Source organism: Pseudomonas sp. IT-P4 (assembly GCF_949767755.1).
Taxonomy (GTDB): Bacteria; Pseudomonadota; Gammaproteobacteria; order Pseudomonadales; family Pseudomonadaceae; genus Aquipseudomonas; species Aquipseudomonas monachiensis.
This window is the reverse complement of the sequence record NZ_CATKPX010000015.1, coordinates 115,343-170,788: the sequence shown is the minus strand read 5'-3', so window position 1 is coordinate 170,788 and position 55,446 is coordinate 115,343. Positions and strand designations below refer to the sequence as shown.

General features: G+C 59.0%; 52 protein-coding genes and 1 pseudogene. 34 read left to right on the top strand and 19 right to left on the bottom strand.

From position 1 onward, the window contains the following. Positions 1-97 precede the first annotated feature (97 nt). The 6 genes from ACM6IT_RS02385 (at position 98) to ACM6IT_RS02360 (ending at position 9,415) form a co-directional block, all read left to right on the top strand. Complete coding sequence (locus ACM6IT_RS02385) at positions 98-4,009, top strand: RHS repeat-associated core domain-containing protein (RefSeq protein WP_414917410.1); 3,912 nt, start codon at positions 98-100, stop codon at positions 4,007-4,009. 299 nt (positions 4,010-4,308) lie between these two features. Next, positions 4,309-4,857, top strand: a complete 549-nt coding sequence (locus tag ACM6IT_RS02380) for a fimbrial protein (protein ID WP_414917409.1) — start codon at positions 4,309-4,311, stop codon at positions 4,855-4,857. Between the two features lie 95 nt (positions 4,858-4,952). Beyond that, on the top strand, positions 4,953-5,708 hold the full coding sequence (locus tag ACM6IT_RS02375) for a molecular chaperone (RefSeq protein WP_414917408.1): 756 nt from the start codon (positions 4,953-4,955) through the stop codon (positions 5,706-5,708). 37 nt (positions 5,709-5,745) lie between these two features. After that, on the top strand, positions 5,746-8,259 hold the full coding sequence (locus ACM6IT_RS02370) for a fimbria/pilus outer membrane usher protein (protein WP_414917407.1): 2,514 nt from the start codon (positions 5,746-5,748) through the stop codon (positions 8,257-8,259). Between the two features lie 71 nt (positions 8,260-8,330). Further along, positions 8,331-8,813 (top strand): hypothetical protein, encoded by a 483-nt coding sequence (locus tag ACM6IT_RS02365; protein ID WP_414917406.1) that lies wholly within the window; start codon positions 8,331-8,333, stop codon positions 8,811-8,813. Next, complete coding sequence (locus ACM6IT_RS02360) at positions 8,795-9,415, top strand: fimbrial protein (RefSeq protein ID WP_414917405.1); 621 nt, start codon at positions 8,795-8,797, stop codon at positions 9,413-9,415. Before ACM6IT_RS02365 ends, ACM6IT_RS02360 begins: the two co-directional genes overlap by 19 nt. A gap of 44 nt (positions 9,416-9,459) precedes the next feature. Here ACM6IT_RS02360 and ACM6IT_RS02355 read toward each other — a convergent pair whose 3' ends face one another. From ACM6IT_RS02355 to ACM6IT_RS02340, 4 genes are all read right to left on the bottom strand, one after another. Next, the gene (locus ACM6IT_RS02355) at positions 9,460-10,947 is read right to left on the bottom strand and encodes a hypothetical protein (RefSeq protein ID WP_414917404.1); all 1,488 of its coding nucleotides are present in this window, start codon (positions 10,945-10,947) and stop codon (positions 9,460-9,462) included. Between the two features lie 125 nt (positions 10,948-11,072). Continuing rightward, the gene (locus tag ACM6IT_RS02350) at positions 11,073-13,280 is read right to left on the bottom strand and encodes an autotransporter outer membrane beta-barrel domain-containing protein (protein ID WP_414917403.1); all 2,208 of its coding nucleotides are present in this window, start codon (positions 13,278-13,280) and stop codon (positions 11,073-11,075) included. Between the two features lie 231 nt (positions 13,281-13,511). After that, entirely contained in the window at positions 13,512-15,542 is a 2,031-nt protein-coding gene (locus ACM6IT_RS02345) for a hypothetical protein (protein WP_414917402.1), read from the bottom strand. A gap of 258 nt (positions 15,543-15,800) precedes the next feature. Continuing rightward, positions 15,801-16,988: a pyridoxal phosphate-dependent aminotransferase gene (locus ACM6IT_RS02340; RefSeq protein ID WP_414917401.1), complete on the bottom strand. Its 1,188-nt coding sequence runs from the start codon at positions 16,986-16,988 to the stop codon at positions 15,801-15,803. 412 nt (positions 16,989-17,400) lie between these two features. Here ACM6IT_RS02340 and ACM6IT_RS02335 point away from each other — a divergent pair. Then, a pseudogene (locus tag ACM6IT_RS02335) lies at positions 17,401-17,767 on the top strand (DUF6124 family protein). A gap of 92 nt (positions 17,768-17,859) precedes the next feature. Here ACM6IT_RS02335 and ACM6IT_RS02330 read toward each other — a convergent pair. Both ACM6IT_RS02330 and ACM6IT_RS02325 read right to left on the bottom strand, forming a co-directional pair. Continuing rightward, positions 17,860-18,999, bottom strand: coding sequence for a glycerate kinase (locus tag ACM6IT_RS02330; protein ID WP_414917400.1), 1,140 nt, complete (start codon positions 18,997-18,999; stop codon positions 17,860-17,862). A 228-nt stretch (positions 19,000-19,227) separates the two neighbouring features. Continuing rightward, positions 19,228-20,349, bottom strand: coding sequence for a sugar diacid recognition domain-containing protein (locus ACM6IT_RS02325; RefSeq protein ID WP_414917399.1), 1,122 nt, complete (start codon positions 20,347-20,349; stop codon positions 19,228-19,230). A 170-nt stretch (positions 20,350-20,519) separates the two neighbouring features. On the opposite strand from ACM6IT_RS02325, the gene ACM6IT_RS02320 reads away from it, so the two are divergent. From ACM6IT_RS02320 to rarD, 3 genes are all read left to right on the top strand, one after another. After that, positions 20,520-21,830: an MFS transporter gene (locus ACM6IT_RS02320; protein ID WP_414917398.1), complete on the top strand. Its 1,311-nt coding sequence runs from the start codon at positions 20,520-20,522 to the stop codon at positions 21,828-21,830. 156 nt (positions 21,831-21,986) lie between these two features. Beyond that, a complete protein-coding gene (locus tag ACM6IT_RS02315; protein WP_414917397.1) occupies positions 21,987-23,000 on the top strand; it encodes an aldo/keto reductase in 1,014 nt (337 codons plus the stop codon). Positions 23,001-23,215: 215 nt separating this feature from the next. Further along, the gene (gene rarD / locus ACM6IT_RS02310; RefSeq protein ID WP_056724522.1) at positions 23,216-24,097 is read left to right on the top strand and encodes an EamA family transporter RarD; all 882 of its coding nucleotides are present in this window, start codon (positions 23,216-23,218) and stop codon (positions 24,095-24,097) included. 119 nt (positions 24,098-24,216) lie between these two features. Here the strand turns inward: rarD and hppD are convergent, their stop codons facing one another. Beyond that, positions 24,217-25,293: a 4-hydroxyphenylpyruvate dioxygenase gene (gene hppD / locus ACM6IT_RS02305; RefSeq protein WP_056724520.1), complete on the bottom strand. Its 1,077-nt coding sequence runs from the start codon at positions 25,291-25,293 to the stop codon at positions 24,217-24,219. Between the two features lie 251 nt (positions 25,294-25,544). Continuing rightward, positions 25,545-26,489: a DMT family transporter gene (locus tag ACM6IT_RS02300; protein WP_414917396.1), complete on the bottom strand. Its 945-nt coding sequence runs from the start codon at positions 26,487-26,489 to the stop codon at positions 25,545-25,547. Positions 26,490-26,566: 77 nt separating this feature from the next. Between ACM6IT_RS02300 and ACM6IT_RS02295 the strand changes: the two genes are divergently transcribed. The 3 genes from ACM6IT_RS02295 to ACM6IT_RS02285 all read left to right on the top strand — a co-directional run bounded on the left by ACM6IT_RS02295 (position 26,567) and on the right by ACM6IT_RS02285 (position 29,680). Further along, the gene (locus ACM6IT_RS02295) at positions 26,567-27,439 is read left to right on the top strand and encodes a LysR family transcriptional regulator (RefSeq protein WP_056724516.1); all 873 of its coding nucleotides are present in this window, start codon (positions 26,567-26,569) and stop codon (positions 27,437-27,439) included. Between the two features lie 111 nt (positions 27,440-27,550). Next, entirely contained in the window at positions 27,551-29,083 is a 1,533-nt protein-coding gene (locus tag ACM6IT_RS02290; RefSeq protein WP_056724514.1) for an EAL domain-containing protein, read from the top strand. 234 nt (positions 29,084-29,317) lie between these two features. After that, positions 29,318-29,680 (top strand): histone-like nucleoid-structuring protein, MvaT/MvaU family, encoded by a 363-nt coding sequence (locus tag ACM6IT_RS02285; protein WP_008065377.1) that lies wholly within the window; start codon positions 29,318-29,320, stop codon positions 29,678-29,680. Positions 29,681-29,843: 163 nt separating this feature from the next. Here the strand turns inward: ACM6IT_RS02285 and ACM6IT_RS02280 are convergent, their stop codons facing one another. Next, positions 29,844-30,362, bottom strand: a complete 519-nt coding sequence (locus ACM6IT_RS02280) for a DUF4946 domain-containing protein (RefSeq protein WP_056724513.1) — start codon at positions 30,360-30,362, stop codon at positions 29,844-29,846. A 144-nt stretch (positions 30,363-30,506) separates the two neighbouring features. Here ACM6IT_RS02280 and gloA point away from each other — a divergent pair, with 144 nt between their 5' ends. After that, on the top strand, positions 30,507-31,028 hold the full coding sequence (gloA, locus tag ACM6IT_RS02275) for a lactoylglutathione lyase (RefSeq protein ID WP_056724511.1): 522 nt from the start codon (positions 30,507-30,509) through the stop codon (positions 31,026-31,028). 132 nt (positions 31,029-31,160) lie between these two features. Here the strand turns inward: gloA and ahpF are convergent, their stop codons facing one another. The 3 genes from ahpF to ACM6IT_RS02260 form a co-directional block, all read right to left on the bottom strand. Next, complete coding sequence (gene ahpF, locus ACM6IT_RS02270) at positions 31,161-32,723, bottom strand: alkyl hydroperoxide reductase subunit F (protein WP_414917395.1); 1,563 nt, start codon at positions 32,721-32,723, stop codon at positions 31,161-31,163. 127 nt (positions 32,724-32,850) lie between these two features. Further along, on the bottom strand, positions 32,851-33,414 hold the full coding sequence (gene ahpC / locus ACM6IT_RS02265) for an alkyl hydroperoxide reductase subunit C (RefSeq protein ID WP_010460707.1): 564 nt from the start codon (positions 33,412-33,414) through the stop codon (positions 32,851-32,853). A gap of 405 nt (positions 33,415-33,819) precedes the next feature. Beyond that, a complete protein-coding gene (locus ACM6IT_RS02260; RefSeq protein ID WP_414917394.1) occupies positions 33,820-34,758 on the bottom strand; it encodes a site-specific integrase in 939 nt (312 codons plus the stop codon). 178 nt (positions 34,759-34,936) lie between these two features. On the opposite strand from ACM6IT_RS02260, the gene ACM6IT_RS02255 reads away from it, so the two are divergent. Beyond that, the gene (locus ACM6IT_RS02255) at positions 34,937-35,947 is read left to right on the top strand and encodes a DNA-binding protein (protein ID WP_414917393.1); all 1,011 of its coding nucleotides are present in this window, start codon (positions 34,937-34,939) and stop codon (positions 35,945-35,947) included. Here the strand turns inward: ACM6IT_RS02255 and gorA are convergent. Further along, positions 35,944-37,302, bottom strand: a complete 1,359-nt coding sequence (gorA, locus tag ACM6IT_RS02250) for a glutathione-disulfide reductase (RefSeq protein WP_414917392.1) — start codon at positions 37,300-37,302, stop codon at positions 35,944-35,946. The two genes, ACM6IT_RS02255 and gorA, sit on opposite strands and share 4 nt — an antisense overlap. A 130-nt stretch (positions 37,303-37,432) precedes the next feature. Continuing rightward, positions 37,433-38,272 carry a UTP--glucose-1-phosphate uridylyltransferase GalU gene (gene galU / locus ACM6IT_RS02245; protein ID WP_056724500.1) on the bottom strand — a complete coding sequence of 280 codons (840 nt, stop codon included), beginning with the start codon at positions 38,270-38,272 and terminating at the stop codon, positions 37,433-37,435. Positions 38,273-38,561: 289 nt separating this feature from the next. Here galU and ACM6IT_RS02240 point away from each other — a divergent pair, with 289 nt between their 5' ends. Then, entirely contained in the window at positions 38,562-38,750 is a 189-nt protein-coding gene (locus tag ACM6IT_RS02240) for a hypothetical protein (protein WP_056724498.1), read from the top strand. 135 nt (positions 38,751-38,885) lie between these two features. After that, a complete protein-coding gene (locus ACM6IT_RS02235) occupies positions 38,886-39,167 on the top strand; it encodes a hypothetical protein (protein WP_046038393.1) in 282 nt (93 codons plus the stop codon). Between the two features lie 11 nt (positions 39,168-39,178). Here ACM6IT_RS02235 and ACM6IT_RS02230 read toward each other — a convergent pair whose 3' ends face one another. The 3 genes from ACM6IT_RS02230 to ACM6IT_RS02220 form a co-directional block, all read right to left on the bottom strand. Further along, entirely contained in the window at positions 39,179-39,409 is a 231-nt protein-coding gene (locus ACM6IT_RS02230) for a hypothetical protein (protein WP_056724496.1), read from the bottom strand. A 72-nt stretch (positions 39,410-39,481) separates the two neighbouring features. Next, positions 39,482-39,838 (bottom strand): hypothetical protein, encoded by a 357-nt coding sequence (locus ACM6IT_RS02225; RefSeq protein ID WP_056724495.1) that lies wholly within the window; start codon positions 39,836-39,838, stop codon positions 39,482-39,484. Then, entirely contained in the window at positions 39,835-40,041 is a 207-nt protein-coding gene (locus ACM6IT_RS02220; protein ID WP_414914360.1) for a hypothetical protein, read from the bottom strand. The genes ACM6IT_RS02225 and ACM6IT_RS02220 overlap by 4 nt, the downstream gene beginning before the upstream one ends. Here ACM6IT_RS02220 and ACM6IT_RS02215 point away from each other — a divergent pair. The 5 genes from ACM6IT_RS02215 to ada all read left to right on the top strand — a co-directional run bounded on the left by ACM6IT_RS02215 (position 40,040) and on the right by ada (position 43,191). Next, positions 40,040-40,342, top strand: a complete 303-nt coding sequence (locus tag ACM6IT_RS02215; protein ID WP_007912251.1) for a DUF1883 domain-containing protein — start codon at positions 40,040-40,042, stop codon at positions 40,340-40,342. The genes ACM6IT_RS02220 and ACM6IT_RS02215 overlap by 2 nt on opposite strands. Positions 40,343-40,379: 37 nt before the next feature. Then, complete coding sequence (locus ACM6IT_RS02210) at positions 40,380-40,547, top strand: hypothetical protein (RefSeq protein ID WP_177336470.1); 168 nt, start codon at positions 40,380-40,382, stop codon at positions 40,545-40,547. A 117-nt stretch (positions 40,548-40,664) separates the two neighbouring features. Next, the gene (locus ACM6IT_RS02205) at positions 40,665-41,369 is read left to right on the top strand and encodes a 2OG-Fe(II) oxygenase (protein WP_414914359.1); all 705 of its coding nucleotides are present in this window, start codon (positions 40,665-40,667) and stop codon (positions 41,367-41,369) included. After that, positions 41,359-42,039: a DNA oxidative demethylase AlkB gene (gene alkB / locus ACM6IT_RS02200; RefSeq protein ID WP_414917391.1), complete on the top strand. Its 681-nt coding sequence runs from the start codon at positions 41,359-41,361 to the stop codon at positions 42,037-42,039. The genes ACM6IT_RS02205 and alkB overlap by 11 nt, the downstream gene beginning before the upstream one ends. 87 nt (positions 42,040-42,126) lie before the next feature. Beyond that, positions 42,127-43,191: a bifunctional DNA-binding transcriptional regulator/O6-methylguanine-DNA methyltransferase Ada gene (gene ada / locus ACM6IT_RS02195; protein WP_056724490.1), complete on the top strand. Its 1,065-nt coding sequence runs from the start codon at positions 42,127-42,129 to the stop codon at positions 43,189-43,191. Here the strand turns inward: ada and ACM6IT_RS02190 are convergent, their stop codons facing one another. Further along, positions 43,192-44,175: an MDR family oxidoreductase gene (locus ACM6IT_RS02190; RefSeq protein ID WP_414917390.1), complete on the bottom strand. Its 984-nt coding sequence runs from the start codon at positions 44,173-44,175 to the stop codon at positions 43,192-43,194. A 178-nt stretch (positions 44,176-44,353) separates the two neighbouring features. On the opposite strand from ACM6IT_RS02190, the gene ACM6IT_RS02185 reads away from it, so the two are divergent. The 9 genes from ACM6IT_RS02185 (at position 44,354) to ACM6IT_RS02145 (ending at position 52,869) form a co-directional block, all read left to right on the top strand. Next, positions 44,354-46,801, top strand: coding sequence for an autotransporter (locus ACM6IT_RS02185; protein WP_414914355.1), 2,448 nt, complete (start codon positions 44,354-44,356; stop codon positions 46,799-46,801). 101 nt (positions 46,802-46,902) lie between these two features. Next, positions 46,903-47,970, top strand: coding sequence for an NAD(P)H-dependent flavin oxidoreductase (locus tag ACM6IT_RS02180; RefSeq protein ID WP_414917389.1), 1,068 nt, complete (start codon positions 46,903-46,905; stop codon positions 47,968-47,970). Positions 47,971-48,092: 122 nt separating this feature from the next. Beyond that, on the top strand, positions 48,093-48,860 hold the full coding sequence (modA, locus tag ACM6IT_RS02175; protein ID WP_414917388.1) for a molybdate ABC transporter substrate-binding protein: 768 nt from the start codon (positions 48,093-48,095) through the stop codon (positions 48,858-48,860). Next, entirely contained in the window at positions 48,861-49,541 is a 681-nt protein-coding gene (modB, locus tag ACM6IT_RS02170) for a molybdate ABC transporter permease subunit (RefSeq protein WP_414917387.1), read from the top strand. It begins immediately after the preceding gene. Between the two features lie 3 nt (positions 49,542-49,544). Next, a complete protein-coding gene (modC, locus tag ACM6IT_RS02165) occupies positions 49,545-50,624 on the top strand; it encodes a molybdenum ABC transporter ATP-binding protein (protein WP_414917386.1) in 1,080 nt (359 codons plus the stop codon). A 75-nt stretch (positions 50,625-50,699) separates the two neighbouring features. Continuing rightward, entirely contained in the window at positions 50,700-51,725 is a 1,026-nt protein-coding gene (locus tag ACM6IT_RS02160) for a DNA topoisomerase IB (RefSeq protein WP_414917385.1), read from the top strand. A 72-nt stretch (positions 51,726-51,797) separates the two neighbouring features. Beyond that, the gene (locus tag ACM6IT_RS02155; protein ID WP_056724478.1) at positions 51,798-52,019 is read left to right on the top strand and encodes a hypothetical protein; all 222 of its coding nucleotides are present in this window, start codon (positions 51,798-51,800) and stop codon (positions 52,017-52,019) included. A 129-nt stretch (positions 52,020-52,148) separates the two neighbouring features. Then, on the top strand, positions 52,149-52,379 hold the full coding sequence (locus ACM6IT_RS02150) for a hypothetical protein (protein WP_056724476.1): 231 nt from the start codon (positions 52,149-52,151) through the stop codon (positions 52,377-52,379). Positions 52,380-52,584: 205 nt separating this feature from the next. Continuing rightward, positions 52,585-52,869: a hypothetical protein gene (locus ACM6IT_RS02145; protein ID WP_056724474.1), complete on the top strand. Its 285-nt coding sequence runs from the start codon at positions 52,585-52,587 to the stop codon at positions 52,867-52,869. Positions 52,870-52,894: 25 nt separating this feature from the next. On the opposite strand, the gene ACM6IT_RS02140 is transcribed toward ACM6IT_RS02145, so the two are convergent. After that, a complete protein-coding gene (locus tag ACM6IT_RS02140) occupies positions 52,895-53,560 on the bottom strand; it encodes a TetR/AcrR family transcriptional regulator (protein ID WP_056724473.1) in 666 nt (221 codons plus the stop codon). Positions 53,561-53,738: 178 nt separating this feature from the next. Between ACM6IT_RS02140 and ACM6IT_RS02135 the strand changes: the two genes are divergently transcribed. From ACM6IT_RS02135 to ACM6IT_RS02125, 3 genes are all read left to right on the top strand, one after another. Continuing rightward, positions 53,739-54,581 carry an NAD(P)H-binding protein gene (locus ACM6IT_RS02135; protein WP_414914350.1) on the top strand — a complete coding sequence of 281 codons (843 nt, stop codon included), beginning with the start codon at positions 53,739-53,741 and terminating at the stop codon, positions 54,579-54,581. A 92-nt stretch (positions 54,582-54,673) separates the two neighbouring features. Then, on the top strand, positions 54,674-54,868 hold the full coding sequence (locus ACM6IT_RS02130) for a hypothetical protein (protein WP_056724469.1): 195 nt from the start codon (positions 54,674-54,676) through the stop codon (positions 54,866-54,868). A gap of 233 nt (positions 54,869-55,101) precedes the next feature. After that, positions 55,102-55,284, top strand: coding sequence for a hypothetical protein (locus ACM6IT_RS02125; protein WP_056724468.1), 183 nt, complete (start codon positions 55,102-55,104; stop codon positions 55,282-55,284). Positions 55,285-55,446 lie beyond the last annotated feature (162 nt).

Genomic DNA, 55,446 nt, shown 5'->3' with positions numbered 1-55,446 from the left:
CAAACGGGTCGTGACGGACTTTTACGCCGACAACCGCCCGTTCGAACAGCAAGTCCCACAGTTTCAGATGCCCCGTAAGTCCACCACCAGTTGGGAAATGGACAACGACGCTACAAAGTACCGGGCCGAATCGGAACAAACCGGTTTCGATACCGACGGCAATCCAACCGAAAAAATTGAATCCAGCGGCATCAGGACCGTCTACGCGTTTTATCCCAAAGAAGCATCAGACGGATGCCCTGCCGACCCCCACGGATTTGTCCGCAATCTGAAGGAAATCACGGTATACCCTTCACCAGAGGGCCAGAGCGATACCCCCCCTCCCATCTTGCGCACCCGATTGCGTTACGAAGCCCTCAAGCCGTTGACCGATAGCGGCCTTGCAGAGTGGCTGGTCAATACCAGTGAAACCTTGCTGCAAGTTGAAGGCACGAACGAAATCGAACTGCAGCAAGCACTGCGCAGCTACTACCAAGTGCCTGACGATGTGTTTATACATGGTCGCCTGCTGAGCTACAGTGACACCATAAATGGCAAGTCGACCGTCTCTAACTATCAGTACAGCCGCCCCGTCAGCGCGCTGGCAGGTGAAACGGTGCTGCAAACGGACGAGCAAGTCACTGGGTTCGACCACCAGCCAGGCACCCGTCACGTGCAAAAAAACCTGAAGCAACAACACTCACTGGTCACCGGTCAACTGGTGCTCAAGGAGGATCTGAACAACGTACAAACACTGCTTCGCTATGACGCACTGGGCAGGGTAATCAGCGAAACAATAGCCCCCGGCGACCCGGAGGCCGAAGCCACACGCACTTATGAATACACATTGGCCTCCGCTGACGGACAGCAAGCCAGCCTCATCGTTACCGATGTCAAAAATGTCAAGACTTATACCTTCTTCGATGGCCTGAACCGGTCAGTGTATGAGGGCCGACTTGAGCCAGGCACCAATTCGAACGTGGAACCTCGTCAGACCTCTGCCGCTGTTTACAACGAACTTGGGGAGTTGGTTGAAGAAACTCACTTTGACTGGCTCGGAGAACAGTGCCTTCCCCTCATTCATGCGTTCAAGTACGACAACTGGGGAATGCAGTGCAGCGTTAGAAGCCTCGACGGCGTTGCGAGCATTACCGACCTGTCGCCCTTTGGTGAGGACGGGCGGATTGAACGCAGTTGGCAGGAAAGCGCCGAGCAACCAGTCCAGGTCAGCGGCCTGAGCGTCAGCCACTACAATCGATTCGGTAAAGTGGTTTCGGTGGAACGCCTGGACGCCCAGCGCTTGAACGCAATATTGCGCACTCAGGGCCCAGAAGCCGACCGCTCGGTGAGCCAATGTCTGGATGCCCTGCTCCTTGACAAGCAACTGGGCACTGTCGGATCCAGCCATTTCGTCTACGACGGGTCAGGCAACTGCGTACAACTCAGGGAGTTGATTGACGATCTGGAACGCACAACCCATTACGAGTACGACGCCTGGAAGCGCGTACTGAGTACCACCCTCCCGGATAAAACCGTCGTCAGCCGCCGGTTTGCCGAACACAGCCCCAGTGAACTCGCCATTGAACTGCAAGTCACTCCCGGCAATGTCGCTCAGCCTAAAGTGACGGTAGGCCAGCAAACGTTTGACGGGCTCGAGCGTTTGACTGAACTGCGGGTGGGTTCAATGGACAATCCCCGGGTTGAACAATACCTCTACAAAGAGGGAGAAATGCAGGTTTGGCGCAGAGTCACCCCGGCCAAAAAACATATTGATCATCAATACTACCTGAATCTGACCGCGCAGCCGGTCGGCATCACAGCACCAGAGAACGAAGAGACGTACGTCTATGATCCCCTGAATACGGCGCTCAGTCGGGTGGGAACCGACGATAACGGCATCCGCTACGAATACAACATCGACAGTCATCTGCTAAGCGAAAAACAGTACGACAATGGCAAACTGGTCCAGGACTGTCACTACACCTACTCCATGCTTGGCCGACAGATGACCAAGAGCATTACCGACGGGCTGGAACAACACACTGAATACGACGCTTTCGGGCGCCCTGAAAGGTTGACACAAGGCGAACTGCAAGCCGAATTCACCTACAACGGCTTGAACCAGCTCAGTTGCACGACCACCCGCAACCTGCGAACCCAGGTCACACTGCAAACCGAACTGGAATATGACACGCAAGATCGGGAAATCAGCCGCACGCTGCGCCTGACGGGTCAACCAACCCGGACCATCACTCAGACCTGGTCAGCCGACGACCAGTTACAAACCCGCCACCTGCAGGTTGGCGACCGTAGCCTGCTTAACGAGGAGTTTGCGTACGACCTGCGTAATCGACTCATCAAGCACACCTGCACCGGCGAAAACCCGCCAACCGATGTCTACGGCAATGCCATTGGCGAACAAGTATTCACCTTTGACGCGCTGGACAATATTCAACGCTGCATCACCACGTTCAAGGATGGAGCACTGGACGTCGCACGCTTTACCTACTCGGCAGACGATGCTTGCCAACTATCGTCGGTCACTCACACCTATACCGCCGGTGGTTACCCTGCGAGCCAGTCATTCGAATACGATGCCGATGGCAACATGCTCAATGATCAACACGGCAAGCAATTGGCCTACGACAGCAGAGGGCGGCTGCTCACCGTTAAAGACCCTACGGGGCAATACACTCAGAGCAGCTATCGTTACGACGGACACAGCAGTCTGCTCGGCGTACGTGAAGATCAGCAGGAAGAAATTCTGCGGTTTTATAGTGGGTATCGCCTGAATCATACGTTGCAGAATGATCAGCGCACGCATTATCTGCATCACGGCGATACGCCGCTGGGCGAGCAACGCCTCAATGACCACGACCGCACGGTGCTGCTGCTGACCGACGCCAGCCCGAGCGTCATCGGTGAAAGCCTGAACGGCACGTTGCACACGGTAGCCTACAGCGCCTATGGCGAACGCAAACTCTTCAAGGAAGATGAATTGCTCAGTCTGTTGGCCTTCAACGGCGAGGTGTGTGAAAGGTCCCACGGCTGGTATCTGTTGGGCCGTGGCTATAGAGCCTACAACCCAAGCCTGATGCGTTTTCACAGCCCCGATTCGCTCAGCCCCTTCGCTGAAGGCGGTGTCAATCCGTATGTATACTGCCTGGGTAACCCCATTAACCTGCGTGACCCAAGTGGCCATTTCGGCGTAAGTGGGCCTCCAGGCGATTTGCCGGTGTACCGCGGAGGGTCAGGCATGGACATCGGACTTTGGATTGGTGTGGCTATCTCGGGCGTAATTTTGGCTGTGACGGCCGTTGCAATGCCTTGGTCCGCGCCCCTTTCAACCATGTACGTTATTTCAGTTGTTGGGGTGCTCATGCAGGGCGGAGGTCTTGGAGTGCAAGTGGTAGGGGCCTTGACGAATGACTACACTCTGAGTGCCATCGGTGGTGGTATAAGCGGTTTGGGTATGGCAGTCGGCGGGGGGGCGATTCACTCTGTGAGATCTGGTGTGGGGGCCGCCAAATCAGCAGCGAAAGCGGCGGCGACGGTGGCATCCGAAGCAGGTGGTGCTGGTGCTGGTGCTGGTGCTGGTGCCGGTGCCGGTGCCGGTGCCGGTGCCGGTGCTGTTCCCTTAGGCAGATCAGTTTTAAACAGATTTCGTATACCGGGACGTCCCGGCCGCCAGGGACTACGGGGATTACGTGGCCGGCCTGGCGCCAAAGGAGAGCCTGGAGAGCGCGGCCTGACTGGCCTGACTGGCCCGGCTGGCCCGGCTGGCCCGGCTGGCCCGGCTGGCCCTCGGGGTCGAGATGGTGCAACAGGGAACACGGCACCGTACGATCCCAGTGATGTAAGAACTCCCCCAGGGCAATCAACCAGAGATCGTATTTCCGATGGACAACACATTACCAGGGGAGAGTACAAAAAAGATCCAGATAAAGGCACGTGGAGTCTGATCGGGCAAACAAGTGAGACCGTATCGCCTCCCCAACTGGTCAACGTACTTCGTCCGATAAATAGCTAACCCCCTTCTCACTTTTGATGTCTCGCTCTTGGCTAACGGGAAAATACTCCCCCCGTTAGCCAGGAGCTTTTGTCGTGAATGGGCCCTTCTTTCATTTACACCGTCACTACCTTTTGCCCCGTTACAAATCCCCCGGCAACACTGAGAGTTCTCTCATATCCGCGCCCCTCCCTCCTTCCTAGAATCGCCGCCATCGAGACAACGCAGTTTTTCTGCCCCCCCCATATACCCACAGCACTGCCACGGCATCGTCTCGACGTTTGACGCCGGGCACTACTGAAACCAAAAGGATTGATGCTTTGAAAAAACCTCTACTCGCTCTCGCTCTGGGCCTGTCTGCCGGCCTGGCTGGCACCTCGGCATTCGCGACCACCGGCACCATATTTTTCGAAGGCAAGATCACCGCCAACACCTGCCCGATTGACATCGTCAACCCCGGCGACGGCAGCGTGGGCAACGTGGTGAGAATGGGCGACCTCGAAGCCAGTCGTTTTACCGGCACCGGCCAGGAACTCGCCGAATGGCGGTTCGTGTTGCGTGTGAAGGACGGCGCGAGTTGCGGCCTCACGCCGACCAGCAAGGCCAATGTCACCTTCAATGGCACGCCTGACCCTACCGGTTCTTACTTCGCTGTCACCCCAACCGCTGATGGTGCCAAGGGCGTGGTCATTGTCCTCAAGGACAAAACCGGCAACCCCGTCGCGCCAGGTGCAGCCTCCAATGATTATGCCCTGAACGATACGGGCCCAACCGACATGGAGTTCAAAGCCTACTACCGTTCGACCGCCGCCACCGTGAGCGCTGGCGTGGCCTCGGCCGACGTGCAGTTCGTCGTTGCGATCAACTGATACCCACCTCCAGCCCCTTGGGCGCACATCGCACTCAAGGGGCTGTTTTTTCTGTACAGGCACGGGTTTCCTGCCTGGATCAAAGGTAGTGACCTATGTTCGGCTTGATCAAACGGGCGGCCAATGTTCGGCCAGTCTTTGGCGCCAGCATGACCGCACTCATGCTCGCTTCATTCATCCCCACCAGCCAGGCGGCATTGACGCTCAGCGGCACGCGCGTGGTGTTCGATAGCGACAAGCGTAGTACTTCGCTGATTGTCACCAACCCCAGCGATCGGACGTTCGCCGTACAAACCTGGGTCAATACGGCCGCCGACGATGCGACCACGGCAGTGCCTTTCATCCCCACGCCCCCACTGTTCCGGCTCAACCCGGGCAAGGAGCAACAAGTCCAGATCAATGGCTTGCCCAATGACCTGCCCACGGATCGGGAGTCGTTGTTCTACTTCAACGTCCAGGAGATACCCGAGGCCAATGCCAATGATGCCAACGTCCTGAACATTGCCCTGCGCACTCGAATCAAATTGTTCTACCGCCCAAGCCAACTCAAGGATAGCCCGGCCAGCCGATTGAAGGATTTGCAATGGTCCGTCAGGCAAGTCAATGGCAAACCCCATCTGGAGGTGAACAACCCGACCCCCTTTCATGTGTCGTTCATTCGCATAGACGTGGTTGGCCAGGACAAGAAACAGGTCGTTGAAAACGCCGAAATGGTCGAGCCGATGTCCAGCCGGTCCTACGCACTCAAAGGCGTACAACCCGCGCAAGGCTTGCAGGTGGAATTTTCGGCCATCAACGATTACGGCGGTTATACCGCACCGTTGACCCTGCCGATCAAGATGACCCCTTGAACCAGTGCCCTTTGCGTTTACGGTCCGGAATATGATCATGCCCCTTCTACATGAGCGCCGGCGCTCGACTAACCGACTCTGCTTTTTGCATTTGCTTGTCGCCGGCACGGGCAGTGCCTGCATGCTGGACGCAAAACCCGCGCTGGCGTCCGCCCCCCCCTCTTTTCAATCCAGTTTCATGCGTCAGAGCCCCGATCATGCCAGCGACGCCGGGGTACAAGCCCTCAATGCGTTGGTCAACCATCACGACTTGGGTCCGGGACGATACTGGGTCGATATTCAAGTCAATCAGGTCCACTTCGGCCAGTATGAAATCGAATTTGTGGCAAGCCCCACAGGTGATCGCCTGCTGCCTTGCCTCTCGGCCGAGCTGTTAGGTCAGATGGGCGTACGGCTCGATAGCCTTGCGGAGCCCGGCTTGCTACAAGGCTCCTGCGTCAATCTGTTGGCGTTGATACCAGGTAGCGAGATTGACTTCGACGCCAGTAAACTGTTGCTGTCGCTGTCAATTCCTCAAATCGCCATGCGTCGCGATGCGCAGGGCCACGTCGATCCGGATCGTTGGGACCACGGCATCAATGCCGCCTTCTTGAGTTATCAGGCGTCCGCGCAACAAGGAACCAGCCGCTATCGAGGTCACCAGAACAGCGATGATCTCTACCTCAACGCAGGTATCAATCTTGGCCCTTGGCGCTTGCGCAGCAATCAGTCACTGCGCCAGAACGAGTACGGCAAACGAGAATGGGCTCGAGCCTACACCTACGCACAACGTGACCTGCCCGGCACCCGTGCCAACCTCACCCTGGGCGAAACGTTCACCGGCGGCGATGTATTCACCAGCCTGCCGATCAAAGGTGCGCTGATCGCCTCCGATGTGGGCATGCTCCCGGATGCCCTGCAAGGGTATGCCCCGATTATCCGTGGTATCGCGCAAACCCGCGCCAAGCTTGAGATTCTGCAAAATGGTTATCCGATCTACTCGACGTACGTCAGCGCCGGTCCGTATGAAATAGACGACCTGAGCACCAATGGCGGCAGCGGTGAATTAGAAATCGTCCTGACCGAGGCAGACGGCCAAGTCAGGCGTTTTACCCAATCCTTTGCGACTCTGAGCAATTTGCTGCGCGAGGGCACATGGCGCTATAGCAGTGCCTTGGGTCAATACAACGGTGCCGGCGACCTTGAACAGCCGATGCTTTGGCAGGGTACGCTGGCGATGGGCACGATGTGGAACTCCACGCTGTATGGCGGCCTGATGGGCAGCGACTTCTATCAGGCTGCGAATTTTGGCGTCGCACGGGATCTGGGAGTCTTCGGCGCCTTGGCGGCGGATATCACCCATTCCAGCGCAGACATTGCAACGACGGACTCGCACAGTGCCCAGGGCATGAGTTATGCGCTGAAATACGGTAAGTCGTTTGCCTCCAATACCAACTTGCGCTTTGCCGGGTATCGCTATTCGACCGAAGGCTACCGCGATTTCGACGAGGCCGTGCGACAACGCAGCTACGACTCCCGTTGGCACGGCAGTCGCCGCAGCAGGCTGGAGGCGTCGATCTATCAGAACCTCGGTCTGCGAAGCTCGTTGAGCCTGACCATGTCACACCAGGATTATTGGCAGAGTGCCGAGGTGCAGCGCCAGTTCCAATTCAACGTGAGTACCTACCACCGGGGTGTCGGCTACAACGTGTTTGCCTCACAGTCGCTGAATGACATCCGCGGCAATGATCGGCAGTTCGGCCTGAGTATCACCATGCCCCTGGACTTTGGCCGCCCGGTCAACGCAACGTTTGATGCCCAGAAAAGCGGCGACCGATACAGCCAGCGAGCCAGCCTGAGCGGCAATGCCGATCAGAACCGACTCAGCTACCAAGCCTCGCTCAGTAACGATGGTGGCCGTCAACAATCAGCGGCACTTTCCCTGGGTTATCAGGCGGCTTTCGGTAGCGTCGGCGCAGGGATAACCGAAGGTAATGACTACCGCAATATTTCTCTCAATGCCAGTGGCGCTGTCTTGGTGCATGGAGACGGTATCGAGACCGGGCCTTACCTGGGCGAAACCGCAGCGCTGGTTCATGTACCGAATATCGCCGGTGTCGGCGTGCGCAATGCCATCGGGGTCAAGACCAATGAAAAGGGGTATGCCCTGGCGCCGTACCTGCGGCCTTATCGCATCAATCACCTGGAACTGCAAACCGATCAACTGGGCCCGGAAGTGGAAATCGATAACGGCACGGCACAGGTCGTTCCGAGGCGTGGGGCTGTGGTCAAGGCCACGTTTCCCGCCCGCGCGGTTACGCGCCTTGTGATCACTGCTCGCACGGCTACAGATCAACTGCTGCCGTTTGGCGCTCAGTTGCGAGATCGCGAAGGCAATGTGATAGGCATCGTCGGTCAGGCAGGGCAGGTCATGTTCTCGACTAGCGCCGAGCCTCAGGTTGTGGATGTGCATTGGGGAGAACAGAGCGAGCCGCAATGCCGGTTGGATATCGACCCGCATCAGATGGAACAAGCCGAAGGTTATCGACTGCAATCACTGACCTGTGCCTGAGCCGGGAACCCCTTCATGCGTCAGGGAACCTGAAGTTCTCCAGGCTCCCTGCGTCAACTCTGGAAAACATCATGAAATGTTCAACGCGACGGTTGACCACCGTTCTCGCCTTGGCCGCAGGTTGCCACACCCTGCCAGTCATGGCTGCAAGCAATACCTGCACCTCGCCAGGCCCCTTGAGCTTTACCCACCATGTGGGAAACGTCTACGTTCCCCGAGACGCCGCAGTGGGAACCACCATTGGCAGAGCCCGGCAGTTCGTGGCCACGAGCAACAACGAGTCATCGTTTATCGAGTGCGACAACGATGGCAGCGTGCGGCTGGCGTCCAACATCCTGGCCACCACCCCTTTTCACCCAGGCTTGCTTCGCGGGGCAAGCATGCGCCAGTCCCCGCAGGCCATCTTGAGCACCAACATCCCAGGGGTTGGCGTCCAGTTCACACTGGGATTTCCATTCGATGGTTTTGCACAAAACGCTTTCAACCCCGACTTTGGTGACGGTACGGTGCCTTCACAGCGCACCACGAAAAAGCAATGGGATCGACACTCCTGAGCTTCACCCGACTGGAGAGCTATATCACGCTGATAAAAACTGCCGATATCGCGCCGGGTCCGCAAACTTTGGATGGCCGTGAATTGTTCAGTGGCACGTTTACCGGTATTCCAGGCAAGGCCTTTGGCGTTGGCCTGACGGGCACCGTGACCCAGGCACACTGTGGCAGCAGCAAGGTCAGCGCCGATCCGGTACCGCTTGGCGATTGGAATAAAGACGACTTCACCGGCCCTGGGTATGTCACCGCAGCGGTGCCGTTCAATATCACGTTAAGTTCATGCATTGCGGACGACCTTAACATCAACATCGCCACGGCCACGATTCACCTCGATGGAGCCGGTGGGTCAATGCCCGTTACCCCGGCGATTCCTGGAGTGTTCAGCCTGACGACGGACTCCACCGCCAAAGGGATTGGCATTCAAATACTCAAAGGCGACGGTATGACACCCGTGGCCCTCAGCACCGAAGTTCCACTGCAACGGATCACCAGCGGTGACACCGTTCTGGATTTCACCGCGCGTTATTACCAGACAGACGCCAGCCGGGATGTTATGCCCGGCGACGCCAAGGGCGCGTTGTTTTTCACGATAACGTATCAATAACATCAACCGGCCCTTGGCATAAGGGCCGGGCCACATTGCCCCTATCAGTCAATCAGGGTCAACTGCAAGAGTGGGAAATTGGGCGCAGCAGTGGGTGGCCAGGTTCTTCCGCCATCAAAACTCACATACACCTTTCCCGTGAGGGGTGCGTTGCGGCGCAACGTGTTCAAAAATGCCTTGTCGACGGTGACATTGTTTTGCCCACCAATACCGCCGATGACTTCCTGATCCGTGAGTGCACGCTTCCTGATCACCTCGAAGACAGAGTCCTGCCCTCCGGAGCCAACACCTGTCATGGTGAGCAAGATCCACTGATCGGTCGTCATCAATGGCCATTTGTTTAGCTTCAATATCGCGCCCGTGGCCGCTACCGTTCTTAAACTCAAACTGCCCCCGCTCAGGCCGTTGCATTGAACCGTAGGCAGCCCACTCAGGTTTACTACCTGCAACTTGCGACGCATCGACGGCCACTCTTTGCCAGCGTCATCCATGACGCCGTAACTCACCCACAGTGCTTTACCGATATAGGCCGCCACTGATTTCATTGGAATCGAAAACCGCAGTTGCCCGGGCGTGATGGCTTGATCAGCAATCCAATGGCCCAACTCCCCGGGTTCACCCCATTGCACGCGTATGCCCTCTCCGGGATAGATCACTGCATCGTTCGGCACTTCCACCACGCCTCCGGTCGAGGCCAGCAACGGATCGAGCGTTTGCAGCTCGCCACTTCCCGCAGCCCTTTCAATGGCAGGCCAAGGCAAATTACGGGGTATCGGGGTCGCGGCAACGTCCAGTTCAACCACATCGGACCGATAGCTCTGGTTGCCCGCGCGGTCCTGCACCTGATACCACACATACCGAAAGCCATCCCCTCGATCCCGGATCAACTGGCCTGCAATCGTGATGAACAACGGTTCAGAAAAGTTCGTGTCGTCAAGTTCAATGACGCCACCCTGCTCCTGAGTGTTCGGGGTTAAGCCCCAATACCAGGTGATGCGATCCCAAGGACGGGGTGATGTGTAATCTGGCAGGCCCGCCTTTACCTCATCATTATTTTGCTCAAGGTATCGGGCGGTGAGTGGGTTGGGGGGCAGGACTTCAGAGGGAAAATTCAATGTGCTGCCGGTTACCAGCAAGGGAGGCTGCGTATCAAGTGTCATCGGCAGATCGAATGAATCCGCTGACGAACCGTTGAAAATCGTTACCCTGTAATGGAACAGGTGTTCCCCATCGTTATTGCGTAGCCAGGCCTGGGGCACTTCGAGGTAGCGATCCGAGTCTTCGATCGGCTGGTTCCACCGACGAGTCACCAAGGCATCCTGGCTACCGTCAACGAACAGTTTGACGGTTTCCTCCGCCACCTCGGGATGGGAGTTCAACGGCACGGTAAACCAGACTTTCAGATCGGTATGGGTCAATGCTTCCGGCAACAGATTGGTTTCACCACCCGGTACCTCCGGCAGCAGCCCGTTGATCTCTGGCGGCGGCATTTCCGGAATGGGGGAAACACCGGCACTTCTGGACTTGACCATGAACAAAACTCCTCGAAAAAAACAAAGAAGCAAAAACCCGAGAGGTTTCGCTTCTTTGCCTCATGAAAAGAACATTGAACCGGTAGTGCATTGGCCTACAGACGGGTCGAGATCAAGCCAAATGTTTACCAGCTATAGCGCGCACCCACGTTGAAGCCCCAAGGTTGCTCTAGCTTGTCGCCGTTGCTGTAATCGAGATCGACGTGCATGGAAACCTTGTCCGTCATCGCCACGGCCACGCCCGCGCCAAACTCGCCGCGAGAGCCCGACAAGTCGGAACTGAAACGGTTGTCATTGACCTCGACATCGCTGTTCTTGGCAAACTCGTGTACGTACGCGGCACGCAGGTACGGCTGGACCGTTTTGCCTTGCGCCCAGGCAAAGTTGCGACCCACCGTGGTACCGACTTTACCCAGTAAGGAATGCACACGATCACCTTTGGCGGCCAGGCCGTTGTCCAGGTCGTAATCGGCGCCATCGATCATCACACCGGACAGTTGAGCGTAAGGCTCGACAAAGTAGTCATCCGCCAACTTGATGTTTCGCCCAAACTCCAGCGACGCACCGATGCCGTCAGTGTCGTAATTGCCCTTGGTTTTCTTGCCGTCGCTGAGTTGAACGTCGGATTCGTTCTGGAATCGGTTGTATTTGACGACACCGTCGAAGTAATAACCGCTCTGCGCATCCAGCCAGGTGGTGTAGGCGCCCAGGTAGTAGCTGTCGACTTCACCGGTGGTGCCACGGCTCATGTCCAGATCGGACTGGCTGTAACCGCCCAGCACGCCGATCAGCCATTGCCCATCGCCCATCGGCAGCGGCGCATCGGCACCGAACGAAATGCCTTGCTGGGTTTGTTTATAGGCCACGCCGGCACTGTCGCTCACGTTGTATTTGTTGCCGTAGGCACGCATCCAGCCACCGGCCTTGCCCTGATCCATACGCACCTCGCCCATGCGGGTGCGCAATGTGCTGAGTTCGCCGTACCAGACCGTCGGGGCCGCGTTGAACAGCGCCATGACCGACTGTGTACCGGGGCTGATCACCCGAGTGGCCGTGTCCAGAACCCAGTCGTTGTCGCCTTGTTTGATCAGATCGTAGGAAAACGCCCCGAGGTCCACGGCACCACCGGCCATGGCGAATGTGGCGTCACCCGAGCCGATATGCACCACGGCCTTGGAGCCTGCCCCTACCGGTTCGGTGCCCTGGCTGTCGAGGGCGACAAGGTGGTTGCCAGTGGCATTGCCAGATACGGTCAGGGTATCCACCTGCCCGGTGGTGAAATCGTTGTGCATATAGAACGTCCCCCCCGTACCCGACAGGGTTTCCACGGAAAGATTGAAATACTGCCCCGGGTTGCCGAACTGGACGCCACCTCCATTGAGCGAAAGGTTTTCGACACTGCCGTCACCGACCATCACCCAGCGTGCATCGTTGTTGACGGTCAGGTTCTCAACGTTTTCCAGACGCCCGGTCAAGGTTGCGGCGCGATCCAGCAGCACCTCGGCGCTGCTGCCATCGGCCACAACAATATCGCCGACGAGGTGGCTGTTGTTGACCGCGAAGTTGGCCGCCGCGCCATTGAGCACTTCCAGTAAAATGCCGTTACCACCTTTGAGCGTGGAGCCATTGTTGACTTCAATATTGACCTGCTCACTGTTGGTCTGGTTTGCGCTTTGAATAACAATCGCCGAGCCACTGACACCTTCGACATGGCTGTTGTTCAAAACCAGCGCATCGTCGGTAATTGAATCATTGCTGAACAGCCTGACCCCGTTTTGCCCACCCATGATGGTGCTGTCGGTGGCGGATATTCTGCTGCCAAACGCCTCGATGCCGATGCTACTGGCATTGGTACCGATGACGCGTGCGCCGGATTGCAGTGTCAGTTGGCTCTCGGCGCTGACAGTGGCGCCACGGTTACCACCGATGATTTCACTGTCGCTGACCGTCGCACTCGAGGCTGACGTTACAGTACGTATCAGACTCAGCCCGGTATTGGCGCTGACCACTCTGCTTTTGTTGGCAATGGTCGCCTCGCTCGCGGATAGGCGAACACCATTGGCGGCACCCGTTGCATTGACCGCCGTGCCGTTGAGCGTCACTTTCGAACCGGTTTGCGCGTTAATTTCCAGGGTGGTGGCGCCATTCGCCGTCAGGCTGGCCGCATTGATCAGTCGATACTCTTCAGCCGGAACAGAGCCGTCGATGGTTTTGCTCCGACCATCAATCAAGTCCGCCAACGCGCTTGGAGCCACCAAGAACAACGGCGTCAACGTAGCCATTTTGAGCCAGTAGGCAAGCGGTGTGACGGGAAATGAGTGAATGAGCCGCATAGGGTCGCTCCTGAATACAAACGGACTGTCAATGCGCGCCGACGGGGTGCCGTTGAACCGGGTCGGGCAATTTAGGGACGGCGATGCTAAGTAAATCTCCCCATCGGGTATGTAGGATTAATCCTCAAAGCGCTTTGCCCTGATAAACGCGCCGTTTGCCGTGAATGAACCGTCACCCTGATCCGGGTCCATACGAACCGAAGCAGTCCTTACCGACCCGGCATAATCAAGCTAAGGGCGCGGGATCGGACATGAACCCGTCGGCGTGCTGAACGCTGTACGAACAATCCACGGCTCCGATTCAATGACTTCAGTGCTGTCATCGAAGAAATACTGAATCTTCAGGCGACCTATACGATTTGTTGGGTTTTCGTCGTAAAGCGGCAGGATATGTATATCGTACGGCTGCACCAGAAACGTGAATCCCGTCACCGGGAACGCGGTGGTATCGAGCGTAAAGTCAGCCTCGAACTCCGCACCGACGATCGGGTCCTCGGGGGTTCCCAGGTTGCCTCTCATGGGTGTGACGACGACACTGATCTTGTCCCCAACCTCAAGCACACCGGTCAGGTCCGGTATATCGGCCTTGAGAGACCCATCGTTCTCCAGAGCGTCACAACGCGGGAAGCCATCGGGATCGGGAATGGTGGGGAAACTCGCAGGGGGTAGCTCTACGGCAATCGCATTGACCACGACATCCGTTGTTGGCGAGTGCAGATCGTTCACCAGGCCCGCAGCGCTCACCCGGTAGTAGACGGGCACCGAATTACCATTGCCGCCTTTCTTGATGTACGACCACGGAATGGCGACCTCGAAAGGACCGCCCGGTACATGTTCCGGGTCGGAATCGTCAAAGGTAACCTGCGCCTCGACCACACGCTCGCCGTTCCAGTAAAAGTCGATGACGTGGCCATTCACCGCCTCGCTGTACCATTCGAAGTGGAAGGTGGCGTCCTTGTCCTTGTCGGCCCGGATCAGTTCATTGGTCCGGGTTCCATCGAAGTTCTTGACGTCACCCTTGAGCAGGCCAGGGTGGATCGGGTTGGGCCAGTCTACCGGCGGCCAGGGATCGGGCCATGGCACAGCCACCTCGAAGTTGACGTCAAAGTCATCACTCACTGGACCGAACAAGCGTCCCTGGCGAACCACGTGGTAGCTCACCGGCGTTGATTTCACCCCGGTCGTCGTCCGTCCATAGTCTTCAAGCATCAGTCTTTTGGGCAACACTTGTATTTCAATATCGGCGGGCGGATTGCTGCCCAGCGCGTGGTCAGCCAGCACCTTCCCCCCCCACTGCAAGCGAATGGAGTCCCCGCTTTTGTAGTTGGTATGCCTGAGGATCCATACACTCACGCCGTCAGCAACATGCTGCATGTTCAAGGGGCCGGGGTTGGCTTGCGGCACACGCGGCTCGAACAGATTGATGGGCAACGGACCGAACGTGAGGCCGACTTTTTTGTAAAGCGCCGGCGGGCTGTCATTGAACGCTTCATCGCGCAAGGCATAGGTCACCAACGCTTTGGCATCACCAAACGCGCGGATCTTGTCCGCGTCAATATCGACGGTACTGTCGCTAATGCCCGGTGCGGGCGCCGGTCCCGTATAAATCGGGGGGGTAGCCGTAGGGTCGTCCGGGATGTTGTCTTCATCAACCAGATACACGGCAATTTGATCAGTGGCTTGCCAATCCGCGTAGCCAGGGATAGTCATGGACAACTTGCCACCGGCCGGCAGCGACGTATCGTCCAAGTAGTCCCCGGCAAATACCGGCGCCTTCGGTGCATCATGTTTGTAAGGCGGCAGCCGATCGCAAATGACCGTGGTGACCAAGGAGTCAAATTCGTCCCCCGCAAAATCGATCAGCTGATAGCGCAGATGGCACGTCGCGTCATCCGGCAGGGAATTGGTCGGGATGAGCATTTCAAATGGAAAGATCTCGGGGTAGGTGCCACCATCGATTGGCATCGTGAATACATGAGATGCCGCTGTGATATAGGTGCCTGTACCAGGGTCAATCTGCAGTAAAACTGTTTCTTGCATGCCAGCGAATGGCGCCTTGTTAGCCCACTCCGGGACTTTGACTTTGAGCCCTTTATTGTCCTTGAGTTTTGGCCCATGGAGGAGCTTGGTTGCGGGGTTCGCATAAGCGTCCGGGTCAATAATCAACTCCATGTCGGCAAGCTTTGCCCGATACTCGGAACGCATTTTCAGATAGGCGCTGTTCGCTTCCTGTTGCGCCCGGATGTCCTGATCGATCGACATGCTCTTACCCTCCTGTCACGCCATTTGAGCCATAGGCAGCGCTACGGCTGATCCGTCGGTCAACAGCGTGGGCGTGCGGGCAAGCCAAAAAATGATTCAGCGCAGCAAGCCAAACTGACCTTGGGCGGATTAAACGCTCATGGAAAAAAAAGCGATACTGTCAAAGTTGACAGGTGGGGGCCGACTCCCCGCGCTGGAAGGATGGGGGGGCGCAGGGTTCAAGACGGCGAAGAAGACCTCAAGACCGTGCCGAAAAACTCAGGCTCGCCGCCCCTCGAGCAAGTCCGTCACACACAAGGAAATACGTCGGCAGGCGTCCGCCAGCTTCAGTCGGTCCACCACCAGGCCGAGGCGAATATGCCCCGCCGCACTCGGCCCGAAGGCTTCGCCGGCCAGCACCGACACGCCATAGCCGTCCAGCAATCGCTCGGCAAAATGCTGGGCCGACAACCCGGTCTGACGCACGTCGACCATCACGAACATCCCGCCATCGGGGCGAATCGCCCGGATGCCAGGGCACAGATCCAGGCTGGCGCACACCAGGTCGCGACGCTGGCGATACTCCTCACGCATCAGCGCCACGTGCGGCAGGTTTTCATCCAGCGCCAACTGCGCGGCGTTCTGGATGAAATCCGGAATGCCGAACAGCATGCACAACGACAGATTCACCAAATGTTCACACAGCGTTTGCGGCCCGATCACCCACCCCACCCGCCAGCCACTCATGGCGTGGGACTTCGACAGGCTATTGATCGTCGCCGTGCGTTCGGCCATGCCCGGCAAGCTCGCGGGGCTGATGTGTTCGCCCTCGAACAGCAGTTCGCTGTAGACCTCGTCGCTGATCAACCACAGGTCATGGCGAATGCACAATTCGGCCAGTGCTTTCCAGGTCGTCAGCGGCAGGTTGGCGCCGGAGGGGTTGTTCGGGCTGTTGAGCAACATCGCGCGGGTGTTCGGCGTGATCAGTGCCGCGACATCCGCCGGATCGACTCGAAAGCCGTTCTGCGAACGCACCGGTACCGGCACCACTTTCGCCCCGCAGGCGCCGAACACGCCTTCGTAGGTCACGTACATCGGTTCGGCGACAAGCACTTCGTCCCCCGGATCGAGCAGGCATTGCACCACCGAATACACCGCGCACTGCGCCCCGGGGAAGACGATCACGTGCCTCGCATCCACTGCCTGGCCGCTGCGCTGGCGATGATGCCGGGCGATGCTGTCGCGCAAGCCCTGGCTGCCGCGCACCGCCGGGTAATGCGTGTCGCCGGCCAGCAAACTGCCAATCGCGGCCTGGACGATGGGTTGTGGGGTGTCGAAATCCGGGTCGCCGATCGACAGCAGCAAGACATCGACACCCTGCTCGCGCAGCGCCAGCGCTCGATCGTGAATCTGCCAGGCCGCCGCTCCGTCACCGGCGATTCGTTGGGTCAAGGCTGAGTAGCGCATGGCGTTCTCCTGTGGCGCGTATTCCTTGCCTCAACCCTATCTCAAATCGCGAAACAAGCCAGCCACGGGCGCCTGTTTAAAGGTGTTTAAGGTTACTTCATGCAAGCTACAAGACCTTGCGCCATTGCCTACGGGTACGCCAGAATCCGCCGGCTTGTGCGCCTGGGGGGCCATCGGTAACTTGATTCGCGTCACTGATTGTCAGTGATCGGGTTTAGCAGCCTGTGTTAACTCAGTTGTGCGTGCATCTGTCATGCAGGTCTTTTTGTTGCCTGTGCTTGATGGTAGCTGTACGCAGGGCGCTCTCGAGCGCGCCGGATTGCTGAGTTTCCGGTCTGCTAACCTGCGTGCAGTTGCCACCCTCTTCGTTTAGCAGCCGGAGGGTTGGCACATCATTAGGACAACTCAGCATATGTTCAAAGTAACTCCAAACCCGCCGGACACCGATCCGACATCCCCCTATGAACCCGATTCAAAAAAACTCAACGAGGCCGCCGAACGTGCCCTCGCCTTTCACTTCCCCTCGATTGCCGACATCAAAGCCACGCCGCGTACTCCCGGTTCACTGTTCACCATTCACCGTGAACCCAGAAGCCACGCCCGAAACCCTGATGGTGTATCTGGTGGAAACGCTGGCGTCAGTCGACGTGATGGTCCACCAGTTGGTGGATCATCTGGACGGTGGATCGCGCAATGCCCTGCTGGGGATTTCCAACAGCGTGATGCTGGCGGAGATCACGGCGAACCGGGTGCTGGATCAGATTGATCCACGGGGGTAGGTACATAGGATCAAAAGATCGCAGCCTTCGGCAGCTCCTACAGGGAATCGCAATTCAAATGTAGGAGCTGCCGAAGGCTGCGATCTTTTGCTTTAACGGCGAACAGCCACCCGCCAAACCCGCGCCACATCGCTCGCGCGCTCTTGCAGCAAACGCGGCGCCTGGGCACAGGCCTGCTCCAGCGTCATCGGCCCGCTCGCCAAAGCGAACGCGGCGTCGATGCCATGTTCGTACAACGCCTGATAACCCTCGCCCAGCGTACCGGCAATAACGATGACCGGCACACCCTGCTGCCGGGCAATGCGCGCCACACCAAACGGCGTCTTGCCGCGCAAGGTTTGTGCGTCGAAACGCCCCTCGCCGGTGATCACCAGATCGGCGTTTTTTACCGCATCAGCCAGGCCTACCAGCTCGGCCACCACCTTGACACCGGCCTTGAATTGCGCCCCCAAAAACGCCTTCGCCCCAAACCCCAAACCGCCCGCCGCGCCACTGCCCGGCTCGTCGCGCACGTCTTTTTCCAACACGTTGGCGCAGTGTTCGGCAAAGTGTCCAAGGGCACGATCCAATTGCTCGACCTGCTCGGGCGACGCACCTTTTTGCGGACCGAAAATCGCCGAGGCGCCGTGTGGCCCACACAGTGGATTATTCACATCTGCGGCAATGTCGAAACGCACATCGGCCAAACGCGGGTCGATGTTGCTGAGGTCGATGCGTGCCAATTGCGCCAACGCCAAACCGCCCGGCGGCAGGGATTGGTTTTGGGCATCCAACAATTTCACGCCCAACGCCTGCATTGCACCGGCGCCACCATCGTTGGTCGCACTGCCGCCAATCGCCAGGATCACCCGTTGCGCACCGGCATCCAGCGCGGCGCGGATCAATTGCCCGGTCCCGAAGGTGCTGCTGATGCATGCATCACGCTGAGCCAGAGGGACCAACTGCAACCCGCTGGCTTCGGCCATTTCGATAATCGCGGTGTGGCTATCGGGCAACCAGCCCCAAGCGGCATTCACCGTAGCCCCTAAAGGCCCGCGCACCTCATTGCGGCGCAGTTCGCCATCGCACGCCGCCAGGATCGACTCGACAGTCCCTTCCCCGCCGTCGGCCATCGGGCATTTGATCAGTTGCGCATCAGGCCAGACCTGGGCCAATCCCAATGCAATGGCATCGGCCACGCCTTGGGCGCTGAGGCTGTCCTTGAACGAATCGGGGGCGATCACGATTTTCATGGGAATTCTCCAGTTCCAATGCCCACATGCTGCCAGCCGCCATGAACAATAACGCCGGGCCGCTGCACAAGCGGTGTTGAGGATTATTGTTCATTTCCACAAAGCCCGTGGCAGACGCGATACCTGTGGGAGCGGGCTTGCTCGCGAAGACGGCGTGCCAGCGACATCAATGCGGACTGACACACCGCTATCGCGAGCAAGCTCGCTCCCACAGGGAATGTGTATGGTTCAGGGGTTCGTGTCTGGCTCGGGCAACAGTTGCACCCCCAGATACAACGCCAGCATGCCGTCCAATCTTAGTGGATCAACTCCGCTCAGCTCGGCAATCCGCTCCATGCGGTAGCGCAGGCTGTTGCGGTGAATGCCCAGTGCATCGGCGCAGGCCTGGCTCTGGCCGTCGTGTTCACACCAGCTGCGCAGGGTTGCCAGCAACTGGCCGTTGTTGTCCTTGGCAATGACCTTGCGCAGCGGATTGAGCAGTTCGTCGAGGGCGTCGTCGTTGCGGTGGCGCCAGAGCATCACCGGCAGCCGATAGCGGTTGAGCGTCAGCAATCGCGAGCGCGGCAACACCTCGCGCCCGTAGGCCAGCAAGTCACCGACCCGGCGATAGCAGCGCCGCAAGCCCGAAAGGCCATCGGCCTGCCCGCCCACGGCAATGCGCAGGATGTTCCAGCCCAGGCCGTCGAGCTTGTCCAGCAAGCGCTCGTTCTCCACCGTCTGGCTTGCCGGCCGGCACCAGAGCAACGAGGTCTTGGCCGAGCTCACGCACCAACTGTCGGGGTGGCGGCTGGTCAACCAGGCGCTGAGGGCCTCGACGGTTTGCCCTGGCGCGTGCTCAAGTCCCAGTTCGAACAGGTACGGCACCCGGGTCATTTGGGGCTTGAGGCCCAACTGCTGCGCTTCATCGACCAGTCGCGGCGCATCCCCGGCTTCGCTGAGCAACAACGCCAGCAGATCATCGCAGCGCTGGCGCCGCCATTGTTGCTCGGCCTGCTGGTTGCGCTGGCCCACCAGCATCTCGGCGGTCATGCGCACCAGTTCGGCGTAGGTGCGCAGTTGCTCGGGTTCGCCGGTGATGCCCAATACACCGATCAGACGCTGGTCCAGCATCAGCGGCAGGTTGATGCCCGGCTGCACGCCCTTGAGATGAATCGCTGTCTGCGCATCGATCTCCACCACCCGGCCATTGGCCAAAACCAGTTGCGCGCCTTCATGCCGGGTGTTGACCCGATCCGGCTCGCCGCTGCCCAGGATCAAGCCCTGGCTGTCCATGACGTTGACGTTGTACGGCAGGATAGCCATCGCCCGGTCGACGATGTCCTGGGCCAGGTCGTGATCGAGTTCAAACATGCAAGTGATCCTTGAAGACAGTGATGGAACGGGTTGTTCACCCGCACAGGCCTTGGTTGCAAACCCTGTGCTCAGGCACAAAGACAGCCACCCTGGGGGTGGTCGAGACTCTCTGGGCGATCAACGTTACCCTTTGCATCGCAAAAAATCATAATAAAGAGAGAGCCGCCATGACCCAGAGCGCCGTAGCGTCCGACGCCATCGCTGACGACAAAAATGCCGTCTACAAGCGCATTACCCTGCGCTTGATCCCCTTCATTTTCATCTGCTACCTGTTCAACTACCTCGACCGGGTAAACGTTGGATTTGCCAAACTGCAGATGCTCGATGCGCTGAAGTTCAGCGAAACCGTGTACGGCCTCGGCGCCGGCATCTTCTTTATCGGCTATGTACTGTGCGGCGTGCCAAGCAACCTGGCGTTGACCAGATTCGGCCCACGGCGCTGGATTGCGCTGATGATGATCACCTGGGGCACCCTGTCGACCTGCCTGCTGTTCGTCACCACGCCGACCGAGTTCTATACCCTGCGCCTGTTCACCGGCGCGGCCGAAGCCGGGTTCTTCCCGGGCGTGGTGTTGTACCTCTCGCAGTGGTTCCCGACCTTCCGCCGTGGCCGCATCATGGCGCTGTTCATGTCGGCGATCCCGGTCTCCGGCCTGCTCGGCAGCCCGTTCTCCGGCTGGATTCTCAATCACTTCGGCGCAGGCCAAGGCGGTCTCGCCGGCTGGCAGTGGATGTTCCTGCTGCAAGGCATTCCCACCGTCATCCTCGGTGCGCTGGCTTACTTCCTGCTCAGCGACAGCTACGCCAACGCCAAGTGGCTGACCCCGTTCGAGCGTTCGGTACTGGAAGCCGACCACGCCGAAGATCTGGAGAACAAGCCGAAAACCACGACCGATTCGCTGCTGGCGGTGTTCAGGAACCCGGCGATCTGGGCCTTCGGCCTGATCTATTTCTGCATCCAGAGTGGCGTGTACGCGATCAACTTCTGGCTGCCGTCGATCATCAAGAACCTGGGCTTCAGCGATAACCTGGTGATCGGCTGGCTCAGTGCGATTCCGTACCTGCTGGCCGCGGTGTTCATGCTGATCGTCGGCCGTTCGGCGGACCTGCGCCAGGAACGTCGCTGGCATCTGGTGGTGCCGATGCTGATGGGCGCGCTGGGGCTGCTGATCGCGGTGAACTTCGCCGCCAACCCGGCCATCGCGATTCTCGGCCTGACCATCGCCACCATGGGCGCCCTCACCGGCCTGCCGATGTTCTGGCCGGTGCCGACCGCCCTGCTCAGTGCGGGCGCCGCGGCTGGCGGCCTGGCGCTGATCAACTCCATGGGGCAAATGGCCGGCTTCCTCAGCCCGTACCTGGTGGGTTGGGTCAAGGACAGCACCGGCTCGACCGATGCGGCGCTGTACCTGTTGGCGGGTGTGATTGTCGGCGGCAGTCTGCTGGCGTTGCGCATGACCCGTACCTTGCGCGCCTAATCAGCGAAGATCAAAAGATCGCAGCCTGCGGCAGCTCCTACACAGCAATGACATACAGCCTGTAGGAGCTGCCGCAGGCTGCGATCTTTTTCGTTTGCCATGTCCAACAATTTTGGTATCTGATTGAGCCTTTCCCACTGGTAAAAGGATTTGCTCATGAGCTACCGCACGCTGGGTCATTCGGGTCTGCAGGTGTCCACCCTGACCCTGGGCACCATGATGTTCGGCGAACAGACCAGCGCCGAAGATTCCCTGCGAATCATCGACAAGGCCTGGGACCAGGACATCAACTTCATCGACACCGCCGACGTCTACACCAACGGCCGTTCCGAAGAAATCGTCGGCGAAGCCATCGCCAGCCGCCGCCATGAATGGGTGCTGGCCACCAAGGTCGGCTTCGGTCCCGTGGATGGCGTCCCCAACCGCAGCGGCTTGAGTCGCAAGCACCTGTTCAACGGCATCGATGCCAGCCTGACGCGCTTGGGCACCGACTACCTCGACATCTATTACCTGCACCGCGAAGACCACAATACGCCGCTGGAAGTCACGATCTCGGCCATCGGCGATTTGATTCGCCAGGGCAAAATCCGCTATTGGGGCCTGTCCAACTACCGTGGCTGGCGCATCGCCGAAGTCATCCGCGTGGCCGACAAACTGGGGGTTGACCGGCCGGTGATCAGCCAGCCGCTGTACAACATCGTCAATCGCCAGGCTGAAACCGAGCAGATCACGGCGGCGCACAACTACGGTCTGGGCGTGGTGCCCTACAGCCCGTTGGCGCGCGGTGTGCTCAGCGGTAAATACGCGCCGGATGTGAAACCGGACGCCAGCAGCCGAGCCGGACGCCAGGACAAACGCATCCTGGAAACCGAATGGCGAGTCGAGTCCTTGCACATCGCCCAGCAGATCCAGCAATACACCCGGCAGCGTGGCGTCGGCATCGTCGAGTTCGCGATTGCCTGGGTGCTGAACAACAGCGCCGTGACCTCGGCCATTGTCGGGCCGCGCACGGAGGAGCAATGGGACGCCTACACTAAGGCGCAGGCGGTGAAGATCACGGCCGAGGACGAGGCGTTCATCGATTCGCTGGTGACGCCGGGGCATGCGTCGACACCGGGGTTCAATGATGTGAGCCATTTTGTGTCGGGGCGTACACCGCGCAGTACCTGAAGAAATAGAAAACCAATGTGGGAGCGGGCTTGCTCGCGAAGGCGGAGTGTCAGCCACATCAATGTTGTTTGACCCACCGCTTTCGCGAGCAAGTCGAATCGTCGCACCGCCGCTCCCACAGTTGGTCCGTGTTGATTGATCGGTCAATATTCGCCTGAAAAACCACGTATCCTCTGCGCCCGTTTAAATCTCACTCAAAATCACGCGAGGACAGCTTGTCTAAAGGTATCGCTCTATCGGTTTCAGCCTCGGTGCTGTTTGCCGTCATGTATTACTACACGTCGCTGCTCACCCCCTTGAGCGGCGTGGAAATCTTCGGTTGGCGCATGCTGCTGACCGTCCCGTGCATGACCGTGTTCATGGTGGTGTCCGGGGAATGGAAACGCGTGGTGGAGATCGTTCGGCGCGCCATGGCCAATCCGAAACTGATGGGTGCGTTGATCGCCTCCTCGGCCCTGCTCGGCGTGCAATTGTGGCTATTCATGTGGGCGCCGTTGAACGGCTACAGCCTTGATGTATCCCTCGGCTATTTCCTGCTGCCGCTGACCATGGTCTTGACCGGTCGCCTGGCCTACGGCGAACGCCTGTCCTATCTGCAAAAAGTTGCCGTGGTGTTCGCCTGCCTGGGGGTGGTCAACGAGGTGTATCAGGTCGGTGGGTTTTCCTGGGCGACCTTGCTGGTCTGCGTGGGTTATCCGGCCTACTTCGTCTTGCGCAAACGGCTGGCGGCGGACAACCTCGGTGGCTTGTGGCTGGACATGGCATTGACCCTGCCGGTGGCGTTCTGGTTCGTCCAGAGCGGCGCGCAAGGTTTTGGTGTGTTTGAACAGCACCCATGGTTGTCGCTGTTGATCCCCATGCTCGGCGTGATCAGCGCATCGGCACTGGTGGTCTATATCATTGCCAGTCGCCTGCTGCCGTTCAGCCTGTTCGGTTTGTTGAGCTATGTCGAACCGGTGTTGCTGCTGGGTGTGGCGTTGCTGTTGGGAGAGAGCATCAAGGCCGGCGAATGGCTGACCTACATCCCGATCTGGATGGCGGTGCTGGTGCTGGTGTTCGAAGGGTTCAAGCATCTGGTACGCCAGCGCAGGCCTTAACGCAAAAGATCGCAGCCTTCGGCAGCTCCTACATGGTTTGCATTCCCTGTAGGAGCTGCCGAAGGCTGCGATCTTTTGATCAAAAAAAACCGGTCAACGACCGGTTTTTTTACATCGGCTTAGTCCGTGGACAAAACACCACGACGCACCTGGTCACGCTCGATGGATTCGAACAGCGCTTTGAAGTTGCCTTCGCCGAAACCGTCGTCGCCCTTGCGCTGGATGAACTCGAAGAACACCGGCCCCATCAGGGTTTCCGAGAAGATCTGCAGCAGCAGACGCTTGTCGCCCGAATCGGACGATCCGTCCAGCAAGATGCCTCGCGCCTGCAGTTCCCCCACCGGCTCGCCGTGGTTCGGCAAACGGCCTTCGAGCATTTCGTAGTAAGTTTCCGGCGGCGCGGTCATGAAGCGCATGCCGATGCTTTTCAGGTGGTCCCAGGTCTTGATCAGGTCATCGGACAGGAACGCAACGTGCTGGATGCCCTCGCCGTTGAACTGCATCAGGAACTCTTCGATCTGCCCCGCGCCCTTGGACGACTCTTCGTTCAGCGGGATGCGGATCATGCCATCGGGTGCGGTCATGGCCTTGGAGGTCAGGCCGGTGTACTCGCCCTTGATGTCGAAGTAGCGGATTTCGCGGAAGTTGAACAGCTTCTCGTAGAAGTTGGCCCAGTAGGCCATGCGACCGCGATACACGTTGTGGGTCAGGTGATCGATGATCTTCAGGCCGGCGCCGACCGGATGGCGGTCCACACCTTCGATGAACACGAAGTCGATGTCATAGATCGAGCTGCCTTCGCCGAAACGGTCAATCAGGTACAGCGGCGCACCACCGATGCCTTTGATCGCCGGCAGGTTCAGTTCCATCGGGCCGGTTTCGATGTGGATCGGCTGGGCGCCGAGTTCCAGGGCACGCTTGTAGGCTTTTTGCGAATCCTTGACGCGAAACGCCATGCCGCACACCGACGGACCGTGCTCGGCCGCGAAGTACGAGGCCACGCTGTGGGGTTCGTTGTTGAGGATCAGGTTGATCGCGCCCTGGCGGTACAGGTGCACGTCCTTGGAACGGTGGGTCGCCACCTTGGTGAAGCCCATGATCTCGAAGATCGGCTCCAGGGTGTTCGGGGTCGGCGATGCGAGCTCGATGAATTCAAAGCCCATCAGGCCCATTGGGTTTTCGTATAAATCTGCCATGGTCGGCGCCTCATCATTTTTTTATCAATTAACAAAGGTTAGTTGTAAACAATGCTGAGACCGGTGGGTGGCGCACAGGAGATGCCCCGCACACTGCGGGCGAGAAAGTCACCGTAGATCAGTTGAAACCCGAATATCTTCATTGTCGACCCAAGGCTCTTGCGGGCGAGGCTTCTGCTGCCAGAAGACGATTATTATTGTATGCGTAACCGGATTCTACACAGCGTAAATCGATTTGTCCGCCTTCTGTATCAAATCCCCTTTTTCCATGCCCGCGCAAGGGGTTTGTTGCAGAGGAAAATCCCCGCCAGTATCAACCCGCCACCCAGGCACATGGCCAGCGTCAGCGGCTCATCCAGCAGCAGCGCGCCGAGGATCACCGCCGTCAACGGGTTCAAGGCAATGAACACCCCGGAACGGGTCGCACCGATCTTGCGGATGCCGTCGTAGTAGCCGATGTACGCCAGCGCCGAACCCAGCACGCCCAGGTACAAAAGGCTCAACCATTGCTGCGCACCGAGCTGGGCGATGGCGGCGACACTCACCTCACCGCGCGCGATGCAGGTGACCCAGAGCATGCCGGTGCCCAGCAGGATCGACCAGGTCACGGTTTGTACCGGTCCCAGGCTGTGATTCAGTTCTTTGGAGAACAGCGAGTAGACACCCCAGCCAAGGACACAGCCGAAAATCAACAGATCACCGAGCCAGGCACCGGCACCGCCGGCCAGTAGTTGCGGGTCGCGACTGACGATCACCATGCTCGCGCCGGTCATGCAGATCGCGATGCCGGCGACTTTGGCCCGGTTCAAGCGCTCCTTGAACAACAGCCAGGAAGCCAGGCCGATCACCGCCGGGTTCAGCGCCACGATCAAGGACGCCCGTGAAGCGCTGATGTAATGCAGGCCATAAAAGAAGCACAGGTTGTAAAAGAAGATCCCGAAAAAGCCAAGCAAAAGCAATTGCAGCCATTGCCGGGGGCTGGGCCGGACCAGCGGTGTCCGCGCCATGCGTATAAACAGCAGCAACGCCACGCTGGCCAGCAGAAACCGCAGGCTGGCCGCCAGTAGCGGACTGAGGCCGACGGCCAGATAGCGCCCGGCGACGAAGGTGCCACCCCACACCATGGTGACCGCCGCCAGTTTCAGATACACCGGCCGATCCGAGGGTTTTGACAGGCTTTGCTCACAGATCGTCATGGATTCCAGGACCGGATAGTGAAGAGATGCCGTATCATTCGGCTAATACCCAGTCATCGTAAAATGAGCAAACACTCATGACCCTCACTCAGCTGGAGATTTTCTCCCTGGTGGCCGAACTCCACGGCTTCACGGCTGCGGCCAATCGCCTGGGTATTTCCCAATCGGCGGTTTCCCATGCGTTAAAGTCCCTGGAACTGGAGTTGGGTGTCGAACTGTTGCGCCGGCATCAATCCCAGGTCGAACTGAGCGACATTGGCCAGCAGTTGTTGCTGCGCGCCCGGGCGATGCTCGGCCTGGCCAACACCCTGCGCCAGGAAGCGGCCGATGCGCGGGGCATGAAACGCGGCACGCTGCGCATCGGCTCCTTCGGCCCGACCTCGTCGATCAAATTGCTGCCGTTGATTCTGCAGCAGTACCGCGCCGCCCATCCCGGCATCGAGGTGCATATCGACGAAGGCCCTGACCGCCAGGTGCTCCAGTGGCTGGAGGAACGACGGATCGACATCGGCTTTGTGGTGTTGCCCGAGGAGCGTTTCGACACGGTCCCGTTGATTGAGGACCAGATGGTCGCGCTGCTGCCCGCTGGACACCCGTTGGCGAATCACGACAGCTTGAGCCTGAAGAACCTGTGCGATTTCCCGTTCGTGTTGACCGAGGCCGGTTCTTCGGAGCTGGTTTCACGCCTGTTCACAGCGGCCCGACTGACGCCCAACATCCGTTATCGCTGCTCGCAGTTGATCAGCACCCTGGATGTCGTCGCTCGTGGCGACGGGGTAACGGTGGTTGCCGAAGGTTCATTGCCCGATCAGATTGACCGCCGCTGGGTGAAGAAACCGCTGTCGCCGGCCGTGTTGCGCCAGGTCGGCCTGGCGGTACTCGATCGACGCCAGGCATCACCCGCGACGCTGGCCTTTATCAAGCTGGCCGAAAGCCTTGACTTGCATTGAGCGGCATAACCGCCAACGGCCAACTATCATGGCCCGTACCCGAACTCTTCATGGGAGGCGTTTGCCCCGCCAACAATTGAGAGCCTTACTTCTTCGTGACAGGACTCGCGAATGCCGTTGAAAACCAAAACCCGCAGTCGCAGAAAAAAAATTGCGATCACCCTGATCAGTGGCTTGCTCCCGGTGCTGCTGGGGGCCGCCATTCTTTACATGCAAGCAGGGCGTGCGCTCCAACAAGACACCCAGCAAACCGCCGAAGAAGCGATTCGCCAGTTCGACCTGATGCTCGACAACAATGCCCAGGCCGCTCGTGAATTGCTGCCGCTGGCGGGGCAAAGTTGCAGTGACGTCAAACTGGCCCTGCGCGAGCAGGTCACTCGCCGCCCCTTCGTGCGTTCCACCAGTCTGGTGTGGGACAACAACCTCTATTGCAGCTCTCTGTTCGGCGACTACCAGGAGACGGTCAACCCCGGTGACTACACCCAGGGCGCCTTATGGCTCATGAGCGGCAATCAGGTAACGCCCAACACCGCCTTGCTGGTGTACCGCCTGAGCGAAGGAAATAAAGGCGCGCTGACGACCCTCGATGGTTATCACTTGAGCAATATCCTGCGTTTGATCGGCCGCAAGACCTTGCTGTTGCTGCAAGTTGGCCCGAACTGGTTGTCCGCCGACGGCAAGTTTCATACCGGCGCTACGCCTGAGTTGCCCGTTGCGCAAAGTCGCCTGACCTCCGGGCACTATGCGTTTGCCGTGGAAGCCGGTTTCCCCGAAGGTGAAACCTGGCGCTACATGAGAAGCGAATATCCGCCGCTGTTCAGCCTGCTGATTTTCTTCGGCGTGATTGCCGGGGCAATCAGTCACTTCCTGCAAAAGCGCTCATCGTCACCCACCTATGAAATGCAGCGGGCACTGGAAGCTAAAGAGTTCATTCCGTATTTCCAGCCCGTGGTGCAGGGCGACAACAAAAGCTGGTCCGGCGCTGAAGTGCTGATGCGCTGGCAACATCCAAAGGAAGGCCTGGTGCGTCCGGATCTGTTCATTCCGTTTGCCGAGCACTCCGGGCTGATCGTACCGATGACCCGCTCACTGATGAGACAAACCGCCGCCCTGCTCGCACCGCTATCGGCCAGTTTCAACAAGCCGTTTCACATTGGCATCAACATCACCGCGAGCCATTGCCAGGACCTGGAACTGGTCAAGGATTGCCGCGAGTTTCTCGATGCGTTCGAACCAGGCTCGATCCATCTGGTACTGGAACTGACCGAGCGCGAATTGATCGAGCCCACGGCCATCACCCTGCAACTGTTCGAGCAACTCCGCGAACTGGGCGTGAAAATCGCCATCGACGACTTTGGCACGGGCCACTCGAGCCTTGGCTACCTAAGGCAGTTCAATGTCGATTTCCTGAAAATCGACCAGAGTTTTGTCGCCATGATCGGCATCGATACACTCACTAGCCACCTACTTGACAGCATCATCGAACTGGCGGTCAAACTCGACCTTGCCCTGGTGGCCGAAGGTGTCGAAACCCGCGAGCAGAGTGATTACCTGAGCGCTCATCAGGTCAACTTCCTGCAAGGTTATCTGTTCGGCAAACCCATGCCCGGCGCGGAATTCATTAGTGCATTAAGCGACCATTAACTCGCAGATTTAATCGCCAAAACAAACGATTAGCCGCACCATTTTGAATCAAAAGACTACTGACGTTACATGAAGAAAAAGACAGGATTTACTCTTGGCCAATTAACTACTACAATTTTTCATGCCTGCGCTAAATTGGCAGGTGAGCCACTATCACCGAGTCGCTTCAAGGCTCTTGGCTTATAGCTTTGTTTGCGGTTGGTATCAGCCAAACACACTATTGGAGTAAAGATATTGTCCAGACTCGCTGAATTTCGTGCAGCCGAAAAGGCCCTTCAAGAACAGCTCAAGCAGTTGGAATCCCTGAAGAACGATGCCGGGCTCAAGAAAGAAATCGAATTCGAAGAAAAGCTCCAGGGCTTGATGAAAACCTATGGCAAGAGCCTGCGCGACATCATCGCCATTCTCGACCCTAACCCGGCAAAATCCGGCCTGCAGCAGGCAGCACCTAAAACCCGCCGTGCCCGTGTGGTCAAGGTTTATCAGAACCCGCACACCGGCGAGCTGATTGAAACCAAGGGCGGCAACCACCGCGGCCTGAAAGCCTGGAAAGAACAGTACGGTGCAGCCACCGTTGATTCCTGGCTGCGCGGCTAACTCTCGCGGCAACAAAAAAAGCCCTGCTCGTGCAGGGCTTTTTCATGGGCCATCTAAAACCCCGGGCGGACACCGCACAATTACCTGACTGCCACCAACTTTGTGCTTAATCCATTTGGATATCTAAAATTTTCTTCATGCATCGAAAAAGCACTGTCGTTGACTAAAGTTTCAAGCTGTTACGGGCTGCGTCTATTTCATCCTGGCTCGCCTTATAAGCCTCGGCCTGCCCTGCGTAGGAAAGAACATAGGCCTTATCGGCATCCACTGCGGCCACCAATGTTTGCGAAAGCACATGCCGGCCGTTTTGCGTGATGGTGCAGGTTGTTTCCAGCGCGGCCAATCGACTCAAGGTAGTGGAATGAATGCGCGTACAGACACTTTGATACCCGCCCTGAAAGAAGTCTTTTTGAACCGACTTGCGCATCTCCAGCAATACGCCCTCGAGGTTTACCTGGTGATCGCTTTGCACCGGGCTCATGGTCAACTCCATCACCATGAGCGGCGATCCATCCCGATCATTTTTCACCGCACGCTGGCGACTGACCCCCGACGCCGATTCAGGCACTTCTTCGACTTGCCAACCTTCCGGCCAGGTCACTACTGGCGCATCGGCGCGAGCAACGCCAGCCAGCGAAAACACGCTCAGCAGGATGAACAGCAGGTTACGAAATCGAATCATTGCAATGGGCACTCAAGGATCAAGCGGTAAAGTCTGGGCCCAGGCCGCCTGTCAGGCAATAGCCGACTGTTTGGGTTTGGTGATGTCCGAAGCCTTGCGTATCATTGTCGCCATTCGTTAGCCCACATATTTCCCGGAGGGCCCATGAGCCTGCACGAATTGAACACCTTCCCCGGCGTCACCGCCCAACCGGACGCCGCCACGCAGAAGTTTGTTTTCAACCACACCATGCTGCGGGTCAAGGACATCACCAGATCCCTGGACTTCTACACACGCATCCTGGGTTTTACCCTGGTGGAAAAACGCGACTTCCCGGAAGCCGAGTTCAGCCTGTATTTCCTGGCGCTGGTGGATAAGAACCAGATCCCGGCCGACGCCGCCGCGCGCACCGAGTGGATGAAATCGATCCCCGGCATCCTGGAACTGACCCACAACCACGGCACCGAGCACGATGCGGAGTTCGCCTACCACAATGGCAACACCGACCCACGCGGTTTCGGCCACATCTGCATCTCGGTACCGGATATCGTCGCCGCCTGCGAGCGCTTTGAAGCACTGGGCTGCGATTTCCAGAAGCGCCTGAGCGATGGCCGCATGAAGAGCCTGGCGTTCATCAAGGACCCGGACGCCTACTGGGTCGAGATCATTCAGCCGGCTCCGCTGTAAAACAGAATCAAAAGATCGCAGCCTGCGGCAGCTCCTACAGAGATCGGTGTAGGAGCTGCCGCAGGCTGCGATCTTCAGATCCATAAAAAAACCATGATCAATCATGGTTTTTTTTATTTTCAGCACCAGGCTTTATGCCGGGGCGGAAGTCCGGATCAAGTGATCGAAGGCGCTCAACGAAGCCTTGGCACCCTCACCCAGCGCAATCACGATCTGCTTGTACGGCACAGTGGTCACGTCGCCGGCGGCGAACACGCCCGGTACCGAGGTTTCACCGCGAGCGTCGACGATGATCTCGCCACGGGGCGACAACTCGATGGTGCCTTTGAGCCAATCGGTGTTGGGCAACAGACCGATCTGCACAAAGATCCCTTCCAGCTCCACACTGCGCAATTCGTCGCTCTGACGATCCTTGTAGCGCAGGCCGTTGACCTTCTGGCCGTCGCCGGTGACTTCAGTGGTTTGCGCACTGGTGATCACGGTAACGTTCGGCAGGCTGTGCAACTTGCGCTGCAATACCGCATCGGCGCGCAACTGCACGTCGAACTCCAGCAGCGTGACGTGGGACACGATACCGGCCAGGTCGATGGCCGCTTCGACGCCGGAGTTGCCGCCGCCAATCACCGCCACGCGCTTGCCCTTGAACAGCGGGCCGTCACAGTGCGGGCAGTACGCAACGCCTTTGTTGCGGTATTGCTGCTCGCCCGGCACGTTCATTTCACGCCACCGTGCGCCGGTTGCGAGGATCACGGTCCTGGCCTTGAGCTTCGCGCCGCTGGCGAAGTGAACTTCGTGCAACTCACCTTCTTTGCCGGTGATTAATTTGTCTGCGCGTTGCAGGTTCATGATGTCCACGTCGTACTGCTTGACGTGCTCTTCCAGGGCCACGGCGAGTTTCGGCCCTTCGGTTTCCTGCACCGAGATAAAGTTCTCGATGGCCATGGTGTCCAGCACCTGACCACCAAAACGTTCGGCCGCGACACCGGTACGGATGCCTTTACGGGCCGCGTAGATCGCCGCCGAAGCACCGGCCGGGCCACCGCCGACCACCAGCACATCAAAGGTTTCCTTGGCGCTGATTTTCTCGGCCTGGCGTTCGATGCCGCTGGTGTCAATCTTGGCGAGAATTTCTTCCAGGCCCATGCGGCCCTGACCGAAGTTCACACCGTTGAGGTAGATGCTGGGGACCGCCATGATCTGGCGCTCATCGACTTCAGCCTGGAACAGCGCGCCGTCGATGGCGACATGGCGAACGTTCGGGTTCAGTACCGCCATCAGGTTCAGCGCCTGGACCACGTCCGGGCAGTTCTGGCAGGACAGCGAGAAGTAAGTCTCGAAGGTGAACTCGCCCTTGAGCGAGCGGATCTGTTCGATCACTTCGACACTGGCCTTGGACGGGTGGCCGCCGACCTGCAGCAGCGCCAACACCAACGAAGTGAATTCGTGGCCCATCGGGATGCCGGCGAAACGCAGGCTGATATCGGCTCCCGGGCGATTGATCGAGAACGACGGCTTGCGTGCATCATCGCCGTTATCGAGCAAGGTAATCTGGGTGGAAAGACTGGCAACGTCTTTCAACAGTTCGAGCATTTCCCGGGATTTCGCACCGTCGTCGAGAGAAGCAACGATCTCGATCGGTTGGGTGACCCGTTCCAGGTACGATTTCAACTGGGCTTTAAGATTGGTGTCCAACATACGGGCGATTTCCTTGAATTCTTGAGGCAAAAAAACGCCCGAGCGAATCTCGCCCGGGCGTTTTTATTGGGCGGTGCAACTTGCTTAGAAGGTGCGCAAGTGCGCCCTGATGAAGCGCGTCACAGACTTAGATCTTGCCGACCAGGTCCAGGGACGGCGCCAGAGTGGCCTCGCCTTCTTTCCACTTGGCCGGGCAAACCTGGCCTGGGTGAGCGGCGACGTACTGGGCAGCCTTGATCTTGCGCAGCAGCTCGGAAGCGTCACGGCCTACACCGCCGTCGTTCAGTTCAACGATCTTGATCTGGCCTTCAGGGTTGATCACGAAGGTGCCACGATCAGCCAGGCCAGCGTCTTCGATCAGCACGTCGAAGTTGCGGGAGATGGCGTGGGTCGGGTCGCCGATCATGGTGTACTGAATCTTGCCGATGGCTGGCGAAGTGTTGTGCCAGGCAGCGTGGGCAAAATGGGTGTCGGTGGAAACGCTGTAGATCTCGACGCCCAGCTTCTGGAACGCGTCGTAGTTGTCGGCCAGGTCTTCCAGCTCGGTCGGGCAGACGAAGGTGAAGTCGGCCGGGTAGAAGAACACCACAGACCACTTGCCTTTCAGGTCAGCGTCCGAGACTTTTACGAAGTCGCCATTTTTGAATGCGTCAGCTTTGAACGGTTTAACTTGGCTGTTGATGATAGGCATCGTTGACTCTCCGTCAGGGGTTAAGAAGTTGATGGAGAGAACTTTACCCACTCGACGAACGGAAGGCTCATTGGCAAACCTGATGCCGCTGATTGGCTTTCGCTATTAGCCAGCGGTATTAATAGAAGAAAACGGTATCTAGGGGGTGTTCTCAATTAGTTTCCCCTCCGCGTTGTGCCTTAAAGCTGGCCAGGCAAGGCGTAGGCCGCTGGGAATGGTTGTTCCCTTTCCAAGGCCTGCAACGCAGCATGGCCAGCTTTAAGGCATAACCCGAAGGGCCGGGCCTGCTGTTGTGCAGGGCTGTGTTGCTCGAAGCTGATTTGGAATGACCAAACTGCGCTTCTCGCGCCTTGCCCTGCACAACAGCAGACCCGGCGCGGAGGGGAAACTAATTGAGAACACCCCCTAGGGTGACACCGGCTTTTCCGTGATGCGCGCCATGCCGAGGAACGGACTGGCTTCGATGTAACGCATGGCCGACTTCATGTCCTTCCAGCCCACATAGCTCATCAGCGACTTCAGATCCCAGCCACTCTGATGCGCCCAGGTAGCAAAACCGCGACGCAAGGAGTGGCTGGTATAGAGCTCGCCAGCGATACCTGCCCGCGCCAACGCCTGACGCAATAACGGAATCACACTGTTGCCGTGCAGTCCCTCCTCGCCCAGATGCCCCCAGCGGTCGATGCCACGGAACACCGGCCCGCGCACCAGTGCCGCCTCGGCAATCCAGTCGATATAAGCCTGCACCGGACACAAGCGTTGCAAGGCTGGCGTCTGATAGGTCTTGCCGAGGTTGTCGCGATCACTCTTGCTGCGCGGCAGATAGAGACTGATGCCGGAACCGGCGCTGGCCTGCACGTGTTCCACCTGAAGCCGACACAACTCATCACTGCGAAAGCCGCGCCAGAAGCCCAACAGGATCAAGGCCATGTCGCGCCGGGCCCGCAGCAACCCCGGTCGGTCGCCCTCGGCCCTGGCGACTTGCACTTCTCGCTCCAGACAACTGACCACCTGTTCCAGGTGTCGAAGCTGCAAGGGTTCGGCTTGTTTTTCCTGGGCCGGGTGCAGCGCGCGAATACCCTTGAACACCTTGCGAACCACTGGCGCCTTGGTGGGGTCGGCAAAACCCTGGCTGTTGTGCCACTGCGCCAATGCCGACAAACGCAGTTTCAGCGTATTGATCGACAACACCCCGGCATGGGCCACCAGGTAGCGCGCCACGCTGTCGCCGGTGGCTGGCAGGAAACCGCCCCACGTCACTTCGAAGTGTTCGATGGCTGCCCGATAGCTACGCCGGGTGTTGTCACGCGTTGCGGCTTGCAGGTAACGATCCAGCTCTGTCATGGGGTCAACTCTTGAATTCATACCGCTTTGACGGGTCAAAAACCGGTATTGGGTGTATCACACGGGGTAATACCAGTATATCCCGTGTCAGTTGCATTCAGCATTTAACTTTATGATTTGAATGGTACAATGTGTATTTACGTGGTACGTACCACATCATCAAAACCCGGGAGATCTCATGGCACGCGGCGGTGTAAATAAAGCGGTGGTTCAAGCCGCTCGGTTGGCGATCCTCGCCCGCGGCGAAAACCCCAGCATCGATGCCGTACGGATCGAGATGGGCAATACCGGCTCGAAAACCACGATTCATCGCTACCTCAAGGAGCTCGATGACAGGGTCGAACCCGTCGAAGCGCCGACAGAACCGATCGACGACGAACTGATGACGCTGGTGGCGCGGCTCGCACAAAGACTCAAGGAGCAGGCGCAAGAGCCCATCGACCAGGCGCGCACGCAGTACGAGGAACAACGCAAGGCGCTGGATAACCAGCTCGGCGAAGCGCAAGAGGCCAACAACGAACTGCACCAGCAATACGAATTTCAAAGCCTGGCGCTGACCCAGGAATCCGAGGCCCTGCAAGAAACCCGCGCCTTGCTGCAAACGGAGCAGACCCGCAATGCCGGGATGAACCAGGCACTGGCCGATTTCGAACTGCGCTTGAAGGACAAGGACGAGCAGATCCGCTCCCTTGAAGAAAAACACCTGCACACTCGCGATGCCCTGGAGCACTACCGCAATGCGGTCAAGGAACAACGCGAACAGGAAATGAGTCGCCACGAAGGCCAGGTGCAACAGCTGCAGATGGAACTGCGCCAGGCACAACAAAGCGCGCTGGTACGCCAGGATGAAATCACCCAGTTGCACCGCGACAACGAACGCTTGCTGACTGAAAACCGCGGCACCCTGCGCGAGCTGAGTCTGATGCAAGAACAGCTCAAGCAAAGCAATACCCGCCAGGATCAGTTACTGGAACAGGCCACCCGCGTCGACGGCGAGCGCACCCTCCTCCAGGAACGCCTGCGCGTCGCTCTGCTGGAAAGCCAGGCACTCAAACAGAACGTCGATGAGCAGTCGCAGCTCAACAGGTCACTGGAAATGGATCTGGCCAAGACCCGGGCGGATCTGGAAGAACGCGTACGTCTGGCCGCGACCCTGGCGGCAGCGGCAGACGCAGCGAAGGATGCTTAACCGGCGACCGGCGTACGCATGGTGACGAACTCTTCGGCGGCCGTCGGGTGCACCCCGATGGTTTCGTCGAAGTCGCGCTTGGTGGCGCCGGCCTTCAAGGCAATCGCCAGGCCCTGGACGATTTCACCAGCTTCCGGGCCGACCATGTGGCATCCCAGGACCTTGTCGGTCCCGGCGTCCACCACCAGCTTCATCAGCGTGCGCTCCTGGCATTCGGTCAGGGTCAGCTTCATCGGCCGGAAGCGGCTTTCGAAGATTTGCACCTCGTGGCCGGCTTCGCGAGCCTCTTCTTCGGTCAAACCGACAGTGCCGATGTTCGGCAGGCTGAACACCGCCGTCGGGATCATCTTGTAATCCACCGGACGATATTGCTCTGGCTTGAACAGGCGTCGCGCCACCGCCATGCCTTCAGCCAGGGCCACCGGTGTCAGCTGAACACGGCCGATCACATCGCCCAGCGCCAGGATCGACGGCTCGGCGGTCTGATACAGCTCATCGACCTCGACAAAGCCTTTGCTGTCGAGTTTGACCCCGGTGTTTTCCAGGCCCAGATTGTCCAGCATCGGACGACGCCCCGTGGCGTAGAACACGCAATCGGCTTCCAGCTGGCGACCATCCTTGAGCGTGACCTTCAGGCTGCCATCGGCCTGCTTGTCGATGCGCTCGATGTCCGCATTGAACTGCAGGTCCATGCCGCGCTTGGTCAACTCTTCCTGCAAATGCTTGCGCACGGAACCGTCGAAGCCGCGCAGGAACAATTCGCCACGATACAGCAGCGTGGTCTTGGCGCCCAAGCCGTGGAAGATCCCGGCGAACTCGACCGCAATGTAGCCACCGCCCACCACCAACACACGCTTGGGCAGCTCTTTGAGGAAGAACGCCTGGTTGGAACTGATGGCATGCTCGTGCCCGGCAATGTCCGGAATCTGCGGCCAGCCACCGGTAGCGATCAGGATGTTTTTGGCGCTGAAGCGCTCGCCATTGATCTCGACCTGATGCGGGTCGACGATCTTCGCGTGACCTTCATGCAGGGTCACGCCGCTGTTGACCAGCAGGTTGCGATAAATGCCATTGAGGCGATTGATCTCGCGGTCCTTGTTGGCGATCAACGTCGGCCAGTCGAACTGCGCTTCATCCAGGCTCCAGCCAAAACTGGAAGCCTGCTCGAAGTCTTCGGCGAAATGCGCACCGTAGACCAGCAATTTTTTCGGCACGCAGCCGACGTTCACACAGGTCCCACCCAGGTAGCGGCTTTCGGCCACGGCCACTTTCGCGCCGAACCCGGCGGCAAACCGCGCAGCCCGCACACCACCGGAACCGGCACCAATCACATAAAGGTCAAAATCGTAGGCCATTTTCAATCTCCTCGGCAGGTGACCAGCATACCCGCAGACATTTGTTGGGCAAGCGCTGCAGTCGATATAGGGCCTGAAAATGAAAAAGCCACCCGAAGGTGGCTTTTCAATACAGTCAGGTCGAAAGCGATCAGTACGCCTTGCCCGTCTTGTAGAAGTTCTCGAAGCAGAAGTTGGTCGCGTCGATGTAGCCTTCGGCGCCGCCGCAGTCGAAACGCTTGCCCTTGAACTTGTAGGCCATCACGCAGCCGTTCTGGGCCTGTTTCATCAGGGCGTCGGTGATCTGGATTTCACCGCCCTTGCCTGGCTCGGTCTGTTCGATCAGGTCGAAGATGTCCGGGGTCAGGATGTAGCGGCCGATGATGGCCAGGTTCGACGGTGCGTCTTCCGGCTTTGGTTTTTCAACCATGCTGTGTACGCGGTAGATGTCGTCGCGGATCATCTCGCCGGCGATTACGCCGTACTTGTTGGTCTCTGACGGATCGACTTCCTGGATGGCCACGATCGAGCAGCGGAACTGCTTGTACAGCTTGACCATCTGGGTCAGTACGCCGTCGCCTTCGAGATTGACGCACAAGTCGTCCGCCAGTACCACGGCGAACGGTTCGTCGCCGATCAGTGGGCGGCCGGTCAGGATCGCGTGGCCCAGGCCTTTCATTTCGGTCTGGCGGGTGTAGGAGAACGAGCACTCGTCGAGCAGCTTGCGGATGCCGACCAGGTATTTCTCCTTGTCGGTGCCCTTGATCTGGTTTTCCAGCTCGTAGCTGATGTCGAAGTGGTCTTCCAGGGCGCGCTTGCCGCGACCGGTGACGATGGAGATTTCGGTCAAGCCGGCATCCAGTGCTTCTTCGACGCCGTACTGGATCAGTGGCTTGTTCACCACCGGCAGCATTTCTTTGGGCATGGCTTTAGTCGCTGGCAGGAAGCGAGTACCGTAACCGGCTGCTGGGAACAAGCATTTCTTGATCATATAAGTCCTTGAAAGGGCTGTGTGTACGAGTTTCGGCGCAGTCTAATCAGGCGGCGTGCACCTTACAATGCCCCCGCGCTGGCTAACCGATGCCAACATAGAGAAATATTCTTGCCGATAGTTCCCTGCGAGGGTGCGCAGGTCGCTGCGCAGCCTCTTATGCATAGCAGAGACTTGCGCAAATGCACGGTTTCTACCGCCCGGAACCCATCACCATACGCCCATCGGCACCCCTTGGGTGCGTTTGGCGGTATCATGGCGCGATTGAACCAGACAACGAGGCAAGTAGATGTCGGCAGTAAAAAGCGTCAACGGATTTCTGATCAATCAGGAGAAGGACGGCCAATGGTGGGTGGCCAGTGTCGCCGGTGAAAATATCGCCGGGCCTTTCCCTTCCGAAGCCCTGGCAATCGAAGTGGCCTCGGTGCTGGAGCTGGAGCACCCGGAACCCAAGCGACGCGCCAAGGACAAGAGCTGATCGACGCCCGTTGCGAAAGGCCCTGCCATGGCGCAGGGCTTTTTTATGAATAATGAAAAAGAAGTGGCCCTTGGCTATAACCTTTTGATACCGGCGCTGTCTCAGCCATAGCCCCCCCCTGACGATGATCAAGCCATGAATAAAATTTTGCCTTTGCTGACGGTATTGGCCCTGAGCGGCTGCGCAACGTCGGAACAGACCTACCTGGCCAATGGAGAGCAAGGTCTATCGATCGACTGCTCCGGGGAAGCCAACTCCTGGGCTGCGTGCTACGAAAAGGCCGATGCGTCCTGCGCGGGCACCGGCTACAAGATCGTCGGGACCGATGGCACCCCCGCGCTCAAGGAGAGCGAAAAGACCCTTGGCGCCGACGTCGGCAACTACAAGAGCCGCAACGTCGTGGTGATCTGCAAGTAAGGCGCCGCGCCCTACATGTGGATTTCGGCGAATTTGATTCCAAGCCCGCGCACGGTCTCGATCAGATCATCCAGGCGGCTGAAGGACTCGACTTCATCATTGTCATCCACCAGGAAATAGCTGCGCCCGGCACTTTTCTTGAAAAACACGATCCATTCCCCCAGCTCCGCCGGGTTCTGAATCACATGGGTGGCAGAGATCAAACCCTCTGCGTGGCGCTCCCGGACCTGCTCTCGTTTCATATTCGACTCCAGAAATAACGATGCCGCCAAAGCAGGGCTTGGGCGGCATCGGTGCTGATGGTCGACAGTCTATCAGCCGGAAATGCACTCGTTGGCAGCATTCTGTACGTCCTTTGGCCGCACCGGGACATTGGACATGCTCTCGTGCAGCTTGATACTGCTGCCGCCAGAGCGTTCTTCAATGTCAAACACGGCCGACGGCCCCGCGGAAAACTTGAGCGGCACGATCACGCGCAAGCCATCCTTGTATGGCTGGATCTGCAAGGCGCCACGGCTATCGGCCAGTTTTTCGCTCAGGCATTGCGCGTATTCATGGGGCTTCTTGCCGGAAATCACGTTCATCGTCGGCAAGGACTCGTTGATGTCCGAGACGTTCGCGCAACCACTGATCGTCAGTGCCATCGGCAACAACCACAAACCCCACTTCATACTAAACCTCCGATAAAGACCGTCGGACAGCGCAACTGCGATTTTTCTCCGAGACAAACTGCTTTATCGCTCATCAAATGTGAAATAAGCGTTTTTAATTGTCCTGGCGGCGGGATAATAAGGCGTTCGGGCTGATAAACTGCGCCAATCGCCCATGCTATCGTTTTGATTTTGTAGAAAAAGCCCTTCTGGAGGCGCCTCATGAAATTTATCCATCAGCGCGAGCACCTCAATGAAGACGACATCGTCGTCATTCAATGCTCCCAAATGTGCAACATCCGCTTGATGAACGACGCCAACTTCCGCAGCTTCAAGAATGGCGGCCGTCACACCTATCACGGTGGTGCATTCGACACGTTTCCGGCCCGCATCACGGCCCCTAGCACCGGCTTCTGGAACATCACGATCGACACCGTCAACCGCCGCGCTATCAGCGTGACGCGTAAACCCACCCTGACGCACTCGATCAAAATCATTCGCCGCTCCAGCACGAAACTGAGCTGATCGGCGAACCCGAAACACAAGACAGGCAGATACAACCGTGGCCCAAACGACCAAGTACGTCATCAAATACAAACTCAACGGTGAGCGCCGCTTCGAGTTTGCCCAGCTTGAAAAAGGCACCCCGGAAGAGGCCAAGGCAGCGCTGGATGCCATTCATGGGCAGGGCGACGTCATCAGCGACATCAGCGTCAGCAAAGCGCTGTAAAGCGGTCCGGAGCGACAATGGACGTCGCCTCCCCCTCGCAGTTCGACCGCAAGCACCGGAGTGCCAGTTTCATCCTTGCCTTGCAGACTGGCCACCTCAACGACAAGAGGCCCGGCAATGAGCGAACAATATCTGGACCGGCTGGACTGGCCCCGGCTGGAGCAGCAACTTGATCGGGACGGTTATGCCGTCATCCCGTCACTGCTGAGCCACAAGGCTTGCGGGCAAGTCAGCACGTTATACCCTCGAACCGAACTGTTTCGCTCCCATGTAGTGATGGCTCGCCACGGGTTCGGCCAAGGCGAGTACAAGTATTTCAACTACCCGTTGCCGGATCTGGTGGCTCGCCTGCGCACCGCGCTCTACCCGCGACTGGTGCCCATCGCCAATCGCTGGCATGAACAAATGGGCTTGCCGCAGCGTTTTCCTGAAACCCATCCAGCCTTCCTCGATCGCTGCCATGCCGCTGGTCAGAACCGTCCGACCCCCTTGTTGCTGCAATACGGGCCGCAGGACTACAACTGTTTGCATCAGGATCTATACGGTGAGCATGTTTTCCCGCTGCAAGTGGCGATCCTGCTGTCAGACCCGGATCAAGACTTCACCGGCGGCGAGTTTGTCCTGACTGAACAGCGCCCGCGAATGCAGTCGCGCCCCATGGTCATCGGCCTGAAGCAAGGTGACGGGGTGATCTTTGCGGTCAATCAAAGGCCGGTCAAAGGGACTCGCGGTTACTACCGCGTGACCTTGCGTCACGGCGTGAGTCGCCTGCACAGCGGCAAACGGCATACCCTTGGAATCATCTTTCACGATGCGTCATGAGCCTGTGAACCCGCTGACTTTCGATCTGTTTGCCGATGCGGAGCCCGAGCAACAGCCCAGGCGCGAGCAGATCGGCGAACAATCCTACGTGCTCAGAGGCTTCGCCCTACCTTGGCTGGAGCGTTTGCTGCCGGCCCTGGAAGCAGTGCTGGCGGCCGCACCGTTTCGGCAGATGATCACACCCGGCGGTTTCACCATGTCGGTCGCCCTGAGCAGTTGTGGCACATTCGGCTGGACCACTGACCGCAGCGGTTATCGATATACCCTCGACGATCCACAGACCGGTCGGCCCTGGCCAATGATGCCTGAAGTGTTTTTCCAACTGGCGCAAGCGGCGGCGCAGGCAGCGGGTTTCGCCGATTTTGCACCGGATTCCTGCCTGATCAACCGATACATCCCCGGGGCAAAAATGTCATTGCATCAGGACAAGGACGAACATTCCTGGGCCGCCCCCATCGTATCGGTATCCCTGGGCTTGCCGGCGATGTTCCTGTTCGGCGGCTTTGCACGTGGCGACAAAAGTCAGCGCGTTCCCCTGTTCCACGGTGACATCGTGGTCTGGGGTGGCGTGGATCGCCTGCGTTATCACGGTGTGCTGCCGATCAAGGACGGCCATCATCCGAAACTGGGCGAGCAACGTATCAACTTCACCTTCCGTACCGCCGGATAAAGACTTCGAATTTGACCGCAAGCGCCGGAGTGTGTGGGAATTGCCCCATGGTTAATGTGCAGGCAACCCCTCAATGGACGTGACGCCATGACAACCCAATCGACCAAGATCACCATCGAAAACGATCCGCGCTGGGCCGCCGTGGTCGCCCGCGACCCCAAGGCTGACGGGCAGTTTGTCTATGCCGTGAAGACCACGGGCGTCTACTGCAATCCCAGCAGCCACGCGCGCTTGCCCAAGCCCCACAATGTCGAATTCTTCGACAGCGCCGAACAGGCCCGGGCCGCGGGTTATCGTCCGAGCAAGCGCGCGACGAAGGATCAGAGCGAACTCGCCGCGCAACATGCCTCCACCGTGGCCGCCGCTTGCCGCCAGATCGAAAGCGCGCAAACGCTGCCTGCCCTGGGCGAATTGGCCGAGGCGGCAGGCCTGAGCAGCTTTCACTTCCATCGCGTATTCAAAGCCGTCACCGGCCTGACGCCCAAGGGCTACGCCGATGCCCATCGTTCACGCAAGGTACGCGAGCGCCTGGCACACGGCGGCTCGGTGACCGATGCCCTGTATGACGCCGGCTTCAACTCCAACAGCCGGTTTTATGAAGCGGCAGACCAGTTGCTGGGAATGAAACCCGGGGACTACCGCGCCGCCGGTCAAAACAACGACATTCGTTTTGCTGTCGGCCAGTGTTCGCTGGGCGCGATTCTGGTGGCACAGAGTGAGCGCGGGGTGTGCGCGATCCTGCTGGGCGATGATCCGCATCAACTGGTCTGCGATCTGCAAGACAAATTCCGCCGCGCCAATCTGATTGGTGCCGATCATGAGTTCGAGCAATTGATTGCCAGGGTCGTCGGCTTTATCGAGGCGCCGGCCATTGGCCTTGATTTGCCGCTGGACGTACGCGGCACGGCGTTTCAGGAGCGTGTCTGGCAAGCGCTGCGGGAGATTCCCGTGGGCAGCACTGCCAGCTACGCCGATGTCGCCCAGCGTATCGGTCAACCAAAAGCCGTTCGCGCCGTGGCCCAGGCCTGCGGTGCAAACAACCTGGCGGTGGCGATCCCTTGCCATCGCGTGGTGCGCAGCGATGGCAATCTGTCGGGCTATCGCTGGGGTGTCGAGCGCAAACGGCAGTTGCTGGAGCGCGAGTTGCAGTGATCAACGATTCACATCCACCACCACGCGCCCGCGCAACTGCCCGGCCAGCAAGCGTGGCGCGGCTTCAATGGCTTCGCTCAAGCCGATTTCGTGACTGATCAGCGGCAACAGGTTGAAGTCCAGATCCCGGGCCAGGCGATTCCAGGCTGCCACACGCTTGGCTTTGGGCTGGGTCACGCTGTTGATGCCGGCCAGGGTCACGCCGCGCAAGATGAACGGCGCAACGGATGCCGGAAAGTCCATGCCCTGAGCCAGGCCGCAGGCCGCGACGGTGCCATTGGCCTTGGTGCTGGCGCACGCGTTGGCCAGGGTGTGGCTGCCGACCGAGTCGATCACGGCCGCCCAGCGCTCCTTTGCCAACGGTTTGCCCGGTTCGGACAAGGTGGCGCGATCGATGATTTCGCCGGCCCCCAGTTGCTTCAGGTAGTCGTGCTCCGAGGTCCGTCCGGTGGACGCGACCACCCGGTAGCCGAGCCTGCTGAGCAAGGCGATGGCGAAACTGCCGACGCCGCCGTTGGCGCCGGTCACCAGAACTTCGCCCTGCCCGGGCGCCACGCCGTTGTGCTCCAGCGCCATGATGCACAGCATGGCCGTGTAGCCCGCCGTACCGATGGCCATCGCCTGGGCCGCGGTAAACGCCTTGGGTAGCGGGATCAGCCAGTCACCGTTGAGGCGCGCCTTCTGCGCCAATCCCCCCCAATGCCCTTCGCCCACACCCCAGCCATTGAGCAGGACCGGATCACCGACCTTGTAGTCCGGATGCCCGCTGGCTTCGACGACACCGGCCAGGTCGATGCCCGGCACCATCGGGAATTTGCGCACCACCGGACTGCTGCCGGTGATCGCCAGGCCATCCTTGAAGTTCAACGTGCTGTAGGCAACACGCACCGTGACATCGCCCTCGGGCAGTTGATCGTCCTGGATCTCTTGCAGTGTGGCCCGATAACCGCTGTCGTCTTTGTCGATCAAAATACCTTTGAACATTACGGCCTCTCAATGGAATCAGTCGGTTGGTGGAGCATTTCAAATAACACATGGCAATGGATTGCCGTACCCGACTTTAAGCCAATCAGGCAAACCGCCGGGCGTTTTGATTAACGGCAGCTATGCTTTTCGCAACCCTGAAGTGCCGCAACAAACTGTCTTGTCGATGGAGCTGACAATGCCTCAACTGCGTTTACTCACCGTTTTACTGATGCTCTGCATGATTCCGCTCAGCGGCGTCCAGGCCACACCAGAGCCACCCGCCCAAACTCCCGGGAATCTGGCGCCGACAGCCCCTAGCTGGCCACAGGTGCTGGCGGCCGGCGACACCAAATTGACCATCTACCAACCGCAACTGGACAGCTGGGACGGTTACACCCTGCACGCGCGGGCTGCCGTGGAGGCCACGAGCACCGATGGCAAGGCCACCTATGGCATCGTGCAGTTCAGCGCCCACACCCTGGTCGACAAGGCCACGCGCTGGGTGGCGCTCGATCAGTACACCATCACCAAGGCCGATTTCCCCGATAGCGCAACCAAGGCTGACAGCTGGGTCGCCGCGGTGAAGCAAGACGCCGGGAACCGCACGAAAACCATTTCCCTGGACCAACTCGAAGCCGCGCTCGGTGTCATCGCCGCCGAACAGAAGTCCAACAGCGAGCCGCTGGAAAATACCCCGCCGACCATTATTTCCTCCGAGGTGCCCGCGCTGCTGGTGTACATCGATGGCGAACCCGCCTATCGCCCCGTTGATGGCACCTCGCTGCAGCGAGTGATCAACACCCGGCCGTTGCTGCTCAAGGATGCACAGGGCAAGCATTACCTGCACGTGTTCGATGGCTGGATGGTAGCGGACAATCTGGATGGACAATATGCGCCACTGCCCTCGCCCTCCGCCGAGCTGGAGAAGGCCAAGAAAGCTGCGATCCAGGGCCGACAGGTAGACCTGCTGACAGGCCAGAGCGATCCGAAGGAGAAGATACCGACGCTGGCCAAGCCGCCGATTCCGCAGATCCATATCGCCACGGTGCCGACCGAGTTGATCGTCACTGACGGCGCGCCGCAATGGCAGCCGATCCAGAACACCACACTGCTGTATGTGACCAACACCACCGGGCATATTTTCAAGGAGATCGGTGACCAGGACAGCTACGTGCTGATCTCGGGTCGCTGGTTCCGTGCCAGTGACATGAAAGGCCCCTGGACCTTTGTAGGCGCAGACCAGTTGCCGGCGGACTTCGCCAACATTCCCGATGACAGCCCCAAGGAGAACGTAAAGGCCTCGGTGGCCGGAACACCGCAGGCCAAGGAAGCGGCGATTGCAGCGACCATTCCACAGACCTCGGCGATCAAGAAAAGCCAGGTCAAAATGACCAAGCCAACCTTTGACGGCGAGCCGCAACTCAAGGCCATCAAGGGCACGCCCCTGCAATACGTGGTCAACAGCCCGATGCCGATCATCATGGTCGATGCACAAAGCTGGTACGCGGTGGAGAACGGCATCTGGTTCGTGGCCACCTCGGTGCAAGGCCCCTGGACGGTCGCCTCTTCGGTACCGGCGGTGATCTATTCGATCCCGCCCAGCTCACCAATGCACTACGTCACTTACGTGAAAGTCTACGAAGCCAGTGGCGATACGGTCGTCGTCGGTTACACGCCGGGTTACCAGGGTTCGACGCTGGACCCTGACAGCGGTGTGGTGGTGTATGGCACCGGTTATCCCTATACGCCGTGGGTGGGCAGTGTCTGGTACGGCCCACCGGTGACCTATGGCTTTGGCGTGGCGATTCGCTACACACCCTGGACGGGCTGGACGTTTGGCTTCGGTTTCGGCTGGAGTTGGGGCGGCAGCACGGCCGCCGTGGGTTGGGGCTGGGGCGCCTATCCATGGTGGGGCAATTACGGTTGGGGTTACGCCTGGGGGCCGCATCTGTACCCGGCGCCAATGCCTTGGGGCGGTGCCGCTTACGGCTATCACGGTGGCGCCGTTGCCTGGGGCCCCGGTGGCTGGGCCGGCACGACCGGCAACATCTACCGCCAATGGGGCGACCGCGCTTCGGTCAGCCGCTACGGCGGCGGCTACAACGCCTGGACCGGCAATCGCTGGGCCGGCCAGGTTGGCGCCTCCTACAACTCGCGTACCGGCATCGCCGCGGCAGGCCAGCGCGGCGCGGTACACAACGTTTACAACGGCAACTATGCCGCGGGCCGCAGCGGTATGGCCGTCGGCCCGGACGGCGGAGCCATCGCCGGCCAGCATGTGACCGCCGGCAACGTTCGCACCGGCACCCAGGTCACCGCCAATCGCGGGGCCATCTACAACCCCAATACCGGCAACACCACCCAGTACGGCGGTATCCATGATCGCGACGGCGGCATGGCGCATGTCGGCGACAACGTGTACGCCGGCCGTGATGGCAACGTTTACAAAAGGACCGATAGCGGCTGGCAATCGATGGTCCAGGGCGGAGCAACCCGTCTCGATTCGGCCAACACGGCTCAGGTCCAGAATCTCAACCGGGAGTACGATGCGCGCTCCTTCGGCAATGATCGCTTCAACAGTTATCACGACTCGTCCCGGTTCATGTATCACTCCTTCGGCGGTGGCGGCTTCCACCGACGCTAACGCCTTACCCGCTGAAAAGACGACTGGCCTTGCGCCAGTCGTTGCGTTACAAATCCTGTTCTACCGCCCCTGCCCGGATTCAACGTCGGAGAACACAGCACATGAACCAATGGCCAGATACCCGCATCCTTGACCTGCTCGGGATCGAACTGCCGATCATCCAGGGGCCGATGGCCGGTGCCACAAACTCGTCCATGGTGATCGCCACCTGCAATGCCGGCGGCCTGGGCTCGATGCCGGCGGCGATGCTCAGCACCGATCAACTGCGCGAAGAGCTCAAAACCATCCGCCAACACACCCGACGCCCGATCAACGTCAACTTCTTCTGTCATCAGCCGCCTGCTGCGGATGAGCAACGCGCACAGGACTGGAAAAACCTGCTGCAACCCTACTACCAGGAACTCGGCGCCGACTTCGATGCGCCGACGCCGGTGTCCAACCGGGCACCGTTCGATAACGCGGCCTGCGAAGTGGTCGAAACGTTTCGCCCGCAAGTGGTGAGCTTTCACTTTGGCCTGCCGGAAAAATCCCTGCTCGACCGGGTCAAGGCCACGGGTGCGAAGGTGCTGTCCTCAGCCACCACAGTCGCAGAAGCCGTGTGGCTGGAGCAGCACGGTTGCGATGCAATCATTGCCATGGGCTACGAGGCCGGGGGCCATCGCGGGATGTTTCTCAGCGATGACCTGAGCAGTCAGGTGGGGACTTTCGCCCTGGTGCCCCAAGTCGTCGATGCGGTGAAAGTGCCGGTGATTGCCGCTGGCGGCATCGCTGACGCCCGAGGCGTCGCCGCTGCCTTCATGCTCGGTGCTTCGGCGGTGCAGGTGGGTACGGCGTACCTGTTCACCCCAGAGGCCAAGGTCAGCCCGTCCCATCACAGGGCGTTGCGCACCGCCAGGGAAAGCGAGACAGCCGTTACCAACGTGTTCACCGGTCGCCCGGCCCGGGGCATCCTCAATCGGGTGATGCGTGAACTGGGCCCCATGAGCGCCAAGGCCCCGGCCTTCCCCCTTGCCGGTGGCGCGCTGATGCCGTTGCGGGCCAAAGGTGAAGCGGATTTCAGCAACCTCTGGGCCGGTCAGGCATTTACCCTCGGCGTCGATTTGACCAGCGAGGCACTGACTCGAAAGCTGGCTGAAGAAGGGTTGGCGAGACTCTCAGGTCGCTTCTGAGCATCAGCTCCATTAAAATTGTATACAATTTTTCACCAGCACATTCCGTTCAAAGGCAATTCGCTATATATTTTTGTACATAACGATTAACCTGCCGCAATTGCCTTTGACGGAGCCGTTTCATGTTCATTCGTGCCTCACGTTTTGCCCCGACCTGCCTGGCGAGCCTTCTCGCCGCATTCGCCTTCGGCTCAGCCCAGGCGGACGAAGTCCAGGTGGCGGTCGCCTCCAACTTCACCGCGCCCATCCAGGCCATCACCGCTGATTTCGAAAAAGACACCGGGCATAAACTGGTCGCCTCCTTTGGCGCCACCGGCCAGTTCTACACCCAGATCAAAAACGGTGCGCCGTTCGAAGTGTTCCTCTCGGCAGACGACAGCACCCCGAAAAAACTTGAAGCCGAAGGCGACTCCGTCAAGGGCTCGCGCTTCACCTACGCGGTCGGCACCCTGGCGCTGTGGTCGGCCAAGGAAGGCTACGTCGATGCCAAGGGCGATGTGCTGAAAAAGAACGCCTACCAACACCTGTCCATCGCCAACCCGAAAGCCGCGCCTTATGGCCTGGCGGCGACCCAGGTACTGGCAAAAGAAGGCTTGACCGACAAGGTCAAGGACAAGATCGTTGAAGGCCAGAACATCAGCCAGGCCTACCAGTTCATTTCCACCGGCAACGCCGAGCTGGGTTTTGTCGCCTTGTCGCAGATCTACAAGGACGGCAAGATCTCCAGCGGATCGGCCTGGATCGTTCCCGCCAGCCTGCACGACCCGATCAAGCAGGATGCGGTGATTCTCAACAAGGGCAAGGACAACCCGGCCGCCAAGGCACTGGTTGACTACCTCAAGGGGCCGAAAGCGGCAGCTGTCATCAAGTCTTACGGTTACGAAATCTAAATGTCGCTATCGAGTGCCGATCTTTCCGCCATCTGGCTGACCCTGAAACTGGCGTCCCTGACGACCGTCATCCTGCTGATTGTCGGCACTCCGATTGCGTTATGGCTGTCGCGCACCCGCTCCTGGTGGCGCGGCCCGGTCGGGGCGATTGTCGCCCTGCCCCTGGTGCTGCCGCCGACGGTGATTGGTTTCTATCTGTTGCTGGCCCTCGGCCCTCACGGGTTCCTTGGACAGCTCACCCAGTCACTGGGCCTTGGGACCCTCACGTTCAGTTTTGCGGGGCTGGTCATCGGTTCGGTGTTGTATTCGATGCCATTTGTGGTCCAGCCGCTGCAAAACGCTTTTTCCGCGATTGGCACGCGCCCGCTCGAAGTGGCCGCGACCTTGCGGGCCAATCCCTGGGACAGCTTTTTCAGTGTGATCCTGCCCTTGGCCCGCCCCGGTTTCATTACCGCGGCCATTCTCGGCTTCGCCCACACCGTCGGCGAGTTCGGCGTGGTGCTGATGATCGGCGGCAACATTCCCGAGAAGACCCGCGTGGTCTCGGTGCAGATCTACGACCACGTCGAAGCCATGGAATACGCCCAGGCCCATTGGCTGGCCGGGGCGATGCTGGTGTTCTCGTTTGTCGTCCTGCTGGCGCTGTATTCCAGCCGTAAAACCAAAGCGGGCTGGAGCTGATCGATGATTCAAATGCGTCTGAAACTGCGTTATTCGGGCTTCGCCCTGGACGTCGATCTGCAACTGCCGGGCCGTGGCGTCACGGCACTTTACGGCCACTCCGGTTCAGGCAAGACCACTTGCCTACGCTGCATCGCCGGCCTGGAGCGGGCCGATCAAGGCTTTATCCAGGTCAACAATGAAGTCTGGCAAGACAGCGCCAACCGGATCTTCGTCGCGCCGCACAAGCGCGCGCTGGGCTACGTGTTCCAGGAAGCCAGCCTGTTTCCCCATCTGTCGGTGCTGGCCAATCTCGAGTTCGGCCTCAAGCGCATTCCCAAGCCACAGCGTCGGGTCGACATGGCCCACGCCACCGAATTGCTGGGCATCGGTCATTTGCTGGACCGGCACCCGCAACACCTTTCGGGCGGCGAGCGTCAGCGCGTCGGCATCGCCCGCGCCTTGCTCACCAGCCCGAAACTGCTGTTGATGGACGAACCCCTGGCGGCGCTGGATGCCCAACGCAAAGGTGAAATCCTGCCCTACTTGCAACGCCTGCACGACGAGCTCGACATCCCGGTGCTGTACGTCAGCCATTCCCAGGATGAAGTCGCGCGGCTGGCCGACCATATCGTGCTGCTCAGCAACGGCAAGGCACTGGCCAGCGGCCCGATCGGCCAGACCCTGGCGCGCCTCGACTTGCCGTTGGCAATGGGGGATGACGCCGGTGTGGTGATCGAAGGTCGCGTCAGCGCCTATGACGCCGACTATCAATTGCTCAGCCTGCAACTGCCCGACACCGCCCTCGACATTCGTGTGCCGCATACGCCAATGGACGTGGGCCAGGCGCTGCGCTGCAAGGTCCAGGCGCGGGATGTGAGCCTGAGCCTGGACAATGTCGGGCATAGCAGCATTCTCAATCGCCTGCCGGTCACCGTGGTCAGTGAAATGAACGCCGACAACGCCGCCCACGTGCTGATTCGCCTGGATGCCGCCGGCACGCCGCTGCTTGCGCGGATCACGCGCTATTCCCGTGACCAACTGAACATTCATCCTGGCCAGCCACTCTGGGCACAAATAAAAGCGGTCGCGGTGCTGGCGTAACTCCGAAGGCACGACTGCACCGGGGCGAGGTCAATGGCTGTAATGCTCCGTGACTCCTTGCCCAGGACGCTTGTCATGCCCGATGGACTGCCACCTGACCTGCATTATGTCGATGACACTCAGCCGGGCATTACCCGCAGGAAACTGCGCGGAAAATTCGCCTATTTCGACCCGGCCGGCCAGCGCATCACCGACCCCGACGCAATCAAGCGCCTCAACTCCCTCGCGGTGCCGCCCGCCTATACCGAGGTGTGGATCTGCGCCGATCCACGCGGGCATCTGCAGGCCACCGGGCGCGATGCCCGGGGTCGCAAGCAGTACCGTTATCACCCCCGCTGGCGAGAGGTGCGTGACGCCGACAAGTATTTGCGCCTGCGTGAATTCGGACTGGCCCTGCCGAAACTGCGCCAACGATTGCAAGCCGTGCTAACGGAACCGGGATTCAGTCGCGACAAAGTCATGGCCACTGTCATTACCCTGCTCGACTCGACGCTGATCCGCATCGGTAACAGCCAATACGCCCGGGACAACCGCTCCTATGGCCTGACGACCCTGCGCAGCCGCCATGTAGAGATCAACGGCAGTGCCATCCTGTTCCAGTTCCGCGGCAAAAGTGGCGTCGAACACCAGATCACCGTGAAAGACCGGCGCCTGGCCCGGATCATCAGGCGCTGCCAGGAAATACCCGGGCAGAACCTGTTTCAGTATCTGGATGAAAACGGTGACCGGCACACCGTCAGTTCATCCGACATCAACAGCTATTTGCAAAGGCTCAGCGGCGCCGATTTCACCGCCAAGGACTACCGCACCTGGGCCGGCAGTGTTCTGGCCCTGGCAATACTGCGCAAGCGTCACTGGGAACCTGAAATGGACGCCCGACGGCACCTGGTGGAGATGGTCAAGGACGTTGCCAGGCAACTGGGCAATACCCCGGCGGTGTGCCGCAAGTGCTATATCCACCCGGCGGTGCTAGATGGTTTCCTTCTAGGGGCTTTGGCGCAACTGCCCAGGCCGAGAGCGCGCAAGGGGCTCTCGGCCGCGGAAGTCGGGCTGGCGAATTTTCTGGAGAGAACGCTGGCAGCGCCTGAACCGACGAATTGACCTGCCTATTTTTTGCACGATCAGCAATGACTTCTATAGTTGAACTGAACACGAATCCGCCGCGGAGACGCCATGGAAGACATTTTCGTCGTGAAGCGTTGCAACAAGATCATCATCCATGGCCGCCGTGCCGGTGAAAATGACCACCTGCCACCGGATGCCGCGGTCTGGTACCGCATCGCCGATACCCGCACCCAAGGCTTCATCGGAGATGGCTACGAGGTTGAAGAGGACGCCGCGCGTGTTTGCCGTCAGTTGAACGCGAAATCACAAGTGACAGCCCGACAAAGTTGAGGGGTGTCACGCTTTTTTAACGGGTCTATACTGAAATGGCTGAAGGATCAGTAACCCTTTCGGCAGAAAGCTCGCTCCCGGCGGGCTTTTTGCTGCCACACACAGGTTTCTTGAACGGAGGTGTCTCCCATGTCCGAAAAAGAGTCCATCACCACCCTGCTCACCTTGCTGGACTCCCGTCAGGCCCGCCTGGCCGCCGCCTGCAAGGAAATCGCCGACTGGGTCGATCATCAAGGCGGACACCCTACCGCCCTCAGAATTCGTGATCGCCTGAACGACATCGAAAAGGACACGCCGCTGATCCGGCACACGCTGTCGTCTCTCAAGCCTGTCGACCCGCCTCTGCCACGGTTCAGATGATCCGTCACGGATTCGCAGCGCGAGGACAGGCCCGATTCGGGCAGCATGATCGTTGACCGTGCGTCTGCGAACCTTTGGCTGCCTGCCGGATTTCCAGCTTTTCTCACAACCCGGCCTGGTGTCGGGATTTTTGTTGCGCAAAACCAATCGAACGTCCCCGCTCACGTGGAGTCAACCGCTCACACGTCACGAAGGAGACGTTCCAATGGTCACTCATTTCAAAGTCAGCGGGCACCTGGCCTGCGGTCACCACGGCAGCAACCTCGTATCGACCCGCGAACTCAATCGGGTTAAATGCCGAAGCTGCCGAAACACCGACGCCTACAAAGAGGCTCGCAAGGCTGAACGCAACGCTGCCCGCCGCGCAGCACGCAAAGCCAAAGCCATGCACACCGCCAATGACTGGCGTTCAGCCTGGACCGAGCGACTGACCGCGATGGCCGGCCTGCAACGACTGCCCCGCGGTTTTGGCGGTCAACCCTTCGTTTAGGGAAACTGAACCGACCGCCAGGCTTTTACGGTGAATCGATGTTCCTGCGCGCGGGCTCCATGATCTCGCGCAGGGACATACGCTTGAACGCCTCGACCAGTGCTCGTCCCTCATCGGGTGCACAAGTGACAGCCAAGCGCATGGTTGCCTCGCCCAAGTGCCAGATCAAAAACGCGGACTCCTCGACCTGTTGTTCGTCACAGTCGGGATACACGCGAAGCATCGCTTGGGACAGCAGCGCTCCGGCAACCCGACTCTCCTTCAACTCCAGCTGCAATAACTGCTTGTCGGCCTGCATGCCGGACCAGATGTCACGCATCACCGGTGTCGCCATCACGATCTCGTAATACAGATCGAGCAACTGCGAATAGGCGGCCTGCAAACCCTGGGCGTCCTCGACGGCCGCCATTGCCTCTGCAATGCAACGGCGGCTCTCAGCGTTATAGCGTTCGGCCAGCGTGCGGATCACGGAACTCTTGTCGGGAAAATATTGATAAAGGGAACCGATCGAGATCTCGGAGCGCTCGGCGATTTCACTCATCTTGAGTTGGTCGCTGCCCTTGTCCGCGATCAATTGAGTGGCCATGGCCAGAATCCGCTCCTGACGATCGCGGCTGCGCTGTTGCGTGGGGTTGCGTCGAACCGCTTCTGCAGCAGGCTGTTCGAGGTTTTCAGAGGGCTTTTTGCGCACGAGTGAATTCCCGATCAAAAACGTGACATGTGCTCACCTTAGCATCGCCACTCTCTGCGCCCAACAACAGATGCCACACGTCGGGGAATTCGATCTGACGGGTTGACGGTGAAACATGAGCATCTATCATCTTTTTTAACATGAGCATCACTCACATTAACCGATGGAGATGAACGCGATGAAAACTGCCCAACCAATCACGCTGGTCCTCGGCGCCACCGGCAAAACCGGACGGCGCATCGCACAACGCCTCGAAGCCGCCGGCCTGCCCGTTCGCCGGGGCTCCCGCGACGCCAATCCTCCCTTCGACTGGGAAGATCGATCGACCTGGGACGCCGTGATCGATGGCGTTCATCGCGTCTACATTTCCTTTCAACCTGATCTTGCCGTTCCTGGCGCCGTTGAAACCATCCAGGCGTTCACTGACCTGGCGGTGAAAAGCGGCGTCCGCAAACTGGTCTTGTTATCCGGACGTGGCGAAGTGGAAGCCGAACAGGCCGAACGCGTTGTACAGGACAGCGGGATTGACTGGACAATTCTACGGGCCAGTTGGTTCTGCCAGAATTTCAGCGAGGCACACTTTCTTGAACCCATTGTGCAAGGTGAACTCGCACTCCCCATCGGCCAGGTCGCCGAGCCCTTTGTCGATGCGCAAGACATCGCCGAGTGTGCCGTCGCCGCACTGACTCAACCCGGGCACACTGGCCAGCTCTATGAATTGACCGGCCCTCGGGCGTTGACCTTTGCTCAAGCCGTGACCGAGATTGCCCGCGCCACCGGTCGCAACATCGAATTCGTGCCCGTGCCGCCGGATGCCTATCGACAGGCAATGGAACAGGAACAGCTTCCCCCGGCGTTGATCGATCTGGTGTTGTATCTCTTCACGACGGTGCTGGACGGGCGCAACACACCCGTGGCCGATGGCGTACAGCGGGCACTGGGACGCCCGGCGCGCGACTTCGGCGACTACGTACAGCGCACTGCCGCTACGGGCATCTGGGGCAATGGCAGTCCGACGTAAAGCAGTGGCGGGAACCCGCTTCGTCGACTAGGGTTTTTGGGCGTATCGAAGTGCGGCGCCTTATTGGCAGGAGCCTGATTAAGGAGGAACCCATGTCACTCAATCGTAGTGCTGAACAAACCTACCGCCAGTGGTCGACCCCGATCCTGTTGGAACTCAAGGAGCGAGAACATCAGATGAACCCGTCAGACCGCCAGGCCCTGGAAAACGTACTGCTGGAAAGAAGGCTGATCGATACCGGCAACCCGGCCGGCAGCGATCGCCGCAAGGCAGACCCGGCCCCCTGAAGCATCAGGCGACCATGATCAAGATCGAAATAATGACGCAGAAACATACAAGGGTTTGCAATACTTTCGCTTGCAAACCCTTGGTTTAGAGCATGCCCAATCGATCGCAAACACGGCTCCAACGTCTGAATCCCCCGCCGCCGTAAATCCATTTTTGATAATTATTAATTTCCAAACACCCCCCTCTATTGGCTTTAAATGTGGGCTTAACCACCACATGGAGGGATTCCAGGATGCTGATAAAAATCGAGAAAGCGAGCAAGCCGGAAGGCTGGAATGTATGGATGAACGCGTGGTGCGTTGAATTTCGCAGCTACGCAGAAGCCCTCGCGTTCGTGAACAGACTGGAAGGCCGGATCAATGCACCTCACCCCTTGCCTGGCAGCACCAACAGACTTCTTTTGGAACTGGCTTAATCTCGCGATGCCCTCACCGAGAAGCTATCCACGAAGCCATATCCATATTGATTGATCTGCTTTTGATAATTATTGATTTCGCTCACTCCTCTCCCTCGGCTTTAAATATGCGTCGAGGGAGGTTGGCCAAGGGGTTCACAGGTGGTGCCTCTAACGGACGCT

What these genes read in the sequence shown, in the direction of transcription:
- modB (WP_414917387.1), top strand. Translation starts at nt 48,861, where the DNA reads ATGTCGCTATCGAGTGCCGATCTTTCCGCCATCTGGCTGACCCTGAAA.
- ACM6IT_RS02155 (WP_056724478.1), top strand. Translation starts at nt 51,798, where the DNA reads ATGGAAGACATTTTCGTCGTGAAGCGTTGCAACAAGATCATCATCCAT.
- ACM6IT_RS02145 (WP_056724474.1), top strand. Translation starts at nt 52,585, where the DNA reads ATGGTCACTCATTTCAAAGTCAGCGGGCACCTGGCCTGCGGTCACCAC.
- ACM6IT_RS02150 (WP_056724476.1), top strand. Translation starts at nt 52,149, where the DNA reads ATGTCCGAAAAAGAGTCCATCACCACCCTGCTCACCTTGCTGGACTCC.
- alkB (WP_414917391.1), top strand. Translation starts at nt 41,359, where the DNA reads ATGCGTCATGAGCCTGTGAACCCGCTGACTTTCGATCTGTTTGCCGAT.
- ACM6IT_RS02220 (WP_414914360.1), bottom strand. Translation starts at nt 40,041, where the DNA reads ATGAGGCGCCTCCAGAAGGGCTTTTTCTACAAAATCAAAACGATAGCA.
- ACM6IT_RS02240 (WP_056724498.1), top strand. Translation starts at nt 38,562, where the DNA reads ATGTCGGCAGTAAAAAGCGTCAACGGATTTCTGATCAATCAGGAGAAG.
- ACM6IT_RS02180 (WP_414917389.1), top strand. Translation starts at nt 46,903, where the DNA reads ATGAACCAATGGCCAGATACCCGCATCCTTGACCTGCTCGGGATCGAA.
- ACM6IT_RS02300 (WP_414917396.1), bottom strand. Translation starts at nt 26,489, where the DNA reads ATGACGATCTGTGAGCAAAGCCTGTCAAAACCCTCGGATCGGCCGGTG.
- ACM6IT_RS02375 (WP_414917408.1), top strand. Translation starts at nt 4,953, where the DNA reads ATGTTCGGCTTGATCAAACGGGCGGCCAATGTTCGGCCAGTCTTTGGC.
- gloA (WP_056724511.1), top strand. Translation starts at nt 30,507, where the DNA reads ATGAGCCTGCACGAATTGAACACCTTCCCCGGCGTCACCGCCCAACCG.
- ACM6IT_RS02230 (WP_056724496.1), bottom strand. Translation starts at nt 39,409, where the DNA reads ATGAAACGAGAGCAGGTCCGGGAGCGCCACGCAGAGGGTTTGATCTCT.
- ACM6IT_RS02370 (WP_414917407.1), top strand. Translation starts at nt 5,746, where the DNA reads ATGCCCCTTCTACATGAGCGCCGGCGCTCGACTAACCGACTCTGCTTT.
- galU (WP_056724500.1), bottom strand. Translation starts at nt 38,272, where the DNA reads ATGATCAAGAAATGCTTGTTCCCAGCAGCCGGTTACGGTACTCGCTTC.
- ACM6IT_RS02350 (WP_414917403.1), bottom strand. Translation starts at nt 13,280, where the DNA reads ATGCGGCTCATTCACTCATTTCCCGTCACACCGCTTGCCTACTGGCTC.
- ACM6IT_RS02325 (WP_414917399.1), bottom strand. Translation starts at nt 20,349, where the DNA reads ATGTTTGAACTCGATCACGACCTGGCCCAGGACATCGTCGACCGGGCG.
- ACM6IT_RS02215 (WP_007912251.1), top strand. Translation starts at nt 40,040, where the DNA reads ATGAAATTTATCCATCAGCGCGAGCACCTCAATGAAGACGACATCGTC.
- ACM6IT_RS02260 (WP_414917394.1), bottom strand. Translation starts at nt 34,758, where the DNA reads ATGACAGAGCTGGATCGTTACCTGCAAGCCGCAACGCGTGACAACACC.
- ACM6IT_RS02205 (WP_414914359.1), top strand. Translation starts at nt 40,665, where the DNA reads ATGAGCGAACAATATCTGGACCGGCTGGACTGGCCCCGGCTGGAGCAG.
- ACM6IT_RS02290 (WP_056724514.1), top strand. Translation starts at nt 27,551, where the DNA reads ATGCCGTTGAAAACCAAAACCCGCAGTCGCAGAAAAAAAATTGCGATC.
- ACM6IT_RS02385 (WP_414917410.1), top strand. Translation starts at nt 98, where the DNA reads ATGGACAACGACGCTACAAAGTACCGGGCCGAATCGGAACAAACCGGT.
- ACM6IT_RS02320 (WP_414917398.1), top strand. Translation starts at nt 20,520, where the DNA reads ATGACCCAGAGCGCCGTAGCGTCCGACGCCATCGCTGACGACAAAAAT.
- ACM6IT_RS02315 (WP_414917397.1), top strand. Translation starts at nt 21,987, where the DNA reads ATGAGCTACCGCACGCTGGGTCATTCGGGTCTGCAGGTGTCCACCCTG.
- hppD (WP_056724520.1), bottom strand. Translation starts at nt 25,293, where the DNA reads ATGGCAGATTTATACGAAAACCCAATGGGCCTGATGGGCTTTGAATTC.
- ACM6IT_RS02345 (WP_414917402.1), bottom strand. Translation starts at nt 15,542, where the DNA reads ATGTCGATCGATCAGGACATCCGGGCGCAACAGGAAGCGAACAGCGCC.
- ACM6IT_RS02330 (WP_414917400.1), bottom strand. Translation starts at nt 18,999, where the DNA reads ATGAAAATCGTGATCGCCCCCGATTCGTTCAAGGACAGCCTCAGCGCC.
- ACM6IT_RS02360 (WP_414917405.1), top strand. Translation starts at nt 8,795, where the DNA reads ATGGGATCGACACTCCTGAGCTTCACCCGACTGGAGAGCTATATCACG.
- ahpC (WP_010460707.1), bottom strand. Translation starts at nt 33,414, where the DNA reads ATGCCTATCATCAACAGCCAAGTTAAACCGTTCAAAGCTGACGCATTC.
- ACM6IT_RS02125 (WP_056724468.1), top strand. Translation starts at nt 55,102, where the DNA reads ATGCTGATAAAAATCGAGAAAGCGAGCAAGCCGGAAGGCTGGAATGTA.
- ACM6IT_RS02185 (WP_414914355.1), top strand. Translation starts at nt 44,354, where the DNA reads ATGCCTCAACTGCGTTTACTCACCGTTTTACTGATGCTCTGCATGATT.
- ACM6IT_RS02160 (WP_414917385.1), top strand. Translation starts at nt 50,700, where the DNA reads ATGCCCGATGGACTGCCACCTGACCTGCATTATGTCGATGACACTCAG.
- ACM6IT_RS02365 (WP_414917406.1), top strand. Translation starts at nt 8,331, where the DNA reads ATGAAATGTTCAACGCGACGGTTGACCACCGTTCTCGCCTTGGCCGCA.
- ahpF (WP_414917395.1), bottom strand. Translation starts at nt 32,723, where the DNA reads ATGTTGGACACCAATCTTAAAGCCCAGTTGAAATCGTACCTGGAACGG.
- ACM6IT_RS02190 (WP_414917390.1), bottom strand. Translation starts at nt 44,175, where the DNA reads ATGTTCAAAGGTATTTTGATCGACAAAGACGACAGCGGTTATCGGGCC.
- modA (WP_414917388.1), top strand. Translation starts at nt 48,093, where the DNA reads ATGTTCATTCGTGCCTCACGTTTTGCCCCGACCTGCCTGGCGAGCCTT.
- ACM6IT_RS02340 (WP_414917401.1), bottom strand. Translation starts at nt 16,988, where the DNA reads ATGCGCTACTCAGCCTTGACCCAACGAATCGCCGGTGACGGAGCGGCG.
- ACM6IT_RS02130 (WP_056724469.1), top strand. Translation starts at nt 54,674, where the DNA reads ATGTCACTCAATCGTAGTGCTGAACAAACCTACCGCCAGTGGTCGACC.
- ACM6IT_RS02225 (WP_056724495.1), bottom strand. Translation starts at nt 39,838, where the DNA reads ATGAAGTGGGGTTTGTGGTTGTTGCCGATGGCACTGACGATCAGTGGT.
- modC (WP_414917386.1), top strand. Translation starts at nt 49,545, where the DNA reads ATGATTCAAATGCGTCTGAAACTGCGTTATTCGGGCTTCGCCCTGGAC.
- ada (WP_056724490.1), top strand. Translation starts at nt 42,127, where the DNA reads ATGACAACCCAATCGACCAAGATCACCATCGAAAACGATCCGCGCTGG.
- ACM6IT_RS02235 (WP_046038393.1), top strand. Translation starts at nt 38,886, where the DNA reads ATGAATAAAATTTTGCCTTTGCTGACGGTATTGGCCCTGAGCGGCTGC.
- ACM6IT_RS02280 (WP_056724513.1), bottom strand. Translation starts at nt 30,362, where the DNA reads ATGATTCGATTTCGTAACCTGCTGTTCATCCTGCTGAGCGTGTTTTCG.
- gorA (WP_414917392.1), bottom strand. Translation starts at nt 37,302, where the DNA reads ATGGCCTACGATTTTGACCTTTATGTGATTGGTGCCGGTTCCGGTGGT.
- ACM6IT_RS02135 (WP_414914350.1), top strand. Translation starts at nt 53,739, where the DNA reads ATGAAAACTGCCCAACCAATCACGCTGGTCCTCGGCGCCACCGGCAAA.
- ACM6IT_RS02255 (WP_414917393.1), top strand. Translation starts at nt 34,937, where the DNA reads ATGGCACGCGGCGGTGTAAATAAAGCGGTGGTTCAAGCCGCTCGGTTG.
- ACM6IT_RS02355 (WP_414917404.1), bottom strand. Translation starts at nt 10,947, where the DNA reads ATGGTCAAGTCCAGAAGTGCCGGTGTTTCCCCCATTCCGGAAATGCCG.
- ACM6IT_RS02295 (WP_056724516.1), top strand. Translation starts at nt 26,567, where the DNA reads ATGACCCTCACTCAGCTGGAGATTTTCTCCCTGGTGGCCGAACTCCAC.